The sequence below is a fragment of the Acidimicrobiales bacterium genome (assembly GCA_035316325.1).
In the GTDB taxonomy this organism is placed as follows: domain Bacteria; phylum Actinomycetota; class Acidimicrobiia; order Acidimicrobiales; family VFJN01; genus DASXTK01.
On the sequence record DATHJB010000219.1, the window covers coordinates 1 to 47,020 of the forward strand.

The 47,020-nt window shown below is 72.3% G+C and carries 49 protein-coding genes; 6 read left to right on the plus strand and 43 right to left on the minus strand.

What is annotated here, in order from left to right; genetic code table 11:
- Nucleotides 1–65: 65 nt before the first annotated feature.
- The 13 genes from VK611_28715 to VK611_28775 all read right to left on the minus strand — a co-directional run bounded on the left by VK611_28715 (nt 66) and on the right by VK611_28775 (nt 12,660).
- Nucleotides 66–914, minus strand: coding sequence for an OmpA family protein (locus VK611_28715; protein ID HMG45350.1), 849 nt, complete (start codon nt 912–914; stop codon nt 66–68).
- Nucleotides 915–962: 48 nt separating this feature from the next.
- Complete coding sequence (locus VK611_28720; protein HMG45351.1) at nt 963–1,553, minus strand: NUDIX domain-containing protein; 591 nt, start codon at nt 1,551–1,553, stop codon at nt 963–965.
- The gene (locus tag VK611_28725) at nt 1,550–2,383 is read right to left on the minus strand and encodes an enoyl-CoA hydratase-related protein (GenBank protein HMG45352.1); all 834 of its coding nucleotides are present in this window, start codon (nt 2,381–2,383) and stop codon (nt 1,550–1,552) included. Before VK611_28725 ends, VK611_28720 begins: the two co-directional genes overlap by 4 nt.
- A 21-nt stretch (nt 2,384–2,404) precedes the next feature.
- Entirely contained in the window at nt 2,405–2,983 is a 579-nt protein-coding gene (locus VK611_28730; GenBank protein ID HMG45353.1) for a DNA-3-methyladenine glycosylase, read from the minus strand.
- Complete coding sequence (gene argH / locus VK611_28735) at nt 2,983–5,082, minus strand: argininosuccinate lyase (protein HMG45354.1); 2,100 nt, start codon at nt 5,080–5,082, stop codon at nt 2,983–2,985. The genes VK611_28730 and argH overlap by 1 nt, the downstream gene beginning before the upstream one ends.
- Nucleotides 5,079–6,281: an argininosuccinate synthase gene (locus VK611_28740; GenBank protein ID HMG45355.1), complete on the minus strand. Its 1,203-nt coding sequence runs from the start codon at nt 6,279–6,281 to the stop codon at nt 5,079–5,081. The genes argH and VK611_28740 overlap by 4 nt, the downstream gene beginning before the upstream one ends.
- Nucleotides 6,282–6,295: 14 nt before the next feature.
- A complete protein-coding gene (gene argR / locus VK611_28745) occupies nt 6,296–6,778 on the minus strand; it encodes an arginine repressor (GenBank protein HMG45356.1) in 483 nt (160 codons plus the stop codon).
- A complete protein-coding gene (locus VK611_28750; GenBank protein HMG45357.1) occupies nt 6,778–7,698 on the minus strand; it encodes an ornithine carbamoyltransferase in 921 nt (306 codons plus the stop codon). Before VK611_28750 ends, argR begins: the two co-directional genes overlap by 1 nt.
- Nucleotides 7,695–8,876, minus strand: a complete 1,182-nt coding sequence (locus VK611_28755; GenBank protein HMG45358.1) for an acetylornithine/succinylornithine family transaminase — start codon at nt 8,874–8,876, stop codon at nt 7,695–7,697. Before VK611_28755 ends, VK611_28750 begins: the two co-directional genes overlap by 4 nt.
- On the minus strand, nt 8,873–9,766 hold the full coding sequence (gene argB / locus VK611_28760; protein ID HMG45359.1) for an acetylglutamate kinase: 894 nt from the start codon (nt 9,764–9,766) through the stop codon (nt 8,873–8,875). Before argB ends, VK611_28755 begins: the two co-directional genes overlap by 4 nt.
- Complete coding sequence (gene argJ, locus VK611_28765; protein ID HMG45360.1) at nt 9,763–10,935, minus strand: bifunctional glutamate N-acetyltransferase/amino-acid acetyltransferase ArgJ; 1,173 nt, start codon at nt 10,933–10,935, stop codon at nt 9,763–9,765. The genes argB and argJ overlap by 4 nt, the downstream gene beginning before the upstream one ends.
- Nucleotides 10,932–11,966, minus strand: a complete 1,035-nt coding sequence (gene argC / locus VK611_28770; protein HMG45361.1) for an N-acetyl-gamma-glutamyl-phosphate reductase — start codon at nt 11,964–11,966, stop codon at nt 10,932–10,934. The genes argJ and argC overlap by 4 nt, the downstream gene beginning before the upstream one ends.
- A 127-nt stretch (nt 11,967–12,093) precedes the next feature.
- Nucleotides 12,094–12,660, minus strand: a complete 567-nt coding sequence (locus VK611_28775; GenBank protein HMG45362.1) for a DUF4234 domain-containing protein — start codon at nt 12,658–12,660, stop codon at nt 12,094–12,096.
- A gap of 66 nt (nt 12,661–12,726) precedes the next feature.
- On the opposite strand from VK611_28775, the gene VK611_28780 reads away from it, so the two are divergent.
- Nucleotides 12,727–13,542 carry an LLM class flavin-dependent oxidoreductase gene (locus tag VK611_28780; protein HMG45363.1) on the plus strand — a complete coding sequence of 272 codons (816 nt, stop codon included), beginning with the start codon at nt 12,727–12,729 and terminating at the stop codon, nt 13,540–13,542.
- Nucleotides 13,543–13,607: 65 nt separating this feature from the next.
- Here VK611_28780 and pheT read toward each other — a convergent pair whose 3' ends face one another.
- The 6 genes from pheT to infC all read right to left on the minus strand — a co-directional run bounded on the left by pheT (nt 13,608) and on the right by infC (nt 19,141).
- The gene (gene pheT, locus VK611_28785) at nt 13,608–15,968 is read right to left on the minus strand and encodes a phenylalanine--tRNA ligase subunit beta (GenBank protein HMG45364.1); all 2,361 of its coding nucleotides are present in this window, start codon (nt 15,966–15,968) and stop codon (nt 13,608–13,610) included.
- A gap of 22 nt (nt 15,969–15,990) precedes the next feature.
- Nucleotides 15,991–16,998 carry a phenylalanine--tRNA ligase subunit alpha gene (gene pheS, locus VK611_28790; GenBank protein HMG45365.1) on the minus strand — a complete coding sequence of 336 codons (1,008 nt, stop codon included), beginning with the start codon at nt 16,996–16,998 and terminating at the stop codon, nt 15,991–15,993.
- Complete coding sequence (locus VK611_28795; protein ID HMG45366.1) at nt 16,991–17,701, minus strand: RNA methyltransferase; 711 nt, start codon at nt 17,699–17,701, stop codon at nt 16,991–16,993. The genes pheS and VK611_28795 overlap by 8 nt, the downstream gene beginning before the upstream one ends.
- An 82-nt stretch (nt 17,702–17,783) precedes the next feature.
- The gene (gene rplT / locus VK611_28800) at nt 17,784–18,170 is read right to left on the minus strand and encodes a 50S ribosomal protein L20 (GenBank protein HMG45367.1); all 387 of its coding nucleotides are present in this window, start codon (nt 18,168–18,170) and stop codon (nt 17,784–17,786) included.
- A 53-nt stretch (nt 18,171–18,223) separates the two neighbouring features.
- On the minus strand, nt 18,224–18,421 hold the full coding sequence (gene rpmI / locus VK611_28805) for a 50S ribosomal protein L35 (GenBank protein HMG45368.1): 198 nt from the start codon (nt 18,419–18,421) through the stop codon (nt 18,224–18,226).
- 6 nt (nt 18,422–18,427) lie between these two features.
- Nucleotides 18,428–19,141, minus strand: a complete 714-nt coding sequence (infC, locus tag VK611_28810) for a translation initiation factor IF-3 (protein ID HMG45369.1) — start codon at nt 19,139–19,141, stop codon at nt 18,428–18,430.
- A gap of 318 nt (nt 19,142–19,459) precedes the next feature.
- Here infC and VK611_28815 point away from each other — a divergent pair, with 318 nt between their 5' ends.
- Both VK611_28815 and VK611_28820 read left to right on the plus strand, forming a co-directional pair.
- Entirely contained in the window at nt 19,460–19,906 is a 447-nt protein-coding gene (locus VK611_28815; protein ID HMG45370.1) for a hypothetical protein, read from the plus strand.
- On the plus strand, nt 19,903–20,661 hold the full coding sequence (locus tag VK611_28820; protein HMG45371.1) for a GDSL-type esterase/lipase family protein: 759 nt from the start codon (nt 19,903–19,905) through the stop codon (nt 20,659–20,661). Before VK611_28815 ends, VK611_28820 begins: the two co-directional genes overlap by 4 nt.
- Before the next feature lie 61 nt (nt 20,662–20,722).
- Here VK611_28820 and VK611_28825 read toward each other — a convergent pair whose 3' ends face one another.
- From VK611_28825 to VK611_28860, 8 genes are all read right to left on the minus strand, one after another.
- Nucleotides 20,723–20,956, minus strand: coding sequence for a cold shock domain-containing protein (locus VK611_28825; GenBank protein ID HMG45372.1), 234 nt, complete (start codon nt 20,954–20,956; stop codon nt 20,723–20,725).
- Between the two features lie 5 nt (nt 20,957–20,961).
- Nucleotides 20,962–21,840 (minus strand): ATP phosphoribosyltransferase, encoded by an 879-nt coding sequence (gene hisG, locus VK611_28830; GenBank protein HMG45373.1) that lies wholly within the window; start codon nt 21,838–21,840, stop codon nt 20,962–20,964.
- A 62-nt stretch (nt 21,841–21,902) separates the two neighbouring features.
- Nucleotides 21,903–22,391, minus strand: coding sequence for a 6,7-dimethyl-8-ribityllumazine synthase (gene ribH, locus VK611_28835; protein ID HMG45374.1), 489 nt, complete (start codon nt 22,389–22,391; stop codon nt 21,903–21,905).
- A 75-nt stretch (nt 22,392–22,466) separates the two neighbouring features.
- Nucleotides 22,467–23,687 (minus strand): bifunctional 3,4-dihydroxy-2-butanone-4-phosphate synthase/GTP cyclohydrolase II, encoded by a 1,221-nt coding sequence (locus VK611_28840; GenBank protein HMG45375.1) that lies wholly within the window; start codon nt 23,685–23,687, stop codon nt 22,467–22,469.
- A gap of 34 nt (nt 23,688–23,721) precedes the next feature.
- Nucleotides 23,722–24,318: a riboflavin synthase gene (locus tag VK611_28845; protein ID HMG45376.1), complete on the minus strand. Its 597-nt coding sequence runs from the start codon at nt 24,316–24,318 to the stop codon at nt 23,722–23,724.
- Nucleotides 24,318–25,355 carry a bifunctional diaminohydroxyphosphoribosylaminopyrimidine deaminase/5-amino-6-(5-phosphoribosylamino)uracil reductase RibD gene (gene ribD / locus VK611_28850; protein ID HMG45377.1) on the minus strand — a complete coding sequence of 346 codons (1,038 nt, stop codon included), beginning with the start codon at nt 25,353–25,355 and terminating at the stop codon, nt 24,318–24,320. The genes VK611_28845 and ribD overlap by 1 nt, the downstream gene beginning before the upstream one ends.
- 60 nt (nt 25,356–25,415) lie before the next feature.
- Complete coding sequence (locus tag VK611_28855) at nt 25,416–25,883, minus strand: MogA/MoaB family molybdenum cofactor biosynthesis protein (protein HMG45378.1); 468 nt, start codon at nt 25,881–25,883, stop codon at nt 25,416–25,418.
- The gene (locus tag VK611_28860; protein HMG45379.1) at nt 25,880–26,311 is read right to left on the minus strand and encodes an MmcQ/YjbR family DNA-binding protein; all 432 of its coding nucleotides are present in this window, start codon (nt 26,309–26,311) and stop codon (nt 25,880–25,882) included. The genes VK611_28855 and VK611_28860 overlap by 4 nt, the downstream gene beginning before the upstream one ends.
- Between VK611_28860 and VK611_28865 the strand changes: the two genes are divergently transcribed.
- Nucleotides 26,304–26,498, plus strand: a complete 195-nt coding sequence (locus VK611_28865) for a hypothetical protein (GenBank protein HMG45380.1) — start codon at nt 26,304–26,306, stop codon at nt 26,496–26,498. The genes VK611_28860 and VK611_28865 overlap by 8 nt on opposite strands.
- Nucleotides 26,491–26,874 carry a type II toxin-antitoxin system death-on-curing family toxin gene (locus tag VK611_28870; protein HMG45381.1) on the plus strand — a complete coding sequence of 128 codons (384 nt, stop codon included), beginning with the start codon at nt 26,491–26,493 and terminating at the stop codon, nt 26,872–26,874. Before VK611_28865 ends, VK611_28870 begins: the two co-directional genes overlap by 8 nt.
- Before the next feature lies 1 nt (nt 26,875).
- On the opposite strand, the gene VK611_28875 is transcribed toward VK611_28870, so the two are convergent.
- The 6 genes from VK611_28875 to def all read right to left on the minus strand — a co-directional run bounded on the left by VK611_28875 (nt 26,876) and on the right by def (nt 33,591).
- Entirely contained in the window at nt 26,876–27,502 is a 627-nt protein-coding gene (locus tag VK611_28875; GenBank protein ID HMG45382.1) for a hypothetical protein, read from the minus strand.
- Nucleotides 27,503–27,512: 10 nt separating this feature from the next.
- Nucleotides 27,513–29,492: a peroxidase family protein gene (locus tag VK611_28880; GenBank protein ID HMG45383.1), complete on the minus strand. Its 1,980-nt coding sequence runs from the start codon at nt 29,490–29,492 to the stop codon at nt 27,513–27,515.
- A 362-nt stretch (nt 29,493–29,854) separates the two neighbouring features.
- Nucleotides 29,855–31,006 (minus strand): chromate efflux transporter, encoded by a 1,152-nt coding sequence (chrA, locus tag VK611_28885; GenBank protein ID HMG45384.1) that lies wholly within the window; start codon nt 31,004–31,006, stop codon nt 29,855–29,857.
- On the minus strand, nt 30,993–32,099 hold the full coding sequence (locus tag VK611_28890) for a transcription antitermination factor NusB (GenBank protein HMG45385.1): 1,107 nt from the start codon (nt 32,097–32,099) through the stop codon (nt 30,993–30,995). Before VK611_28890 ends, chrA begins: the two co-directional genes overlap by 14 nt.
- Before the next feature lie 28 nt (nt 32,100–32,127).
- Nucleotides 32,128–33,018: a methionyl-tRNA formyltransferase gene (locus VK611_28895; GenBank protein HMG45386.1), complete on the minus strand. Its 891-nt coding sequence runs from the start codon at nt 33,016–33,018 to the stop codon at nt 32,128–32,130.
- Between the two features lie 18 nt (nt 33,019–33,036).
- Nucleotides 33,037–33,591 carry a peptide deformylase gene (gene def / locus VK611_28900; GenBank protein HMG45387.1) on the minus strand — a complete coding sequence of 185 codons (555 nt, stop codon included), beginning with the start codon at nt 33,589–33,591 and terminating at the stop codon, nt 33,037–33,039.
- A 105-nt stretch (nt 33,592–33,696) separates the two neighbouring features.
- On the opposite strand from def, the gene VK611_28905 reads away from it, so the two are divergent.
- The gene (locus VK611_28905) at nt 33,697–34,941 is read left to right on the plus strand and encodes a GNAT family N-acetyltransferase (GenBank protein ID HMG45388.1); all 1,245 of its coding nucleotides are present in this window, start codon (nt 33,697–33,699) and stop codon (nt 34,939–34,941) included.
- 65 nt (nt 34,942–35,006) lie between these two features.
- On the opposite strand, the gene mtnA is transcribed toward VK611_28905, so the two are convergent.
- From mtnA to carB, 10 genes are all read right to left on the minus strand, one after another.
- A complete protein-coding gene (gene mtnA / locus VK611_28910) occupies nt 35,007–36,017 on the minus strand; it encodes an S-methyl-5-thioribose-1-phosphate isomerase (protein HMG45389.1) in 1,011 nt (336 codons plus the stop codon).
- A 22-nt stretch (nt 36,018–36,039) separates the two neighbouring features.
- Nucleotides 36,040–37,842, minus strand: coding sequence for a hypothetical protein (locus VK611_28915; GenBank protein ID HMG45390.1), 1,803 nt, complete (start codon nt 37,840–37,842; stop codon nt 36,040–36,042).
- Nucleotides 37,826–39,019, minus strand: a complete 1,194-nt coding sequence (gene metK, locus VK611_28920) for a methionine adenosyltransferase (GenBank protein ID HMG45391.1) — start codon at nt 39,017–39,019, stop codon at nt 37,826–37,828. Before metK ends, VK611_28915 begins: the two co-directional genes overlap by 17 nt.
- On the minus strand, nt 39,016–40,257 hold the full coding sequence (gene coaBC, locus VK611_28925) for a bifunctional phosphopantothenoylcysteine decarboxylase/phosphopantothenate--cysteine ligase CoaBC (protein ID HMG45392.1): 1,242 nt from the start codon (nt 40,255–40,257) through the stop codon (nt 39,016–39,018). The genes metK and coaBC overlap by 4 nt, the downstream gene beginning before the upstream one ends.
- Before the next feature lie 34 nt (nt 40,258–40,291).
- The gene (rpoZ, locus tag VK611_28930; GenBank protein ID HMG45393.1) at nt 40,292–40,609 is read right to left on the minus strand and encodes a DNA-directed RNA polymerase subunit omega; all 318 of its coding nucleotides are present in this window, start codon (nt 40,607–40,609) and stop codon (nt 40,292–40,294) included.
- Between the two features lie 105 nt (nt 40,610–40,714).
- A complete protein-coding gene (locus VK611_28935) occupies nt 40,715–41,254 on the minus strand; it encodes a cytidylate kinase family protein (GenBank protein ID HMG45394.1) in 540 nt (179 codons plus the stop codon).
- Between the two features lie 25 nt (nt 41,255–41,279).
- On the minus strand, nt 41,280–41,597 hold the full coding sequence (gene mihF, locus VK611_28940) for an integration host factor, actinobacterial type (protein HMG45395.1): 318 nt from the start codon (nt 41,595–41,597) through the stop codon (nt 41,280–41,282).
- A gap of 277 nt (nt 41,598–41,874) precedes the next feature.
- A complete protein-coding gene (pyrF, locus tag VK611_28945) occupies nt 41,875–42,588 on the minus strand; it encodes an orotidine-5'-phosphate decarboxylase (protein ID HMG45396.1) in 714 nt (237 codons plus the stop codon).
- Nucleotides 42,578–43,501 carry a dihydroorotate dehydrogenase gene (locus VK611_28950; protein HMG45397.1) on the minus strand — a complete coding sequence of 308 codons (924 nt, stop codon included), beginning with the start codon at nt 43,499–43,501 and terminating at the stop codon, nt 42,578–42,580. The genes pyrF and VK611_28950 overlap by 11 nt, the downstream gene beginning before the upstream one ends.
- Nucleotides 43,498–46,938 (minus strand): carbamoyl-phosphate synthase large subunit, encoded by a 3,441-nt coding sequence (gene carB, locus VK611_28955; protein HMG45398.1) that lies wholly within the window; start codon nt 46,936–46,938, stop codon nt 43,498–43,500. Before carB ends, VK611_28950 begins: the two co-directional genes overlap by 4 nt.
- Nucleotides 46,939–47,020 lie beyond the last annotated feature (82 nt).

Consider the following 47,020-nt stretch of genomic DNA (forward strand, 5'->3'; position numbering starts at 1 on the left):
CGGGGTGCGGGTCGGGGTCCGGGTCATCGGGGGTAGCTCGCCTTTCTTGGTGGACTTCACAGGGTTCACAGGTCGGCGCCGACCAGCAGGATCTCCACCCGCCGGTTGCGCTGGCGGCCCGCGGGATCGTCGGCGCCGTCGGGGGTCGTGTCGGGGGCGACCGGCCGGGTCTCGCCGTAGCCGGTGGCCGTCATGCGGTCGCCGGCCACGCCCAGGACCGCCAGGGCGTCGCGCACGGCGGTCGCCCGCTGCTCGGAGAGCTGCTGGTTGTAGGCGTCCTCGCCCACGGCGTCGGTGTGACCGCCGATCTCGAGCGTCGCGTCGGGGTAGGCGGCCGCGAGGCCGGCGACCAGGCCCAGCTCCTCGCCGGCCGCGGGGAGCAGCGCGGCGCTGTCGAAGTCGAACAGCACGCTGTCGGGCAGGGGGACCGAGATGCCCTCCTCGGTGTCCTCGCCGCCCAGCTCGGTCACGGCGTCGTCCACCGAGATGGCGACGTCGCCGTCGGGACCCGAGATGGTGATGCCGCCGTCGTCGGCGCCGACCTCGATGTCGCCGAAGCAGCTCTCGATCGTCACGCTGCCCTCGCCGACCGACACGCGGCCCTCGCCGCTCTCGACGTCGACGCCGTCCTCGCCGATCGTGATGCCACCGCCCTCGCCGTCGCCGCCGACCGAGATGCCGTCCTCGCCGATGGAGACGCCGCCGTCGCCGCTGTCACCGGTGTCGGTGTCGCAGCCGGCGGCGTCCTCCGTGGCCGGTGTGTCGTCGGGCGTCGGCGTGGTCTCGGGGGCCGGGCGGTCGGCCGACGCGGCGTCGCCCGAGCGTTCGTCGTCGTCCCCACCACCCCCGCAGGCGGAGACCGTCACCGCCACCAGCAGGGTCAGGCCCAGCAGCCGTCGCGTTCTTCTCGACATGGGCCGGGACACTAGGCACCCGCCGTGAAACGAGCGTGAAAGTCGTGCTCAGAGGGTCCGCAGGGCGGCGAGGGCGTGGCGGGCGAGGCGGTGGGTGCCGACGTCGAGGTCGAGGCCGTCGAGCTCGTCGAGGCCGGCCCAGCGCAGGCCTCGCGACTCGTGGTTCCCGCTGGCGACTGCGCCCGGTGGTGCCACCACCAGATAGCGGACGTCGAAGTGGAGGTGCGACACCTCCTTGGCGGCCTCGAAGAGGTGGACGTCGAGGTCGATCGCCGGAGCCGCCGCCCGGAGACCCGTGATGCCGGTCTCCTCGGTGGCCTCGCGCAGCGCCACACCCGGCAGGGCGGCGTCGCCGTCGGCGTGGCCGCCCGGCTGCAGCCAACGCCCGACCTTGGCGTGCAGCATGAACAGGAACCGCTCCGTGTCAGGGTCGACCACCATGGCCGAGCCGGTCAGGTGCCCCTCGACGCACGTCCGATGGAGGGCGTCGGGGTGGGCGTCGACGAAGGCCAGGATCTGCTTGCGGAGGTCGTCGTCCACGGTGGGCAGGGCCGCCTCCACGTGCCGCCGGGCGACGGCCAGGTCGGCGGTCGGCGCGACCAGGGGGTCGTCCGGGGCGAGGAGGCGCAGGTCGGTCACGACGGGCGGTCGAAGAGGTCGCGGCGGGGGTCGTCGGTGTACACGGGGTCGCGGCCGGCGTCGAAGGCCCGGATGGCCTCCTGCAGGTTCTCGGTGAAGCCGAGCATGAGCTGGTTGCGGTCCTCCAGGGCGATGGCCGACTCCAGGCTCGCCACCTCGAGGTTGGCCCACAGGGCGTCCTTGGTCATGGCGAGGCCGTAGGGGCTGAAGCGGGTCATCGCCTCGGCCATGTCGAGGGCCTCGTCGAGCACCTCGCCGTCGTCGACCACCCGCGACACCAGGCCCAGCTCCTGCGCCTCCGCGGCGCCGACCTTGCGCCCGGTGAGCAGCAGGTCGTTGGCCCGGGCCGCGCCGATCAGCCGGGGCAACAGCCAGCCCGCGGCCATCTCGGTGCTGGTGAGGCCGTTGACGATGCCGGTGGCGTTGAACTCGGCCGACGTGGCCGCGATGCGGAGGTCGGCCGCCAGCGTCAGGCACATCCCGCCACCGTAGGCGGGGCCGTTGACCGCCGCGATCACCGGTTGGGGCAGGCGGCGCAGGCTCAGCACCAGCTGGCTGTAGACCCGCATCGAGCGCTGGGCGATGCGCCCGACCGACAGGCCGTCGATGCCGGGCACGACGCCGTAGTCCTTCAGGTCGAGGCCCGAGCAGAACCCCCGCCCGGCGCCGGTGAGCACCACGACCCAGGTGTCGTTCTCGGCGGCGACCGTCGTGAGGGTGCGGTCGAGCTCGAGCGCCAGGTCGATCGACAGGGCGTTGAGCCGCTCCGGCCGGTTCAGGGTCACGACCGCGGTGTGGGGCCGCGGGTGCTCCAATAGAACAGGTTCCATTTCCGGACGTTAGAGGCCGGCTCAGCGGCGCGACACGTTGGGGTCGCCGGTTACGTACCAGCGCCACGGGTGCTCGGCGCCGGCGGACAGGCCGACCCGGGTGGTCTGCACGGGGTCGGCGGGCGGGGCCGTGCCGTCGTCGAGGATGGTGACACCCCGGTCGGCGGCGACCAGGTCGGCGCCGTCGAACGCTCGGTCGAGCCCGAACGCCTGGCACAGCTTGGCGGGGCCGCTGCACAGGTCGCGGTCCCGGCGGGCGGCGGGACGACGGGCCCGCATCTCGTCCAGGCCCTCCAGCGGCGCCAGGGCCCGCAGCAGCACGGCGATGCCCTCGCCCTCGTCGCCGCAGACGGCGTTGGCGCACCAGTGCATCCCGTAGGTGAAGTAGACGTACAGGCCGCCGGGCGGGCCGAACATGGTGCGGTTCCGGGGCGTCAGACCCCGGTAGGTGTGGGCGCCGGGGTCCTCGCCGCCGCAGTAGGCCTCGGCCTCGACGATGCGGCCGACGAGGTCACCGTGCACGAGCAGCTTGTTGAGCAGGTCGGGCGCGACCACCCGGGCGTCACGCCGGTAGAACTCCCGCTCCACCGTCCGGCGCACTACGGCTCGTCGTCGTCGGACTCGGCCTCCGGCTGGGTCTTGTCGAGGTCGAGGCCGGCGACGAACTGACCGAACTCCCCGAGGTCGAACTCCCCCGAGACCGGCTTGACCTCCTCCTTCTTCTCCAGCGCCGCGACGGCCGCGTCGACGAAGGCCGACGCCAACGGCGGCACCTCCGACACCGGTGCCGGCTCGGGCTCCTCGTCCTCCGACGCCTCCGGCTCGGCCGCCGGTTCGTCGTCGGCTTCGAGGCCCGACTCGTCGTCCGCTTCGGGGACGACCTCGGAGTCCGCATCCGGCTCCGGTTCCGGCACGGCCTCGGCGTCGTCGACTGTGTCGGGAACAGCCCCGTTGGAACCGACATCCGGGACAGCCTCGGTGGCGGCGTCGGGCTCCTCGGGCGCCCCGTCCTCCGGAACCTCGGGTTCCGACAGCTCCGGCTCGGCCTCGGCCGCCTCGGGCTCCGACACCTCCGGTTCGAACTCGGGCGCCGCGGCCTCGAGCACCTCGTCCTCCGTCACGTCCGGCTCGGCCTCGGCCGTGGTCTCCTCCGACACCTTCGGCTCGGGCTCGACAGGGACGGGAACGGGGGGCGGGGTCGGCTTCGTGAGGGCCTCGACGTGGGCGGCGAAGGCCTCCAGCTGGATCGCCACCGGGCCGGGGCCGGCGGCGCCGGGGCTGGTGCGACGTTGGATGACGCGGCCCTCGCCGATGAAGCGGGCCGGCTCGGGGCCGAGGTCGGGGTGGAGGGCGATCAGGTCCTCCAGAGGCGTCCCCTGGTCGATCGACCGCCGCACCAGCTCGCCGACGATGGCGTGCGCCTGGCGGAACGGCATCCCCTGCCCCACCAGCCACTCGGCCATGTCGGTGGCCGCCAGATCGGGCGAGTCGGCCGCCGCCTGCATCCGGCGGGGCTCGAACTCCAGCGTCCGGTACAGGCCCGCCATCGCGCCCAACGCCAGGCTCACCTGGTCGACCGCGTCGAACAGCGGCTCCTTGTCCTCCTGGAGGTCGCGGTTGTAGGCCAGCGGCAGGCCCTTCAGCGTCACCAGCAGCCCGGTGAGGTTGCCGATCACCCGTCCCGCCTTGCCCCGCGCCAGCTCGGCGATGTCGGCGTTCTTCTTCTGGGGCAGCATCGAGGAGCCGGTGGCGTAGGCGTCGTCGAGACGGGCGAACCCGAACTCCGCCGTCGTCCACAGCACCACCTCCTCCCCCATCCGCGACAGGTGCACCGCCAGCAGGCTCAGGTCGAACAGCGCTTCGGCCACGAAGTCGCGGTCGCTGACGGCGTCGAGGCTGTTGTCGAACGGCCGGGCGAAGCCGAGCTGCTCGGCCGTGAACGCCGGGTCGAGAGGCAGCGACGACCCCGCCAGTGCCCCCGCGCCCAGCGGCGACACGTCGAGCCGGCGCACGCAGTCGGCCAGGCGGTCGACGTCGCGGGCCAGCGCCCACCCGTGGGCCAGCAGGTGGTGGGCCAGCAGCACCGGCTGGGCCCGCTGCAGGTGGGTGTAGCCCGGCAGGTAGGTCGAGCCGGCCTCCCGGGCCCGGTCCAGCAGCACCCGCTGCAGGTCGACGACCCGCCCGGCGATCGCCTCCAGCTCCCGCTTGCACCACAGGCGCAGGGCGGTCGCCACCTGGTCGTTGCGGGAGCGACCGGTGTGGAGCTTGGCGCCGGCGTCGCCCGCCAGCTCGGTGACACGGCGCTCGATGGCGGTGTGGATGTCCTCGTCGGTGGGGGCGAACGGGAAGTCGCCCCGGGTCAGCTCCTGCTCGACCTGGTCGAGGGCGACGAACACCTCGGCCGCCTCGAAGTCGCTGATCAGCTCCGCCCGCGCCAACCCGGCGACGTGGGCGGCGCTACCCGCCAGGTCGTCCAGCGCCAGCCGCTGGTCGAACGACAGGCTGACCGTGAACGCCAACAGCTCGTCGGCCGGACCGCCGGCGAACCGGCCGTGCCACAGCGTCTGCGTCGGCTCCGCCGAGCCCTCCTTGGGGGCGGGCTCGTCGGCGGTAGGGGCGTCCGGAACGTCCGGGAGCCCGAAGAAGTCGACCTTCTCGGGGACGTCCGGCGCCTCGGGGATCTCCGGTTCCTCGGTCACGGTTTCCCGGCGCCGGTGCCCTGGACCGCCGCCCAGGTCTGGATGCCGAGGCCCCACAGCCGCACGAAGCCCTCGCTGTCCTCGTGACGGAAGTTGTCGGCGGCGTCGTAGGTGGCCAGGCCGTAGTCGTAGAGGCTCACCGGGCTCCGCCGGCCCTCCACCTGGCACGACCCGGGCGCCAGCCGCAGCCGCACCTCGCCGGTCACGTGCTGCTGGCTGCTGTCGACGAAGGCGTCGAGGGCCTGCTTCAGCGGGCTGAACCACAGGCCGTCGTACACCAGCTCGGCGTAGCGCGATTCCATGCGACTCTTCTCCCGGGACAGGTCGCGCTCCAGCGTGATGCCCTCGAGGTCGGCGTGGGCCAGCATGAGCGCCAGCGCCGCCGGGGACTCGTAGGTCTCCCGGCTCTTGATGCCGACCCGCCGGTTCTCCACCATGTCGATCCGACCCCAGCCGTAGCTGCCCACGAAGCCGTTGAGCTGCGAGATCAGCGTGGCCGGCGACAGCGCCTGGCCGTCGAGCGACACCGGCACGCCCCGGTCGAAGCCCACCACCACGTCGGCGGGCTCGGTCGCGGTCGGCTCGGTGAGCGACCAGACGCCCGCGGGCGGCGTGGCCCACGGGTCCTCCATCTCGCCGCACTCGATGGCCCGGCCCCACAGGTTGTCGTCGATGGAGTAGAGCTTCTCCTTCGTCGCCGTGATCGGGATGTCGTGGTCGTCGGCGTAGAGGATGCAGTCCTCCCGGGTCATGCCCCAGGAGCGGACGGGCGCCACCACGTCGAGGTCCGGCGCCAGAGCCCGGGTGGCCACCTCGAAGCGCACCTGGTCGTTGCCCTTGCCGGTGCAGCCATGGGCCACGGCGTCGGCGGCGTGCTCGCGGGCCGCGGCGACCAGGTGCTTGACGATCACCGGCCGCGACAGAGCCGACACCAGCGGGTAGCGGCCCTCGTAGAGGGCGTTCGCCTTGAGCACGGGGAGGCAGTAGTCGCGGGCGAACTCCTCCCGGGCGTCGACCACGAAGGCGTCGACGGCACCGGCGGCCAGCGCCCGTTGGCGCACGACGTCCCAGTCCTCGCTGGCCTGGCCGACGTCGACCGCCAGCGCGATCACCTCGACCTGCAGGTTGTCGATCATCCAACGGACGGCCACCGACGTATCGAGACCACCGCTGTACGCGAGAACTACGCGCTTTGCCAACGTTCCTCCTGGGGTTACAAGCCCGCGAGCTCGCGGAGCTGGGCTGCCATCTTCTTGCCCCCGATCTCCTCGGCGACGACCACCAACAGGGTGTCGTCGCCGGCCACCGTGCCGATCACGCCGGGCAGGCCCGTGCGGTCGAGCGCCGATGCCACCACATGGGCGGACCCGGGCGGGGTCCGCAGCACCACCAGGTTGGCCGACGCCGCCACCTCGACCACCCACTCCCCGAACACCCGGCGTAGGTGCGTCTCCGGCACGTGCTGCTCCATCGGCAGCTCGGGGATGGCGTACACCGTGTCGCCCCCCGGCACCCGGACCTTCACCGCGCCCAGCTCGTCGAGGTCGCGCGACACCGTCGCCTGGGTCGCCGCGATCCCCTCGTCGCCCAGCAGGTCGACCAGCTGGGTCTGGCTGACCACGGAGTTCTCCGTCAGCAGCCGGGCGATCCGGTGCTGCCGCTGCGGCTTGGCGAGGGTCCGTACCGAGTCGCTCATCATGCGGCGCCCCTTCCGTCGGCGTGGTCCAGGAGCCACGACAGCAGGCCCCGGAAGCTGTGCAGCCGGTTGTGGGCCTGCACGATCGCCCGGCTCTGCGGACCATCCATCACCGACGCCGACACCTCCTCGCCCCGGTGCACCGGCAGGCAGTGCATGAACACCGCACCGGGCGCGGCCCGGGCCATCAGCCCGTCGTCGACCGTGAAGCCCTCGAACGCCCGGCGCCGCTCGTCGGCCTCGCCCTCCTGGCCCATCGACGCCCACGTGTCGCTGTGCACCGCCAGCGCACCCTCGACGGCCTCCTCGGGCCGGGCGCTCACGGTCGGCTCCGCGCCGGCGGCCCGCAGCCGGTCGACGTCGGCGTCGTCGGGGCCGTAGCCCGGCGGGCAGCCCAGCCGCACCTTCATGCCCAGCATCGTCGCCCCCAGGCTCAGCGACCGGGCCACGTTGTTGTAGTCGCCCACCCAGGCGACCGTCGCGCCGGCCAGCGACCCCAGGGTCTGGCGCATGGTCAGGAGGTCGGCCAGCGCCTGGCAGGGGTGGCCCTCGTTGGACAGCAGGTTGACGATCGGGATCGACGCCGCACCCGAGAACTGGTCCAGCAGCTCCTGCTCGTAGACCCGGGCGCCGAGCACGGCGTGGTAGCCGGACAGCACCTTGGCCATGTCGGGGATCGGCTCGCGGTCGCCGGGGCCGACCTCGTCGCGCCGGAAGCTCACCGGGTGGCCGCCGAGCTGCACCACCGCCACCTCGCAGGAGTGCCGGGTGCGCAGCGACGGCTTCTCGAAGTACAGACCGACGGTGCGGCCGGTGAGGACGCGGGGCAGGTCGGGGCTCTCGGCCCGGTCGAGCACCTCGACCAGCTCGTCGGGGCTGAGGTCGTCGACCTCGAGGAAGTGGCGCAGGTGCAGGCTCACTGCACCGCCTTCAGGGCCGCGCCGACGCGCTCGACGGCGGTGTCGATCTCGTCGTCGGTGATCAGCAGCGAGGGGGCGAAGCGCAGGGCCGTCGGGGTGACGGCGTTGACGACGACGCCGGTGGCCAGCAGCGCGGCGGCCACGTCGGCCGAGGCCACGCCCGGCGCCAGCTCGGCCGCCAGCAGCAACCCGAGGCCCCGGACGTCGACGACGCCGTCGAGGTCGGCGAGCCCGGCCACCAGACGCCGGCTCGCGGCGGCGGCCCGCGTGGGCACGTCCTCGGCCTCCATCACGGCCAGCACCGCGCGGGCCGCGGCGGTCGCCAGGGGCTGGCCGCCGAAGGTGGTGGCGTGGTCGCCCGGCTGGAACACCCCGGCGACGTCGGCCTTCGCCCAGCAGGCGCCGATGGGCACGCCGTTGCCGAGGGCCTTGGCCATCGTGACCACGTCGGGAACGACGCCGAAGTGCTGGAAGCCGAACCAGCGGCCGGTGCGTCCCAGGCCGGTCTGCACCTCGTCGACGACCATCAGGATGCCCCGCTCGTCACACAGCTTCCGCACGCCCCGGAAGTACTCGGCGCTGGCCGGGTTCACCCCGCCCTCGCCCTGCACCGGCTCCAGGAGCACCGCAGCGACGCTGGGGTCGAGCGACGACTCCAGCGCGGCGAGGTCGTCCCAGGCCACGTGGCGGAACCCCTCGGGAAGCGGCTGGAACGCCTCGTGCTTGGCGGGCTGGCCGGTGGCGTGCAGGGTGGCGAGCGTCCGGCCGTGGAAGCTGCCGTAGGCCGACACCACCACGTAGCGGCCGTGGCCGCCGAAGCGCCGGGCCAGCTTGAAGGCGCACTCGTTGGCCTCGGCGCCCGAGTTGGCGAAGAAGACCTGACCGCCCGGCGGGGTGCCGGCGTCGTCACCGACCAGCCGGTCGAGCGTCGCCGCCACCTCCCAGGCGATCTCGTTGCCGAACAGGTTCGACACGTGCAGCAGCGTCTGCGACTGCTCGGCCAAGGCGGCCGCGACCGCCGGGTGGCTGTGGCCCAGCCCGGTGACGCCCAGGCCCGACAGCAGGTCGAGGTAGCGGGTGCCGTCGGCGTCCCACAGCCACGACCCCTCGCCCCGGACGAACCGCACCTTCGGCTCGGCGTACGTCGGCATCAACGCCGCGAAGCTCGTGGCCGTCATGCCCCCACTCTCTCCAATTCCAGCTCGCCGCTGGTGATCATCGTGCCGATGCCCTCGTCGCTGAACAGCTCCAGCAGCAGGACGTGCGGGATGCGCCCATCGAGCAGGTGGGCCGACCCGACCCCGTTCCGCACCGCGTCGGCGGCCGCCGCCACCTTCGGGATCATCCCGCCGCTCAGGCCGCCCGACTCGATCATGGCGTCGAGCTCGGCGGCGTCGATGCGGCTGACGAGGCTGGCGGGATCGTCGAGGTCGGTGAGCAGGCCGGCGATGTCGGTGAGGAAGATCGCCTTCTCGGCCCCCAGCGCCGCGGCCAACGCACCCGCCACGGTGTCGGCGTTGATGTTGTAGGCCTGCCCGACGGCGTCGGACCCGATGGTCGACACCACCGGGATCAGGTCCTCGGCCAGCAGCTTGTGCACGATCCCGGGGTTCACCGCCGCCACGTCGCCGACGAAGCCGAGGTCCGGGTGGCGGGCGCTCGCCAGGATGAGGCCGGCGTCCTCGCCGGCGATGCCGACGGCGAGCGGACCGTGGACGTTGATCGCCGACACGATGTCGCGGTTCACCTTCCCCACCAGCACCATGCGGGCGATGTCGACGGTCTCGGCGTCGGTCACCCGCAGGCCGTCGCGGAACTCGGGCACCTTGCCCAGCCGCTCCATCAGGTCGCTGATCTGGGGGCCGCCGCCGTGCACCACCACCGGCCGCAGGCCGACGGCCCGCAGCAGCACCACGTCGGCGGCCACGGCCTTCGCCAGCTCGGCGTCGACCATGGCGTTGCCGCCGTACTTCACCACCACCACGGCACCCCGGAACGCCTGGATGTACGGCAGCGCCTCGACGAGCACGCCGGCCCGCTCCTCCGCGACCGAGAGCGGGAGCCTCATGACGTCCCCATGTTCTCGTCGACGTAGGCGTGGGTGAGGTCGTTGGTGAGGATCCGGGCCTCGGCGGGGCCGACGCCGAGGTCGCAGTGGAGCTCGACGTACTCGCCGTCCATGTGGGCGACGACGGCGGCCCGGTCGTGGTCGACCTCGACGCAGCCCCGGCTCACGACGGTGCCGCCGTAGGCGATCGCCAGGGCGCCCACGTCGAGGGCGACGCCGGCGGTGCCCAGGTCGCTGGCCACCCGGCCCCAGTAGGGGTCCTTGCCGTACCACGAGCACTTCACCAGCTGGCTCTCGGCCACCTTGCGAGCGGCCCGCCGGGCCTCGTCGTCGGACGCCGCCCCGGTCACCCGCACCTTCACCACCTTGGTGTGGCCCTCGGCGTCGCCCACCATCTGCATGGCGAGGTCGAGGCAGGCGTCGGCCACCGCCGCCGCGAACCCCTCGGTGGAGGCGGGCGGACCGGCGAGGCCGCCGGCCAGCAGGATCACGGTGTCGTTGGTCGAGGTGCAGCCGTCGATGGTCATGGCGTTGAACGAGTCGGCCACGCCGGCCGCCAGCGCCGCCTGCAGCTCGGGGCCGTCGACCGCGGCGTCGGTGGTGAGGACCGCCAGCATCGTCGCCATGTTGGGGGCCAGCATCGCCGCCCCCTTGGCCATGCCGCCGACGACGAACCCGTCGCCCCGCACGACCGTCTGCTTGTGGCGGGTGTCGGTGGTCATGATCGCCCGGGCCGCGGCGATGGCGTCGGTGGGGGCCGGCCCCAGGCCGGCAGCGAGGTCGGGCACGGCCTTGGTGACCAGGTCGATCGGCAGCGGCGGCCCGATGAGCCCGGTGGAGCACACCAGCACCTCGTCGGCTCGGCAGCCGAGGGATGCGGCCGCGTCGGCGCACATCGTGGCGGCGGCGGCGTCGCCCTGGTCGCCGGTGCAGGCGTTGGCGTTCCCGCTGTTGAGGATCACGGCCGCCGCCCGGCCGCCCGTGGTCGCCAGATGGGCGCGGCTGGTGGTGACCGGCGCCGCGAGCACCAGGTTCTGCGTGAACACCGCCACGGCGGGCACGGCCACCCCGTCGGCGGTCGCGATCAGCGCCAGGTCGGCGTCGCCCGACGCCTTGATGCCGCTGGCGACCCCGTTGGCGACGAACCCCTGCGGCGCGGTGACGCTCACGGGTACACCCCCACGGTGGCGAGGCCGGCGGTCTCGGGTTGGCCGGTCATCAGGTTGGCGCACTGGATCGCCTGGCCCGAGGCGCCCTTCACGAGGTTGTCGAGGGCGGCGATGGCGACGATCCAGCCGGTGCGGGGGTCGGCCATGGCGGTGACGTGGGCGGCGTTGGAGCCGAACGTGGCCTTGGTGGACGGCGAGCCCTCGGTGACGACCATGAACGGCTCGCCCCGCCACGCCTGGCGCAGCACGTCGTGCAGCTGCGCGGTGGTGATGGGCTCGGTGGGCCGGGCGTAGCAGGTGGCGAGGATGCCCCGGCTCATCGGGGCCATGTGCGGTGTGAAGATCAGCTGGACCTCGGCGTCGGCGACGGAGCTGAGCGTCTGCTCCATCTCGGGCGTGTGGCGGTGGGTGAGCAGGCCGTAGGCGGTGAAGTCCTCGTCGACCGTGCAGAAGGTGGTGTTCGGCTTGGGGCCCCGGCCGGCGCCGGAGGCCCCGCTGGCGGCGTCGACCACGATGCCGGTCGACTCGACCAGCCCGTGCTGCAGCAGCGGCGCCAGCGCCAGGGTGGCCGCGGTGACGTAGCAGCCAGGGGCGGCGACGTTGCGGGCCGACTGGACCTGGGTGCGGAACAGCTCGGGCAGGCCGTAGGTGAACTCCGCGAGGAGGTCGGGCCGGGTGTGGGCCTCGCCGTACCAGGTGGGATAGAGGCTCGGGTCGGTGAGCCGGAAGTCGGCGGCCAGATCGACGATGGCGCCGACCCGTCCGATCAGGTCGGGCACCACCGCCTGCGAGGCGCCGTGCGGCAGGCCCAGGAACACCACGTCGAGGCCGTCGACCGCGGCCGGGTCGTACGAGCTGAACGTGGTGTCGCCGTAGGCCGCGGCGAGGCTCGGGTAGAGCCCCGCGATCCGGGAGCCGGCCTGGCTGTCGCCGGTGGCGAGCTTCACGTCGAAGCTGGGGTGCTGCGCGCAGAGGCGCAGCAGCTCCGCTCCCGTGTAGCCCGAGGCTCCGACGATCCCGACCGATGTCACCGCGTCAGCATACGTCGCATTGCATACTCATGCATACGACTTGCGCGTCCAATGTCCGCTCATCGCCGAACCAGGCGGCGGCGACCGGCGCCCACCGTGGGGCGCCGGCACGCCGCTGGTCGACAGGTCAGGCCGGGCGGCTGCCCATCGCCTGCCAGTAGGCGTTGAGGGCGCGCTGGATCTTCAGGTACCAGACGAACTGGCCGATGACCGGCAGAAGGAACCACAGGCCGAGCATGGTCGACTCGGGGCTCTGCCAACCGCGGCGCTGGTAGGCCTTCTCCATCTCCATCGGCACCGTGAACATGATCACGACCGGGAGGAAGAGGGCGATGATCAGGGCGATGCCGCCACCGAGGCCGTCGCCGTTGTGCTTCTGCAGGTCGTCGTGCGTGCGGTACGACCAGGCCACGCCCCAGATCCCGCAGGTGACGATGTACAGCAGGATGTTGGCCGTGGGGTTGTACCAGATCTCGCCGAGGCTCTGCGGCACCGGGCCGGGTCCCGTCATGTACTGCTGCGGGGCGCCGTAGGGCTGCTGCTGCGGCTGCTGCTGGTAGCCGGGGGGCTGCTGCGGGGGCGGCGGCTGGTAGGACGGTGGCTGCTCGCCGCCGGGCCCGCCGGGTGCTCCGGGGCCGCCAGGTCCGCCAGGGTCGCCAGGTCCGCCGGGGGGAGGAGGGTATGCATCGCTCATGGAGCGACCACCTTAGGTGGGGCGCCGTGGCCCATGGTGGCGGAACGCTCCGGTACGGTGCGGCGGATGCGCCACGCTGCCTTTCTCCCGGCCTTCGGCGAGTTCGCCGACCCGGTGGTGGTCGTCGAGCTGGCCGCCGCGCTGGAGGCCGGCGGCTGGGACGGCCTGTTCCTGTGGGACCACCTCGTGCGGCCCCACGAGCCGGAGCGCGCCCTGGTCGCCGACCCGTGGATCCTGCTCGCCGCCGTGGCCACCACGACGTCACGGCTGCGGCTCGGCCCGATGATCACCCCGCTCGCCCGACGCCGGCCGCAGAAGGTGGCCCGGGAGACGGTCACGCTCGACCACCTGTCCCGCGGGCGGCTGACGTTCGGCGTCGGCCTCGGCGTCAACAGCGGCGGCGAGCTGGGCCGGTTCGGCGAGCCGACCGACGACCGGGCCCGGGCCGCCGTCTACGACGAGGCGCTCCTCCTGCTCCAAGCCCTGTGGAGCGGCGAAGAGGTGAACCACCACGGCGACCACTTCACCGCCGAGGGCGTGACGTTCCTGCCCCGCCCGGTGCAGCAGCCCCGCATCCCGCTGTGGGGTGCGGCCTGGGGCGGCGGCGCCCGGCGGCCGGTGCGGCGAGCGGCCGGGCTCGACGGCCTGTTCCCCGTGAACACCGAGGTCGACCAGCTGCTGCCGATGCTCGACGTGGTCGCGGCCGAGCGCGGCAGCCTCGACGGCTACGACGTGGTGATGGAGGCTCCGCCCGACGCGGACCTCGACCGCTACGAGGCCGCCGGCGTCACGTGGATCATGCGAGGCATCGACGACACCCGCACCGCCGCCGACGTCATCGCCGCCGCGGCCCAGGGCCCCCACGGCCCACCGCTCAGCTAGAACCCCGAAATTGCGAGGGTGACGGCCCCATAGCAGCCACCAGCCTCGCAATTTCGGTTGGGTTCCTACCCCCGGAGGGTCGCCGCGTGGGTGGACTCGACCGCGGTGATGCAGCGGGTGCGGAGGTCGGCCAGCTCCTCGTCGGTGAGGGTGTGGTCGAGGGCCTCCAGGCGGAGGGTGTACGCCAGGCTGCGGCGACCGTCGGCGATGCCGGTGCCCCGGTAGACGTCGAACAGCTTCACCCAGGCCAGCCGGTCGCCGGCGGCCTGGCGCAGCGTCGCCTCGATGTCGGTGGCCGACACCGACTCGTCCACCTCGAACGCCAGGTCGATGTCGCTCGACGGGTAGCGGCTGACCGGCCGGTACTGGGGGTCGCCGTGGGCCAGGTCGAGCAGGGCATCGAGGTCGACCTCGAGCCAGCCGACCCGCTCGCCGATCCCGTGGGCCTCCAGCGACGCCGGGTCGACCTCGCCGACCACCCCGATCTCCGTGTCACCGGAGACGATCCGGGCTGACCGGCTGGGGTGCAGGCCGTCGACCGCGGCGTTCACCAGCTGCAGGCCGGTGACGCCCAGCGACTCCTCGATGGCCCGCCACACCTGCACGGCGGCGGCCGCGTCCTGGCCGCCCAGGGCGACACCGAGGGCCTCGCGCTCGTCGGGCAGCTCCGCCTCGACGCCGGCCGGCGGGCGGCGGAACACGTGGCCGATCTCCCACAGCCGCACGCCCGTGTTGCGCCGGGCCGCGTTGGTGGCCAGCGCCCCCACGAGCCCCGGCAGCAGCGACGTGCGCAGGATCGACTCCTCGGCCACCAGCGGGTTGAGCAGGGCGATGCCGTCGCCGGGCAGGCCGCAGCGCTCCAGCTCGCCGGGGGCGAGGAACGGCAGCGGCAGCGCCTCCGACAGGCCCAGGCCCGCCAGCCGCGCCCGCAGCCGCCGCCGCTGCTGCTGGTGGGGCGTGAGCCGGCCGGTGCGGGGCGACGTCGGCACCGTGCGGCCCAGCTTGGAGTAGCCGTGCATCCGGCCGATCTCCTCGACCACGTCGATCTCGGTGGACGAGTCGTAGCGCCACGAGGGGATCTCGACGTCGAGGTCGCCGTCGACCGGGGTGGACGCGAACCCGATGGGCGCCAGCAGCGACGCCATGTCGTCGACCGACAGGTCGCTGCCCAGGATGCGGTTCACGCGGGCGGTGCGCACCCGGATCGGCGACCGGTCGGGCAGCTCGCCCGTGGCCCGGACCGCACCGGCCTCCGGCTGGGCGCCCGACGGGGCCAGCAGCTCGGCGAACCGGGCGAAGGCCAGGTCGACGACGCCGGGGTCGGCGCCCTTGTCGAAGCGGGCCGAGGCCTCGGAGCGCAGCTTGAGCCGCCGCGACGTCTTGGCGATGGCCAGCGGCAGGAACCACGCCATCTCCAGCAGCACGTCGGTGGTGGCGTCGTCGATCTCGGTGTCGGCGCCGCCCATCACCCCGGCGATGCCGATGGCGGCGTCGGTGGCATCGCAGATGAGCAGGTCGTCGCCCAGGAAGCTGCGCTCGACGCCGTCGAGGGTGACCAGGGTCTCCCCCGCCTTGGCCCGCCGCACCCGGAACCCGGGACCCTGCACCCGCGCCAGGTCGTAGGGGTGGTTGGGCTGGCCCAGCTCCAGCATCACGTAGTTGGAGACGTCGACCACGTTGTTGATGGGCCGCATGCCCATCAGGGTCAGGCGGCGGGCGATCGCGGGGTCGGACGGACCCACCTGCAGGCCCCGCAGGACCCGGGCCACGAAGCTGCCGCACAGGTCGGGGTCGAGGATGTCGACGGTCATGCCCGGCAGCCGCTCGGCCGCCACCTCCTGCACCACGGGCTCCGGCACGGTGAACGGCAGCCCCAGCCGGGCCGCCAGGTCGCGCGCCACCCCCACCACCGACATGGCGTCGGGCCGGTTGGGGTTGATCTCCAGGTCGTAGAGGACGTCCGGGGCGATGCCGAGCGCCTCCGTGAGCGGGGCGCCCAGGGGCAGGTCCGGCGGCAGGATCCAGATGCCGGCGTGGTCGTCGCCCAGACCGATCTCGCGGGCCGAGCACAGCATCCCGTTCGACCACTCGCCCCGCATCTTGCGGCGGGCGATGTCCATGCCGTTCGGCATCGTGGTGCCCAGGGTCGCCAACGGCACCAGGTCGCCGGCGGTCATGTTGAAGGCGCCGCACACGATCTGCAGGGCCTCGCCGTCGCCCAGGTCGACGTCGACCAGGTGGACCTTGTCGGCGTTGGGATGGGGCCGGGTGGCGAGGACCCTGGCCACGACGATGCCGTCGAGCCCCTCGCCGATGCGGTCGATCTCCTCGACGGCCATGCCGAGGTCGCTCATCTCCTCGCCCAGCGCCACCGGGTCGCCCTCGAACGGGGCGAAGTCACGCAGCCACGACAACAGAACCTTCATCGGAGGACCTCGGGATCAGATCTCAGAACTGGGAGAGGAAACGGATGTCGTTGGTGAAGAGGTCGCGCAGGTCGTCGACGCCGTGGCGGGCTGCGGCGAGCCGGTCGATGCCGAACCCGAAGGCGAAGCCCTGCCACTCCTCCGGGTCGACCCCGCAGTTGCTCAGCACGTTGGGGTGGACCATGCCGCAGCCGCCCAGCTCCAGCCAGGTGCCGTCGGGGCGCTGGATGTCGAACTCGGCCGACGGCTCGGTGAAGGGGAAGTACGACGGCCGCAGGCGCGACGTGAAGTCGCCGCCGAAGTAGGCCTTGGTGAAGGCGTCGATGGTGCCGGCGAGGTCGGCGAACGTGATGTCGCGGTCGACCACCAGCCCCTCGATCTGGTGGAACACCGGCATGTGGGTGGCGTCGGCGGTGTCGGAGCGGAACACCCGCCCCGGCATCACCGAGTAGTACGGCGGCGGGCCGGCGGACATCACCCGCACCTGCACGGGCGACGTGTGCGTCCGCAGCAGCGTGGAGCCCGGCTTGCCGAAGTCGACGTAGAGGGTGTCGTACATGTCGCGCGCCGGATGGCCCTCGGGGAAGTTGAGGGCGCCGAAGTTGTGCCAGTCGGTCTCCACCTCGGGCCCCTCGGCCACCGTGAAGCCCATGCCGAGGAACACGTCCTCCAGCTCCTCGATCGCCTGGGTCACCAGGTGGATGTGGCCGCTGCCGGGGCCGGGGAGCACCTCGGTGAGGTCGAGCCGGTCGGCTTCCAGGGTGGCGCGCCGGGCGTCGATCTCGAGGGCGGCCCGCCGCTCCGACAATGCCTGGGTCAACGTGTCGCGGGCGGCGTTGACGGCCTGGCCGACGACCCGGCGCTCGTCGGGCTCGAGCTTGCCGACCGCCTGCCGCAGCCCCGCCAGCGGTGACCTCTTGCCCAGCAGCTCGCTCTCGAGGGTGCGCAGCTCGTCGAGCGAGCCCAGCTTGGCGATGCGCTCGAGCGCATCCTCCTGGATCTTCTCGACGTCGCGGGAGAGGTCACTCATCGTTGGCTGAATCCTTGTCGCGGTTGCGGCGCTGTCGCAGGGCCTCGAAGCACACGATGGTGCCAGCCATCCCGACGTTGAGCGACTCAATTGGGCCGCGCATCGGGATCGTGACCTTCTCGTCGACGAGCGACTCGACGGTGGGCGGGAGACCGTGCGCCTCGCTGCCCACGACAACGGCCGACGGTACCGCATAGTCGACGGTGTCGTAGGCAGTGCCCCGGCGGGCCACCAGGCCGACGGTCCGGACGCCCGAGGCCCGGAGGTCCCGCAGCGTCACGACGGCTCCGGCGGCCCGCACCGTGGGGACGCGGAAGAGCGAACCGGCCGACGCCCGCACGCACTTGGGGTTGTAGGGGTCGACCGAGTCGTCGCAGAAGACCACCAGGTCGACACCCGACGCGTCGGCGGAGCGCAGGAGGGTGCCGGCGTTCCCGGGGTCGTTCACCCCCACCGCGACCAGCGCCAGCTGCGGCGTCCCCAACGGTGGGTCGGCGGGCATGCGGGCGATGGCGGCGACGTCCCGGGGGTGGGTGGGGTCGGCGTTCTTCTCGAACATCGCCGGCTGCACCTGGTGGACGACGACACCCTGTGACGCCGCCCGGTCGAGCAGCTGGGGGTACGCCGTCAGCACCGCCACCACGTCGGTGATCTCCACGTCGGCCGCCAGCGCCTCGGCCAGCAGCGTCGGGCCGTCGATCACGAACGCACCCGCCTCGGTACGCGCACTGCGGCGCCTCGAGAGGCGCCGCAGCTGCTGCAGGATCTCGCGTGAGCCCAAGTGGCTAGGCCGAGGCGGGGGTCGCCTCGGCGTGCTCCTCCAGGGCCTCGTTGGCGATCGTGACGAGGGTGGTGAACGCCGCCGCGTCCGTGACGGCCAGATCCGCGAGCACCTTGCGGTCGACCTCGACATCCGCCAGTCGCAGGCCGGCGACGAACCGGCTGTAGGAGGTGTCGTTCAGGCGGCAGGCCGCGTTGATGCGCTGGATCCACAGGCGCCGGAAGTCGCCCTTGCGGGCCCGGCGATCGCGGAACGCGTAGCGCCCGCTGTGCATGACCTGCTCGTTGGCGGCGCGGAACGAGCGGCTCTTGTTGCCGTAGTAACCCTTGGCACGCTCAAGCGTTGTCCGACGCTTCTTCTTGGCGTGGACGGATCTCTTCACCCGGGCCATCGGGCTGTCCTTTCGTCGTGGGGGATGCGTTCGTGCTCAGGCAGCCGACGGGGTCAGCGGCGCCCGAGCAGGCGGTTGATGCGGAGCTCGTCGCCAGCGGCCAGGCCGGTCTCCCGGTTCAGCCGGCGCGTGCGCTTCGACGGCTTCTTCTCCAGCATGTGGCTCATGTTCGCCTGGCGGCGCCGCAGCTTCCCGGTGCCTGTGACCTTGAAGCGCTTGGCGGCGCCGCGATGCGTCTTCATCTTCGGCATGTCAGTTCACTCTTCGCTCGTCGTTGCGGTCGTGCTTGCGGTGGCGGCCGACCCGTTGGTCTCGGGCGCCACTGCCGGCTCGGGCGTCTCAGGCGTCTCGGGCGTCTCGGATGTTTCGGGCGCCGGGTTCTCGGCCGTCGAGCTCTCGGGTGTCGGGTTCTCGGCCTGGCGCCGGGCCCGCTCGGCCGCGGCTTGCGCCTTGCGATCGGGCGCCATCACCATCGTCATGTTGCGACCGTCGATGCGGGGCATGATCTCGACCCGACCCACCTCGGCCACGGCCTCGACCACTTCGTCGAGGATCCGCTTGCCGAGCTCCGGGTGGTGCATCTCGCGCCCCCGGAAGGTCAGCGTGACCTTCACCTTGTGGCCGTCGTGGAGAAACCGCTCGACCTTGCGGGTCTTGGTGTCGAAGTCTCCCCTGGAGATCTTGGGCCGGTACTTCATCTCCTTGATGGAGACGCTCGACGCCTTTCGCCGGGACTCCTTGGCCTTCTGTGCGGCCTCGTACTTGTACTTGCCGTAATCCATGATCCGGCAGACAGGTGGGTTGGCTTGAGCCGCCACCTCTACCAGGTCGAGGTCGAGCTCGCGGGCACGTGCCAAGGCTTCGGGCAACGGACGGATCCCGATCTGAGAACCATCCGCGCCGACTAGGCGTACTTCACGGGCCCGGATCCGATCGTTGATCCGCGGCTCGCTGTTGGACGGCGTAGCTATCGCCGGTCACTCCTCATGAATGCGCAGGCACCTCCGTACGCTGGTTGCTTTGTCTAGGTCTCCGAGCGCCGCGCAATCGCCTTAGAAAAGCAAAAGCGCGGACGCCGGGGAAGCCGACATCCGCGATGCAGACTGGCGCCTGCGGCGTTGACGCGACCCGAGCGCACCTCAGAGGTGGCCGGGTGGGGACCTGCTCGCTGTCGGGCGGGTCCCGCTTCCCGTGAAGTTGTGGGCGCGTAGGGTACCAGCGACCGTAGGTGGCACGACAACCCGTCACCGACCTGTCATGACAGCGCACCCAACCTCGGGAAGAAGACAATGACCCTGTGGACCCCCTCCGGCGAGCATCCCGTCGACCGCCAGCCCTCCGCGCCACCCAGCGAGCCGGCGTCGCCGTCGGGCCCTCCGGGCGCGGACGAGCCGTCGCTGGAGGACCTGCCGCCGGAGCAGCGCGCCCAGGTCGAGGAGATGAACCGGCAGATGGAGGCCGCCCAGCAGCAGATGCTGTCGCTGCCGGCGGGTGTCGTCGTCGGGCAGCAGGCCATGCAGTTCTACGAGCTGTCGGCGCTCTACCTGTCACAGCAGCCGCCACGGCTCGACGAGGCCCGCATCGCCATCGACGCTCTGGCGGGCGTGGTCGAGAAGCTGGGCGAACGGCTCGGTGAGGCCGAGCAGCCGGTGCGGCAGGCGCTGAACCAGCTCCAGCTGGCGTTCGTCCAGGTCGCCCGGCAGGCAGGTGTGCCGGAGGGTGAGAGCGAGGGGTGACGCGGGCCGGTTGGAAGGCGATCGCCGCCGTCGGTGCAGTAGCCGCGGCAGTTCTCGTCGGTGTCGTCCGCGGCGCCACCGACGGCACCGACGGCACCGACGGCACCGACGGCACCGAGGCCGAGGATGCCGGCAACCTGGACGTGCCGCTCGACCTGGTGGTGCTGGGCGACTCGTTCGTCGAGCACTCCCGGGACCAGATCGGGGCCTACGCCGAGGCGCAGGGGCTCGACGCCGAGGTGATGGGCCTGGGCGGCACGGCGATCTGCAACTGGGAGGAGCAGCTGCAGGACCACGCCGCCGACCCGCCCGCGGTGATGGTGATCTCGTTCGCCGGCAACGACCTCCCCCACACGTGCTTCAACCCGACCGACGAGTCGCGCGACGCCGCCACCGTCGCCGCGGGCTACCGGGAGGCGCTCGACGAGGTGGTGGCGCTGTTCGACGACGCCGGGAGCGAGCTGTACGCGGTGGTGCCGCCGCCGATCCGCGACGTGCAGTTCGAGGAGCGGGCCGCGGCGATGCGGGTGATGTACGCCGAAGCCGCCGCCGACCTCCCGTCGCTGCACCTGATCGACAGCGCCACCCAGCTCGACCCCGACGGCACCGGGTTCCACGAGTCGCTCCCCTGCGCGCCGTGGGACACCGACTGCCCCGCGACCGGCGAGGTGGTGGTCCGCCAGACCGACGGCATCCACGTCACCCCGGCCGGCGCCGAGCGCTACGCCCGGGCGATCGTCGACGGGCTCAGCTGAAATTGCGTCGATCTGCCCGCTCCATGCGGGTTTTCGAACGCAATTTCGGGGGGTCGTGCGGTCAGCCGGCCTCGATCCGGGCGGCTTCCCAGCGACCCATCGGGCCGGCCACCACCTGGAACCGCACCCGCTCCCCCACCGAGATCGTGCGGGTGCCGTCGGCGATGGCGGTGCAGTGGAACGGCAGGTCCGCCCCGTCGGCGGTCGTGATCGCCCCGAGGCCGCGGGGCTCGTCGAACGACGACACCACGCCCCGGCCCGCGTCGAAGGCTCGCAGCGCCATCGGCATCGGCATCGGCGTCAATGGACGATCTTGGACAGCGGGAGCTCGATCAGGTCGGAGGCGCCGGCGTCCTTGAGCGCCGGGATCAACGTGTTGATCTGCGACTTCGCCACCACGGCCTCGATCGCGTAGCCACCGTCGACACCGAACAGCTTCGACACCGTGGGCGACTTCATCGCCGGCATCAGCTTGGTGACCTCGTCCAGGTCGTCCTCGCCCACGTTCAGCTTCACCAGCACCTTCCCCCGGGCCTCGAGCACGCCGTCGAGCAGCACCTTGATCTGCTCCATGGCCTTGCGCTTCGCCGGGTCCTCGTAGGCCGCCGGGTTGGCGACCAGCTCGGTGTAGCTGTGCAGGATCTCGTCGATGATCTTCAGGCCCGCGGCCCGCAGCGCCCGGCCCGTCTCGGTGATGTCGACGATGCAGTCGACGATGTCGGGCACCTTCGCCTCGGTGGCCCCGTAGCTCAGGCGGATGTCGGCCTTGATGCCCTTGCTCTCGAAGTAGCGGCGGGTGATCTCCGGGTACTCGGTGGAGACGCGCACGCCGTCGGGCAGGTCGCCCACGTAGGTGATGGGGCTGTCACTGGGCACGGCCACCACGATGCGGATCGGCAGGGCCGTCGCCTTGGAGTACTGCATCTCGCCCAGCGAGACGACGCCGGCGCCGGTCTCCTCCACCCAGTCGCGGCCGGTGATGCCCAGGTCGAACAACCCCTCGGCCACGTAGCGGGGGATCTCCTGGGGGCGCAGGATGCGGACGTCGTCGATGCGGGGGTCGGCGATGTTGGCGCGGTAGTCGACCGATCCGGACCGGCTGACGTTGAGGTCGGCCGCCTCGAACAGCGCCAGCGTGGCCTTCTCGAGGGAACCCTTGGGGAGCACGAGCTTCAGCACGGTCTGCCACCGTACGCGCTGGGCAACCTGTTCAGGAGCCCTTTCTCAACGAGTTCTGAACGTCACGAAGCGTAGGTGGACGCCAGACGGGCCATCTCGACGGCCACCCAGGCCGCCTCCTCGCCCACGTTGTGGCCGCCCTCACCCTCGGATCGGGCGAGCGCCTGCTCCTCGTTCTCGACGGTCAGCACGCCGAAGCCGACCGGGACGCCGGTCGACAGCTGCACCTGCTGGATGCCGGCGGCGCACTCCCCCGCCACGATGTCGTAGTGGGTGGTCTCGCCCCGCACGACGGTGCCGATGCAGACGACCGCGTCGACCCGGCCGGAGGTCGCCAGCACCCGGGCGCCGAAGGGGATCTCGAAGGAGCCGGGGACCGACACCTCCACGATGTCGGGCTCCAGCACCCCGGTGCCGAGGAGGCCCCGGCGCACGCCGTCGGCCAGGCGGTCGACCACATGGGAGTTCCAGCGGGCCCGCACGATGCCGACGCGCAGGCCCTTGCCGTCGACGCCGTCAGGCGTCCCCGCCCGCCTGTCGCCGGTTGCCATCAGCCGATCCTCCCCGAAACCTCGACACAGGTGGCGCCATAGCGACCGTTCCTGTCGAAGTTTCGGGTGGGACGCTCAGAGGACATCGTCGAGGCCTTCCAGGAGGTGCCCCATCCGCTCCCGCTTGGTGCGCAGGTAGGCGATGTTCTCGGGGTTCGGCTGGGTGAGCAGCGGCATGCGGCCGGTGATCTCCAGGCCGAAGCCCTGCAGGCCGCCGTACTTCGACGGGTTGTTGGTCATCAGCCGCATGGTGGTGACGCCCAGGTCGACCAGGATCTGCGCCCCGATGCCGTACTCGCGGCTGTCGACCGGGAGGCCCAGCGCGAGGTTGGCGTCGACGGTGTCGTGGCCGTCGTCCTGCAGCTGGTAGGCCCGCAGCTTGTGGCCGATGCCGATGCCCCGGCCCTCGTGGCCCCGCAGGTAGACGACCGCGCCCAGGCCCTCCTCGCCGATCCGCTGCATCGACTCGGCCAGCTGGGGACCGCAGTCGCAGCGCATCGAGCCGAAGACGTCGCCGGTGAGGCACTCGGAGTGCACCCGCACCAGCACGTCCTCCTCGCCCTGGAGGGCGCCCTTCACGAACGCCAGGTGCTCGGTGCCGTCGAGCGTCGAGCGGTAGGCGTAGCAGGTGAACTCGCCCCACTCGGTGGGGACGCGGGCCTCGGTGATGCGCTGGACCAGCTTCTCGGTCTGCCGGCGGTAACGGGTGAGCTCGGCGATCGAGATGATCAGCAGCTCGTGCTTGGCGGCGAAGCGCTCCAGCTCGGGGAGCCGCGCCATGTCGTCCTTCTTCTCGTTCACCAGCTCGGAGAGGACGCCCGCCGGGTAGAGGCCGGCCATGCGGGCGAGGTCGATCGACGCCTCGGTGTGGCCGGCGCGCTTGAGGACGCCGCCGTCGCGGGCTTCGAGAGGGAAGATGTGGCCGGGGCGCAGCAGGTCGGCGGGACGGGTGCTCGGGTCGACCAGGGCGTTGATCGTAGCGGCCCGGTCGTAGGCGGAGATGCCCGTGGTCGTGCCGTGGCGGTAGTCGACCGTGACCGTGAACGCGGTGCGCATGCTCTCGGTGTTGTCGACCACCATCAGCGGCAGGTCGAGCTCCCGGGCCCGCTCCGACGTGACCGGGGCACAGATGACGCCGGAGGTGTGGTGCAGGAAGAAGGCGATCTTCTCCGGCGTCGCACACTCCGCCGCCATGATGAGGTCGCCCTCGTTCTCGCGGTCCTCGTCGTCGACGACGATGACGATCTCACCGCGGCCGACCGCGGCGACGGCGTCTTCGATCTTGGCGAACGGCATTGGCTCTCGGCCCTCCCGTCTGGCTCCGGCCCGATCAGCCCTGATCGGTGCCGGGCTCTGTGGCGTCATCCTGCCAGGTGAGCAGGCGTTCGACGTACTTCACGGTGACGTCGACCTCGAGGTTCACCTGGTCGCCCTCGGCGCGGCGGCCGAGGGTGGTGACCTCCATGGTGTGGGGGATGACGGCGACCGTGAAACCGTCGTCGAGGACGTCGACCACGGTGAGGCTCACGCCGTCGACGGTGATCGACCCCTTCTCCACGATGTAGCGGAGCAGCTCCCGGGGCATGCGGACGGCGAGGTCCGGGGCCGGGTGGGTGACCTCGCCGACGCCGTCGACGTGGCCCTGCACGATGTGGCCGCCGAGGCGGTCCTGCACCCGGACGGGGCGCTCGAGGTTCACGCTGTCCTTGGGCCGGCGGACGCCGAGGGTGGTGCGCTTCAGCGTCTCGTCGCTGAGGTCGGCCTCCCACCAGCCCTCGCCCTGGGCCACGACGGTGATGCACACGCCGTCGACCGCGATCGAGTCGCCGATGTGGGCGTCGTCCAGCACCTTGCGGGCGGCGATGCGGATGCGGCCGCCGTCTCGCGACGCAACCTGGCCCATCTCCTCGACAATGCCGGTGAACATCAGTTGGGCTCCTCGCCTCGGCCCTGGCCTGTGCCCGACGGGCCAGGCTCCACGTCGATACGGATGTCGTCTCCCAGCTTGGTCACGGCCGTGATGTGTCCGCGCCAGACGTCCGCCATCGTGGCGGCTCCGCGGCCATTGAACAACCCGACGGCGTCTCTTCCTCCGAAGAGGGCGGGCGCCAGGTAGAGGACGTAGCGGTCGACCAGGCCCCGGTGGTGGAAGGACGCCGCCACCGTGGCGCCGCCTTCGACGAGGAGCTGGAGGACGCCCCGATCGCCGAGGTCGTCGAGCACGGGGCCGAGGTCGCCTTGCAGTTCGAGGGCGGGGTGGACCTTGGCGTCCGCGGGTGCGTGGCCGAGGACGACCCTGATCGGGTCCTTGCCGGGGGCGTCGCGGACGGTGAGCTCCGGGTCGTCGGCGCGGACGGTGCCGGCGCCGACCAGGACGGCGTCGCTCTCGGCTCGCAGGTGGTGGACGTCCTTACGGGCCTCGGGACCGGTGATCCAGCGGCTGGTGCCGTCGGGGGCCGCCGTGCCGCCGTCGAGGGTGGCCGCCAGCTTGAGGACGACGTAGGGGCGGCCGGTGGTCCGGTGCGTGATGTAGGGCAGGAGCTGTCGGGTGACGGTGGCCGCCTCGACGCCGGTCGACACCTCGATGCCGGCCTTCCGGAGGCGGGCGATGCCCTGGCCCGCTACCTTCCAGTCGGGGTCCTGGATGGCGACGACGGCTCGCCCGATCTGCGCCTCCACGAGGGCGTCGGCGCAGGGTGCGGTGCGGCCCAGGTGACTGCAGGGCTCAAGGGTGGTGTAGGCGGTGGCACCGCGGAGGTCGGCCTGCTCGTTCCGGGCGTCGGCGATGGCGACCGCCTCGGCGTGGGGGCCGCCGGGAGGTTGGGTGGCGCCCTCGAAGGTGCGGCCGTCCGCGGTGACGATCACGCAGCCGACCCAGGGGTTGGGTGCCGTGGTGGTCCGCACTCCGGCGGCCAGCTCGACGGCCCGCTGCATGTGGCGCGTGTCGCGGTCTTCGTCGACCATCGTCCGCAGCCTAAGGGTCGCCTCCACGCCCAGAATTAGAACACGTTCTAATTCCGCCGTCTAGTGGGGGCGGCCACCGGTGAGGAGATCGAGGGCGTGGGGCACCACGTCGATCACGGAGTCGACGCACTCGACGGCGCCCTTGCTGGAGCCGGGGACGTTGAGGACCAGCGTGTGGCCCAGGGTGCCGGCGGCGCCCCGGGACAGGCGGCCGAGGGGGCTCACCAGGCGCATGGCCTCGGCTAAGCCGGGTGCTTCCCGCTCGAGGACCTCCTTGGTGCCCTCGGGCGTGAGGTCACGGGGGCCGAAGCCGGTGCCGCCGGTGGTGACCAGCAGGCCGGCGAACCCGTCGCTCATGTCCTGGATGGCCCCGGCCACGCTCTCGACGCCGTCGGCGACGACCTGCTGGTCGACCACGTCGAACCCGGCGGCGCGGAGGTGGGCGCCGAGCGCCGCGCCCGACTTGTCCTCCCGGGTGCCGGCGACGACGCCGTCGGACACCGTGAGCACCTTGGCCTGCCAGGTCATGCGTCGTCGGCCCTCTGTGCGTCGAGCTGCTTCACCAACGTCTTGGTGGCGACGGCCCGGTAGCTCTCGTCGATCCAGTCGCGGTAGAGGTCGACGGGGTCGTCGTCGCCCTGGAACCGCACGCTCACCCACCCGGCCCTGCCCAGCCCGTACCCGGTCGGCTCGGCGCCCAACGACAGCGCCTCCTCCGCCGACTCCGGCAACTTCACGGAGAACCCTTCCTCCCCGAGGAAGACGAAGATCTTCTTCCCCACCTTCACCACCGTGTCCCCCCACGGATGATCCTCCCAGGCCCCGGGAAACCCCAACGCCTCCCCCATCAACGTCTCCCTGACCTCACGCACCCGCCGGAGCCTAACTACACGGGTCGCCTGGTCATGGTTGGTATCATTGGTGATACCAACCCGTGAGGAGATCGTGATGGCCATGACGCTTCGGCTGACCGACGAGGAGATGCAGGCCCTGCGGGCGCAAGCCGAGAACGAGGGCCGCTCCATGCAGGACGTCGCCCGCACGGCGATCGTCAACCACCTCCACGCCACCCGCGTCGCCAAGAGCGCGGCCCGGGGCGCCGAGCGCTACGCGGAGCTGCTCGAGCGGCTCGGCGATGCCTGAGGTCGTCCATCTGACTGCCGGGGACCTCGTCCTCATCGCGGCACCGGCGACGGGAGCACCAGGTGTCGTCCGTGACTACGGGTTGCTCGACGCCGCTGCGAACCGGCCGCGGGCCAGCGCCTTCGGGCAGGACGCCTATCCATCGCTGCACCTCAAGGCCGCCGCCCTCCTGCAGTCGCTCCTGATGAACCACCCGCTGGTGGACGGGAACAAGCGACTGGCATGGCTGGCAACGGTCGTCTTCTACGACCTCAACGGCCACGAGCTGGACGCTCCGACCGGCGAGGCGTTCGACTTCGTCCTGTCGGTGGTCACCGAGCACCTCGATGTCGACGCCATCGGAGCGCAGCTGGAGAAGTGGGCCGGCGGGCGGTGAGTCAGCGGGGGTTGGTGCGGTCGACGTTCCAGTGGCGGGAGGTGGCGGCGAGGAGGGTGTCGGCGCGCCAGGTGAGGGCGACGCGGGAGATGGTGCGTTGGCCGCCCTCGAAGTCGCCGTAGAGGAGGTCGACCATCATCCGGGAGCGGGCGGCGATGGCCTGGCTGAGGGCCTGGCGGTCGGGGTCGTCGGGGTCGCGGATGGCTCCCTGCCAGAACCCGAAGTCGCCCGGGGCGATGTAGAGGTCCCGGGTCAGGCGGCGGAACTCGTCGACCGGGGTCGGTGGGGTGGCCATGTCGACGAACGGGAACACATGCCAGGCGTCGAGCACCGCCACACCGGCACCGACGTTGCGGAGCCCGGCGGCCAGGTAGATCACGCCGTCGATCTCCTCCAGCACACCCTGCCCGCCGAGCACCCTGGCGTAGTGCTCGTCCATCCACATGACCTTCTCCGGCGGGTCCTGCAGCCGGGACGCCAGCAGCAGCGGACGGAGGCCGGCCTGCATCGCCGTCTCCGCCACCCGCGCCGCCCGGTTGGCCGACCGGGTCGACGCGAACGTCGCCACGGCCAGCACCAACGTCCCGCCCGCGGTTGCCAGTGATGCCGTCGTCGACCAGTCAGCCACGCCCGGAAGGCTACGGGGCGGGCTCCTCCGGTTGGACGAGGAAGACGTTGGGGGCGAGCTCCTCGCGGGGAATGTCGGAGTTCAACGAGATGACGTCGCCGAGGGTGACCCGGTAGTCGATGGCGTAGAGGTCACGGATGCGGCGCAGGCTGGGATCGTTGCCGTAGAAGAACCGGTCGCCGTCGCGCAGCGCCTGGAACTGCCGGGCCCAGATCACCCGCTGCAGCTCGCCCAGGTCCGACCCCGGGGCATGCGGCTCGGCGACCATGCCGACGAAGGCGTCGACCCGGTCGACCGAGCCGTAGATCGACTTCAGCCGCGCGGCCAGCGGCGTCCGCCGCACACCGGTGACGCCGGAGCCCTCCATGGCGACCTCGTCGGCGGGGTCGATCGCGACGCCCTCGCCGTCGAGGACCTGCACGAAGTCGAGGCTGTCCGGGTCGTCGACCTCGGCGCCCGGGGTGAGCTCCGGATCGACGGGGAACGACTCGGTCGACTCGCCCGTGATCTCGGCGAACGTCCGCCTCGGCGCCAGCCCGTAGGCCTCCCGCAGCTCGTTGTAGCTGGGCATGCCGTGGTCCCGGCCCCGCTGGACGTCGAGCGCCCCCAGGTCGACCACGCCCTGGAAGCACTCGGGCAGGCCCTCGCCGTCGAGGCACCCCGGGTTGCCCGGCGTCGGGATCTGGAACAGCACGCTGCGCAGCTGGTTGTCGATCATCTCGTCGTTGCGGTACTCGGCCTCGAGCCCGATCCCCTGCAGCACCGGCCCCAGCTCCAACTGGCTCACGAGGTCCGGGTTGAAGAAGGCGACGTTGAGCGGGATGACGACCTCGACCTCGCTGCCGTCCTCGCTCGGCACCACCTCGATGCCGGAGGCCTCGAACGCCTCCACCTCCTCGGGCGTGTAGCGGGCGGCGTCGGCCTCCAGCTCCAGCTCGCCGTGGATCATGCTGTGCGCCCGGTAGCCGACGGTGGCGAACTCGTTGGTGAGCGCCGCGTTCACCCGCGGGTCGTAGCCCCGGTAGCGGGGCAGGCGGACGCCCATCGCCGGGAGGAACTCGTTGTAGGTGATGTACTGCTGCTCGGCGATCACCACCCGGCGGGCGATCTGGAACTTCATCTCCTCGGTCAGCTGGCGCGGCAGCAGCGCCACGATCCGGTTGTGCTCGCGGGCGAACAGCGTCTGGGTGGCCTGGAGCGCGATGTTCTCGTTGGCCCGGGCGTCGCCGGCGACGACGGCGTGCTCGGGTGTGCCCATGAGGCGGCCCTGCACGTCCATCTCGGGAGCGGTGGTGACATCCCCGCGGCTGTCGCGCCGAGGCAGCATCCCCTCGGGCAGCAGCAGGCGGGCGCTGTTGTTGCGCATGTTGCCGTCGACGTTGCCCTCGCGCAGCCACTCGAGCCGGGCGGTGTCCGTGCCGTACACGGAGCCGCCGTCGAGGTACGAGCTGATGGTGTTGACCTGCTCGCGGGGCCGGTCCGGCGAGGTGCCGGTGTCCAGTGCCGCCGCCGAGCGGGTGAACGCCATGCCGCCGAGGTTGTTGGTGAACGACTCCAGCGGGTCGCCGGCGTCGAACGGCAGGTCCTGCTCCTCGCCGTCGCCGTCGCGCAGGCCGACGATGTGGTCGACGAACTGGCCCCAGGTGAAGCCCCACTGGGTGACGCCCGACTCGGAGAACAGGTTCTGGCTGGCGTCGTTGAAGACCCGGTTGCTGAGGTAGCGGACGTCAGGGCCCTCGACCGGGGCGGCGATCCCGTCGGCGTACACGGCCGGCCCGACCCGGGTGTACGGCGTGCCCGCCTGGCCCCACCCGGGGTTACGCCGGTTGTTGCCGCCGCCGTCGAGGCTCTGCACCTCGAAGTCGCGCAGGCGGCCGTTGCTCCAGTGGATCGACGAGGGGTCGTCGTTGGGGCTGACGTGGAGGTCGGAGAGCTGGAACGTCACCGCTCCGGCGGCGACGAGGCCGACGGCGCCGATCGCGATGGACACCCGGCCCCGGCGGGGCGGCCTCCGGCGGGGTGCTCTCCGCCGGTCGCCCGGCCGGGACCGGTGGTCGCTCGGCCGGGTACCGATGTCCGGCCGCGCGTCGAGAAGATCGCCACGATTGCGCACTGTGCCCTCCCCCATTTCGCCTCAGGAGCGCGGGACGACAGAGCAATGCTCGACCGCTGTAAAAGGGGTGTTCAGCGCCGACTTCCCAACTCAGTCGGCAGACCCAGTCCCTCCAAAACCCCTGCGAACTGGGCGTCATTGTGACGGCAGGAGGGTGACTTGTCAACTGACCGTAATGAATACTTTGCCGTGAAGGTGATGAATAGGAATTGCACCAATCGTGCAAATGCGGAGGGTGGTCAGGCGTAGGCGTGGAGCAGCCCGACGATCGCTCCCCCGGCGATGAGGTACGTCGAGTTGAGCTTCGTGCGCCACAGGACGGCGAGGGCGGCCACGCCGACGACGACCGTGAGCGGGTCGACCAGGGCGTCGCCCGCCAGCTGGACGGTGACGCCGGCCATCAGCCCGAGGGCCGCGGCGTTGACGGCGTCGAGCACCGCCCCGGTCGGCGCCGAGGCCCGCATCCAGCGGACGATCGACGTAAGGAGGCCGGCGAAGACGAACGACGGCAGGAAGATCCCGACCGTCGCCACCACGGCTCCCGGGGCGCCCGCCACCAGGTAGCCCACGAAGGTGGCGGTGGTGAACACCGGCCCCGGCGTCACCTGGCCGATGCTGGCGGCGTCGAGGAGCTGCTGCCCGGTGATCCAGCCGAGGCGGTCGACCACCTCGCCGTCGAGGAACGCCAGCAGCACGTAGCCGCCGCCGTAGAGGACCGAGCCGATCTTCACGAACACCACGAACAGGTGGCCGAGGCCGACGTCGGCCGCGCCCGGGGCAGTGGCGAGGGCGAGCAGCGGCGACCAGGTGGAGAGGCGCTGCGCCTGCAGCCGCGTGACCGCGTAACCGACGAGGCCGCACAGGGCGCCGAGGGCGAGCAGCAACAGCTCGTTCACGCCGAGGAGGTAGGCACCGGCGGCCGCCACCCCGAGGACCCGGAGCGGCCACGACTTCCCCGCGGTCGGCGCCAGCTTCACGATCGCCGTGACCACGATGGCGATCACCACCGGCTTCACGCCGTAGAGGACGCCCTCGACGCTGGGCGTGTCGCCGTAGCGGACGTAGGCCCAGGCCAGCACGCCGACGATCAGGGCGGCCGGCAGGATGAAACACACCCCCGCCACCAGGAGGCCCCGGAGCCGGGCCCGCTCCCAGCCCAGGTGGATGGCCAGCTCGGTGCTGTTGGGGCCGGGGACCAGGTTGGTGGCGCCGACGGTGTCGAGGAACCGCTGCTCGTCGACCCACCCCCGCCGCCGCACCACCTCGTCGTGCATCATCGCGATGTGCGCCGCCGGTCCGCCGAAGGCGGTCACCCCGAGGCGGAAGAACAGCGCCGCCAGCTCCCCCAGCCGGCGGGGCTCAGGTTCAGGGTTGGGGCTAGGGCGCGGCACGGCGGTAGCGGAACAGGCACATGCCGTCGGTGCTGGCCGTTTGGGGCAGGAGGATCGCGCCCCGGCCCCAGGGCTCCCAGGGGGGTTCGGCGGGGTCGAGCGGCTCGAGGTCGGGCCGGCGCTCCTGCAGCCAGGCATCGACGTCGGTCGACTCGGCCGCCGTGAGGGTGCACACCGAGAAGACGAGCACGCCGCCCGGTCGCACCAGGTCGGCGGCCGCGGCCACCAGGTTCTTCTGCAGCTCGGCGAGCCGGGCGACCGACGCCTCGTCGACCCGCCACCGCAGGTCGGCCCGGCGCCGCAGCGTCCCCAGCCCCGAGCACGGCGCGTCGACCAGGACCCGGTCGAACACCCCGCCCCGCCACGGCGGCCGCGTCCCGTCACCCACCACCAGAGCCACCCGCTTCCCGTCGCCGAGCCGCTCGACGTTGGTGCGGATGAGGCCGACGCGGGTGGGGCGGACGTCGGCGGCGACAACCCAGGCGCCGGTCGACGCCATGGCGGTGGCCTTGCCCCCGGGGGCCGCGCACATGTCGAGCACCCGGTCGTCGGGTTGGGTGTCGACGAGGGCCGCCACCTGCTGCGACGCCGCGTCCTGCACGTAGCCGTCGGCGCGCTCGGTCGCCGCGGCCGGTTCGTTCATGGCGGCCAGGGCGGCGAGGGCCCGGTCCGCGCCGAGGTCGGTGGTCAGGCGGGCGACCACCCAGTCGGGGACGCTGAGGCGGCTCGCCTCGTCGGGCCACTCGGGCGGGATCTCGGCGACCCGGCGGAGCACGGCGTTCACCAGGCCCCGGGCCGACCGTGGCGTCACGGCGACGGTCTCGGCCACCGCCGCGTGGGGCGGCACACCGCCGAACGCCAGCTGGTAGGCGCCCAGGCGCAGGGCGCTGCGCACCCGGGGCACGGGCGGGCGGGACAGGAAGCGGTCGACAAGGAAGTCGCAGGCCCGGCGCATCCTCGTGGTGCCGTAGACCAGGTCGGTGACGAAGCGGCGGTCGCGCTCCGGCAACCCGGACCGGGACAGCAGCTTCGGGAGCACCAGGTTGGCGTAGGCGCCGTGCGACTCGATGCGCTCCAGGGCATCGAGCGCCACCTTCCGGGACGGCGCCGGGCGTCGGCGCTCAGTTGCCGAACGGCTCATCCGGGCTCCAGCGGGCACCATTGGCCCAAGCGGTTGCGGTCATGTGGGGCTTCCCTTCGGGTTGAACCTCCAGCAGTCGGATGGTCCCGTCGCCCGCCGGCACGTCGAGGCCCTCGACCTCCGGCGACTCCTCGACCGACAGCGACGTGCGCCACACCTTCAGCCGCTTGCCGCGGAACGTCGTCCACGCCCCGCCGACCCGCACCAGCCGGTGCACGGCCACGGCCGGCGCCGACCAGTCGATCCGCAGCTCGGCCGGGTCGATCTTGTGGGCGTAGGTCGGCTCCCCCACCTGCGGCGTCGGCTCCCCCAGCCCCTCGCGCAGGTTCGCGACCAGCAGCCTGGTCCCTTCGTCGGTCAACCGGGCCCGCAACTCGTCGACGGTCTCGTCGGGCCCGATCGTCACCTCGGCCCGGTCGTAGACGGCGCCCGTGTCGAGCCCCTCCTCCACCACCATCAGGTCGACGCCCGTCGTCTCGTCGCCCGCCAGCACCGCCCGCTCCACCGGCGCCGCGCCCCGCCACCGGGGCAGCAGCGAGAAGTGGATGTTCACCAGCGGCAGCTCGGCCAGCACGTCGGGCCGGATGATCCGCCCGAAGGCGACCACCACGCCGAGGTCGGCACCCGCCGACAGCACGTCGTCGACCCGGTCCGACACCGGCAACCCCAGCTCCAAGGCCGCGGCCTTCACCGGCGACGGCGTCACGCGGCCACCCCGCCCCCGCCGGGCGTCGGCCCGGGACACCACCAGGCCCACGTCGAACCCCGCCTCCACCAGCGCCCGCAACGGCGGGACGGCGAACGACGGTGTGCCGAGGTAGACGAGGCGCCGCGGGTGACGCGGCGCGGGAGGCAACACCAGATCGGGCACGAGGACGGCAGGGACGAGCTAGCGCAGCGAGAACCCGGCGCCACCCGACCCACGGCGGGCGGGGGCGACCTCGGGATCGAAGTTGGCACCGATGCCCAGCTCGCGGATGGTGCGCAGCGCCTGCTTCCGGGTGTCGGCGTCGAGGCGCTCCAGCAGGAGGACCCCGTCGAGGTGGTCCATCTCGTGCTGGAAGCAGCGGGCCAGGATCTCGTCGGCCTCGATCGACACCTCGTTGCCGTCGAGGTCGTAACCGGTGAGGTGCACCTCCTTGGGGCGCACGATCTCCCAGGCCAGACCCGGCACCGACAGGCAGCCCTCCTCGTAGGCCCACTCGCCGTCGGTCTCGCCGATCGTGGGGTTCACCAGCGTCTGGGCGCCCTCACCCACGTCGTACACGAAGATCCGCTTGCGCACCCCGATCTGCGGGGCGGCCAAGCCCATGCCCGGCGCCTCGTACATGGTGATGATCATGTCGTCGGCCAGCCGCGCCAGCTTGCCGTCGATGTCGGTGACTTCGGCGGCCCGCTGCCGGAGGACAGGGTCGCCGACGAGGCGGATGGGATGACCGGCCATCGGCCCAGGCTACCGCTGTGCACCGGGGCTGCTGGACCTCCGTGCCCCGACTCTGGCGGGTAATTCGACAGGGCTACCGCCGGGTGCCCGCGTATCGTCGAGGGGGTGACTGCTCCGACCGCACGACTGATCCGCGCCGACGAGCTGGCTGACTGGTTCGTGGTCCCCCGCACCGCCATGCTCGGTCCTCCCGTCACCCCCGAGCAGGTCGAGACGGTCCGCCCCTACATGCACCCGGAGCGCTGCGTCGCGGCGTACGACGGGTCGTCGGACGGGCGGCCGGTCGGCTCCGCCGGGTCGTTCCCCACCGAGGTGACAGTGCCGGGCGGCAAGGTCGCCTCGGGAGCGGTGACCGCGGTCGGCGTCCTGCCGACCCATCGTCGCCAGGGCCACCTCACCCGGCTCATGCAGACCCAGCTCGCCGACATCGTCGAGCGCGACGAGCCGCTCGCCATCCTCGTCGCCGCCGAGTACCCCATCTACGGGCGCTTCGGTTACGGGCCGGCCACCGAGGCCTGCGCCATCCGCATCGACACTTCGGTGCCGGGCATGTGGCGCGACCGGCCCACCGGCTCCACCGAGCTGGTCGACAACGACGTCTTCACCAAGACGCTGCTGGAGCTCTACGAGCGCGCCCGCCACGACGTGGTCGGGCACATGAGCTACGAGGACTCCCGTTGGAAGGTGCACACCGGCGAGCTCGAGTGGCCCGACGGGCGGGCCGAGGACCGGCGCAAGGCCACCAAGGTGGTGTGGCGCGACGACTCGGGCGTCGTCGGCGGAGTCGTGAGCTACACGGTGAAGGACCGCTGGGTCGACAACCGCCCGCAGAGCGAGCTCCGCGAGGAGCTGCTGGTCACGGCCTCGCCGGACGCCCAGCGCGAGGTGGTGCGCTACCTGTCGTCGGTCGACTGGATCGCCAGCGTGCACCTCGGCACCCGGGCGGTCGACGACCCCGTGCCGCTGTGGCTGCACGACGGTCGGGCCGCCGTGATGTACGACCGCTCCGACCACGTGTGGGCCCGGGTCCTCGACGTGCCCGCGGCGCTGTCCGCCCGGAACTACGCCGCCGACGGCCGGCTGGTGCTCGAGATCGACGACCCGATGGGGTTCGCCAACGGCCGGTTCGCCCTGGAGGGCGGGCCCTCGGGCTCGCTGTGCGCGCCTTCCCGCGACGAGCCGGACCTGGTGCTGTCGGCTTCGGCCCTCGGCGCCGCCTACCTCGGCGGACTGTCGTGGGCGCGGCTGGCGGCGGCCCACTGGGTCACCGAGGCCCGCCCGGGTGCGCTGGAGCGGGCGTCGACGATGTTCACCACGCCGCGGGCCCCATGGTGCGCGATGACGTTCTGACGCTGCTGCAACCCGAAACCTCGACAGAAACGGTCGCTATGGCGCCATCTCTGTCGAGATTTCGATCAGGGGCGCTGGCCGGCGGCGAGGCGGACGACGCGGTCCTCCGTGACGAGGGCCGTGACCAGATCGGCGGGGGTCACGTCGAACGCCGGGTTCACCGCCCGAGCGCCCGGGGGCGCCAATCGGACGTCGGCGATGGCCAGCACCTCGTCGCCGTCGCGGTCCTCGATCTCGATCGCGGCGCCGTCGGGGGTGCCGAGGTCGACCGTCGACTCCGGGGCCACCACCACGAACGGCACGCCCGCCCGCTGCGCCGCCAGGGCCAGCGGGTAGGTGCCGATCTTGTTGGCGACGTCGCCGTTGGCGACCACCCGGTCGGCCCCGACGACCACGGCGTCGACCTCGCCCCGGGCGATCAGCGACGGCCCGGCGCCATCGACCACCACCCGGTAGTCGACGCCCATCTCCTGCAGCTCCCAGGCGGTGAGCCGGGTGCCCTGCAGCAGCGGGCGCGTCTCGTCGGCGTAGACCAGTGCGACCCCGCCCCGCTCGTGGAGGCAGCGGACCACCCCGAGGGCGGTCCCCCACTCGACGCACGCCAGGCTGCCGGTGTTGCAGTGGGTGTGGAGGCGGAGGCCGGCGGCTTCGGTGTGCGGGCACAGCTCCCGGAGCAGGTCGGCGCCCCGGCCGCCCATCGCCCGGTTGGCGGCGACGTCCTCGTCGAGGAGGGCGAGCGCGGTGGCCAGCACGGCGTCGCGACCCTCGGGGATGGCAGCGACGCTGCGGGCGACGCCCCGGGCCAGGTTCACGGCGGTCGGGCGGGCGGCGCGCAGGCCGGCGATGGCCGCGTCGAGCTCACGGTCGTCCCACGAGGCGCGCCGGGCCTCGTCGAGGGCGAGCACCACGCCCAGCGCCCCGGCGGCACCGAGCGCCGGCGCGCCCCGCACGGCCAGGCGCTGGATGGCGTTGACGAGACCGTCGACGTCGGTGAGGTGGACGTGGCGCACCTCGTGCGGGAGCGCGGTCTGGTCGACGATCACCACCGCCCCGTCGTTCCAGTCGATCGTCCGCACCGGGAGATTCTTGCCGAAGTCGTCACACGCGCAACGGGTCGACCGAAACCCGGAGGCGGCCCGGGGGGCGTGGCGTGGCGGCGAGGGCGTCGCAGAGCACCTGGTGGTCGGGGGCCCGGAGCAGCCAGCGGCCGTCGGCCGGGCCCATCACGTCGACCTCGGCCGGGCGGCCGAACGCTGCCACGAACGCCGCCGCCGACGGGCCCGACACCTCGGCCAGCGCCGCGGCCGGGGGGAAGCGCAGCAGGTCGCGGCGCTCGGCCTCGGCGTCGGTCACCCGGGTCGGGTCGGCGTGGAGGGCGGCCAGGACCACCTCGTGGCGCGGCGCCCGGGTCTGGAGGACGAGGCGGCCCCCGTCGGATCGCCGGCCGACGATCCGCGCCGCCCGGGCCAGCAGCCCGAACGCCTGCTCGGCGGCCCGGTAGCGGGGGGCGAGGAGCTCCTGGTCGAGGTCGAGGAAGGCGACGACCTCGGCCCGGTCGACCTGGTGCAGCACGGCCTCCGTGCCGACGACCACTCGTCTTTGAAGGGAAACGGCCCTATCCGGGTCGTTTCCCTTCAAAGACGTGGAGGCGACCTCGCCCACCGGCTCGCCCACCAGCGCCTCCAGCTCCTCCCGCACCCGGCTCACGCCCTGGCGCAGCAGCTTGAGACGGGTGGCGCCGCAGGCCGCGCACACCGTGGGCCGCTCCCGGCTGCAGCGGGGGCAGGCCAGCGTCCCTTCGACCAGCTGGGTGAGGGCGGCGTCGCAGGCCTCGCAGCGGGCCAGCTCACCGCATGCGCTGCAGGCCAGCAGCCTCGCCCGGCCGACCCGGTTGAGGACGCACAGCACCCGCCGGCCGCTGCGCAGCACGTCGACCAACCGGGGCGAGATGAGGCCGGTGCGGGGGTCGTCGCTGCGGCGGTCGACCACCTCGACCAGCGGCCAACCGGCCCGCTCGTCGTTGCGGGAGGGCTCGGTGAGCTCGCCCCACGCCAGCGCCTCCAGCGTCGGGCACGGCGACACCAGGACGCAGGGCACGCCGGCCCGGGCGGCCCGCTCGGCCACGACGTCGCGGGCGTGCCAGGTGGGCGTCTGCTCCTGGGCGTGGCCCTCGTCGTGCTCGTCGACCACGACCACAGCGGCCAGGTCGCCCACCGGCGCCCACGCCGCCGCCCGGGTGCCGACCACCGTCGCCCCCGCCGCGCCCAGCGCCCAGTCGCGGGGATGCGACGCCACCGGCACGCCCTCCCGCCGCAGCCGCGCCTCGATCGCCCGGGCCAGCCCCACGTTCGGGCACACCACCAGGGCGTTCCCGAGTCGGGCGGCGCCGAGGACGACCTCGACCGGGTCTGCGGCAGGCGGCAGCCGGACGACCGACCGCAGCAGCGGCGCCGGCTCCCCGGAGGCCACCGGATGCCGAGGGGACCGGGGCAACCCCGACACGATGCGGTCCGGGTCGGCGGTCCGGAGGAACGACGCCGGGCGGCCCCACCAGCGCCACGCGGCCCAGCCGGCCAGGGCGATGAGCTCCTCGGGTGGGCCCCAACCGGAGAGCTTCGCCAGGGGCCGAGGCGTGACGCCCGGGGGCGGTGTGACGTCGACGGCCACGATCCAGCCCCCCACCCTCCGCCCGCCCAGGGCGATCCGCACCCGGGTCCCGACGCGCACCTGGTCCCCGAATCGCTCGGGGACCAGGTAGTCGAACGTCTTGCCGATGGCCGGCTCGTCGGGCAGCACCCGGACGACCCGCCCCTCGACGGCGACGGCGACATCCGCAGCAGGAGCCGCGACCGGCTCCTGCCACAGCGTCGTCTGGGCGTCGCCTCTAGAGGCTGAGGGCACTCTTGAGGTCGTCCACCCGCGTGGTCTGCTCCCAGCTCAGCTCCTTGTCGCTGCGGCCGAAGTGGCCGTAGGCGGCGGTCCGCTTGTAGATCGGACGGCGGAGGTCGAGGTCGCGCAGGATGGCGGCGGGCCGGAGGTCGAACACCTCGCGCACCGCCTCGCCGATCTTCGTCGGGTCGACGGACTCGGTGCCGAAGGTCTCCACCAGCAGCGACACCGGGTGGGCGACGCCGATGGCGTAGGCGACCTGCACCTCGCAGCGCTTGGCGGCCCCGGAGGCGACCACGTTCTTGGCGACCCAGCGGGCGGCGTAGGCAGCCGAGCGGTCGACCTTCGACGGGTCCTTGCCGGAGAACGCACCGCCACCGTGGCGGGCGGCGCCGCCGTAGGTGTCGACGATGATCTTGCGGCCGGTGAGACCGCAGTCGGCGTGGGGCCCGCCCAGCTCGAAGGAGCCGGTGGGGTTGACCAGCACGCGGAAGTCGTCGTCCTGGAACTGCGGCGGGACCAGCGGCCGGATCACGTGCTCGATCAGGTCGGGCTTGATCAGCGTCTCGGCGTCGAGGCCCGGCTGGTGCTGCGTGGAGATCAGGACGGTCTTGAGCTCGACCGGCACACCGTCCTCGTAGTCGACCGTGACCTGGGTCTTCCCGTCGGGGCGCAGGTACGGCAGGATGCCGGCCTTGCGGACCTCGGCCAGGCGGTGGGCCAGCCGGTGGGCGAACCAGATCGGCAGCGGCATGAGGTCTTCGGTCTCGTCGACCGCGTAGCCGAACATCATCCCCTGGTCGCCGGCGCCCTGGCTGTCGAGGTCTTCCTCGCCACCCTCGAGCCGGTTCTCGTAGGCCGTGTCGACGCCCTGGGCGATGTCGGGCGACTGCGGGTCGATCGACGTCAGGACGCCGCAGGTGTTGCCGTCGAAGCCGACGGACTCGCGGTCGTAGCCGATGCCCTTGATCGTCTCCCGGACGATGCTCGGGATCTCGACGTACGCCGTCGTGGTGATCTCGCCCGCCACGATGGCGAGGCCCGTGGTGACCATGGTCTCGCACGCCACTCGGGCCACCGGATCCTGGGCCAGGATGGCGTCGAGGACGGCATCGCTGATCTGGTCGGCCATCTTGTCGGGATGGCCTTCGGTGACCGACTCGGACGTGAAGGTCCAGCGGAGGCTCACGTGTTGCTCCTTCTGCTTTCGAGAACTGCGTTGAAGACGTCTCGGGCCACGGCTCGCTTGTCCACCAACGGCACCTCACGGGAGGAGCCGTCAGGGAACAGGAGCGTGACCTGGTTCGTGTCGTGCTCGAAGCCAACCCCAGGGGCTGACACGTCGTTGGCCACGATGATGTCCGCGCCTTTGGCTGCGAGCTTGCTCGCCGCATTCTTACGCAGATCGTCGGTCTCGGCCGCGAAACCGACGAGCGTCTGACCGGGGCGCTTGCGCATGCCCAGCTCAGCGAGGATGTCGACGGTCGGTTCCAGCACGATCTCGGGGACACCGTCGCGCTTCTTGAGCTTGCGAGCGGCGACGGCGACGGGACGGAAGTCGGCCACGGCGGCGGCCATCACCACCACGTCGGCGACCTCCGCGGCGGCCTCCACGGCGGCGGCCATCTCGGCGGCGGTCTCCACGGCGACCACGTCGACCGTGTCGGCCACGGGCAGGTGGGCGGTGGTGACCAGGGTGACCTTGGCGCCCCGGTCGACAGCCTCCTGGGCGAGCGCGTGGCCCTGCTTGCCCGACGAGCGGTTGCCGACGTAGCGCACGGGGTCGATGGGCTCGCGGGTGCCGCCGGCGGTGACCACGACATGGAGGCCCGAGAGGTCCGGAAATTGCGTTCGTCCGCCCGCCATATGCGGGTTTTCGAGCGCAATTTCGATGGATCGGACGATCGCCTCCGGGCTGGCGAGACGGCCCTTGCCGATGTCGCCGCCGGCCAGCCGCCCCTCCTCGGGGGCGACGACGTGGACGCCCCGGCGGGCCAGCACCGCCAGGTTCTCCTGCACGGCCGGGTGCTCCCACATCTCGGTGTGCATCGCGGGAGCGATGACGACCGGGGCCCGGGTGGCCAGCAGGGTGGCGGTGAGCAGGTCGTCGGAGATGCCGGCGGCGTAGGTGCCGATCACCCGGGCCGTCGCCGGCGCCACGACCACGAGGTCGGCGCTCTGGCCCAGCCGGGTGTGCGGGATGGGGTCGGGGTCGTCGAACAGCGAGGTGTGCGCCCGCTCCGACGCCAGGGCGGAGAAGGTGGTCTCGCCGACGAAGCGCAGCGCGCCCTTGGTCAGCACGGGCACGACGTGGGCGCCGGCGTCGACCAGCCGACGGCACACCTCGACGGCCTTGTACGCGGCGATGCCGCCCGACACCCCCAGCACGATCCGCCTGCCGGCGAGCACGTCCGGCACGTCGGGCACGTTCTCGACCTTCAGCCCCACTCCCCCGGCGGGATCAGGACTTCTTCTCGGCGTCGGCCGCGGCCGCCGCTGCCGCCGCGGTCTTGGCGTCGATCTCGGCCTGCTCCTCGAGGGTGACCGGGACGATCTTGCCGCCGCCGATCTCCTCGAAGGCGATGGAGAGGGGCTTGCGGGCAACGGAGGTGACCTGCGGGGGCACGATCGCACCGAGGCCCTCACCCAGCTGGTTGAAGTAGGAGTTGATCTCGCGCGCCCGCTTGGAGGACAGCGTGACCAGGGAGAACTTGGAGCCGGCCAGCTCGAGGAGCTCCTCGATCGGCGGCGTCATCATGGTGTCTTGGCGGGTTGCCATGTGGTGGGAGCACCTTCTGGGGAGGGGTGGGAAGGTCGGCCGACCAGCATAGCTCCTGGTCAGACGCCAGGGTGAATCCCCACCTACCAGGTCAGGATTTGCCGGTCAGGCGGCGGGGAACTTGGCACGCGCCGCGCCGACGATCCGGTCGGCGATCTCGTGAGCCAGAAGTCGGCCCGAATCGAGCACGAGGTCGTAGATCGACAGGTCGGTGTTGTCGATGCCGTAGAGGGCGAGGTACCGGTCGCGCTCGATCTTCTCGCGCTCGGCGTTCTCGGTGAGCGCCTGCTCGACGGACTTGTGCTCGCGGGCGGCGACCCGGCGAGCCCGCACGTCGTCGTCGCAGCCGATCCAGACCAGCAGCCCGTCGAGGTGCTCGTTGCGGGCGATCCAACCGGCGAGCCGTGACTCGATCACGACCCCGCCCGCTCGCGCCCGGTCAGCCAGCCGGCGATCGAGCTCGATGTCGACCGCCGGCTGTGCTGCGGCGTAGGCCCCGAACTCGCCAAGGCTCATGCCGTGCTCGACGGCCATGTGCCGGAACACCTGCCCGCCGGGTACCAACTCGAGCCCCAACGCTGCGGCGACTTGCGTCGCCGCCGTGGTGGTGCCCGAACCCGGCGGACCGGAGACCGTGACTAGCAAGGACGGGGATGGAAGACGGGAAGGTTCAGGTGCCGAAGGACTCGAGCAGCGACTTGCGCTGCTGCTCGCCCAGACCGCGGACCCGGCGGGTATCGGCGATGCCGATCTCCTCCATGGCTCGGCGCGCACGCACCTTGCCAACTCCGGGCAGCGACTCGAGGACGGCCAACACCTTCATCTTGCCGACGGTGTCACTGTTGTCGGCTTGGTCGAGAAGCTCCTTGAGCGACATCGACCCCATCTTCAGCTTCTCTTTGAGTTCAGCCCGAGCACGCCGCGCCTCGGCGGCCTTCGCCAATGCGGCTTCGCGCTGCTCAGGTGTTAGTTGGGGAGGGCTCGGCATGGGGTCGAACCCTAGTCCACCGCGAAAGCCCTGCTGCGACATCATGCGGTTCACCGTTGTTTCATCGGCATGATCCGCGAACGGCCCCGAACGGCGGACTACTCTTCGCCGCCCCTCGCCCGCCCGGACGCCGACTCCACGCAGAGTGGCGGGTGGTTGGCGAGTCCTTTGTGGTCGTTCGGTTGTTCTCGAGTTGCTTGTGGTCGGTCTCCGACCACGAACGACTCGACTGTGAGTTGGCGGCTACGGATGACTCGGACCGGGACGACTGGATGGGTTAGGACAACCCGGCGACCAGGGAGCGGGTGGCCTCGATCGGGCTGTCGGAGGCGACCACCGCACGGCCGATGACCAGGAGGTCGGCGCCGCCGTCGAGCGCCGCCTGAGGGGTGGCGACGCGGGCCTGGTCGTCGGCGGAGGCGCCCGCCGGGCGGATGCCCGGGGTGACGATCGTGGCCGCCGGGGCCAGCTCCCGCAGGATCGGCAGGTCGGGCACGGAGCAGACGAAGCCGCCGCAGCCCGCCTCCAGCCCGGCGACCGCCCGCTGGCGCACCAGGTGCTCCGACCAGTCGGGGTCGCTGGTGAGCACGGTCACCGCCAGCGCCGTCGGCTCCGGCAACCCGGCGCCCAGGGCACCCTCCCGCAGCCCCTGCACGCCGGCCCGCAGCATCGCCACGCCGCCGCTCGTGTGGAGCGTCACGTAGCGGGCCCCGAGCGCGCCCAGCACCCGGGCGGTGCGGCCCACCGTGTTGGGGATGTCGTGCAGCTTGCCGTCGTAGAACACGTCGACCCCGAGCTGCGAGAGGCTCACGATGGCGTCGGGTCCCGCGGCGGCGAACAGCTCCATGCCCACCTTCATCGTGCCGAACCACGGCTGCAGGTCGCGCGCCAGGCGCACCGCGGCCACCAGGTCGTCGACGTCGAGGGCGAGGGCCAGCCGGGCGCGCAGCGCCTCGGGGACGGCGGCGTCGGTGGTGGTGTCAACGGTCATGTGCTGCTCCGATCACGTCGTGAAGGTCTCGTATGCCCTGCCGGTGTGCCCAGGCGTGCAGCTCGTCGAGCACCCGCACGGGCGCCCGAGGCTCGACGAAGGTGGCTGTACCCACCTGGACGGCCGTTGCACCCGCCAGGATCAGCTCGGCCGCGTCGCCGCCCGACGCGACGCCGCCCACGCCCACTATCGGCAGGTCCGGCAGGGCGCGGTGGACGTCGAACACGGCCCGCACGGCGACCGGGTGGATCGCCGGGCCGGACAGCCCCCCGCCCCGGGCGCCCGCGCCCAGCCGGAACTGGCGGGTCTCGGGGTCGATCGCCATGCCCATCACGGTGTTGACCAGCGTGACGGCCTCGGCCCCGCCCTCCTGGGCGGCGGCGGCGATCGGCGGGATCGAGGTCACGTTGGGACTCAGCTTGGCCCAGCGGGGTCGGCCGCACGCCGCGCTGGCGGCCATCACCTGGCGGGTGGCGTCGGCGTCGTGGGCGAACAGGTCGCGGCCGTGCTCGGTGTTCGGGCACGACAGGTTCACCTCCACGGCGACCACCTCGGGCGGCGCCGCGGCCAGCATCTCGGCCGCCTTCTCGTACTCGGCCACCGAGCGTCCCCAGATCGAGGCGACCACCCGGGCGCCGGTGGCGACGAGCGGCGGCAGGTCGTCGGCCAGCCACGCCTCGACGCCCGGCCCCTGGAGGCCCACCGAGTTGAGCATCCCGGCCGTCGTCTCGGTGACCCGCAGCGGCGGGTTCCCGTCCCACGGGCCGGCGTGCAGCGACTTCACCACCACCGCGCCCAGCCGGCTCAGGTCGACGTAGGCCGCCAGCTCGGCGCCGTGGCCCGCGGTGCCCGACGCCGTCAGCACCGGTTCGGGGAGAGCCACCGACCCGATGCGGGTGGGAAGCGACGTCACTGCGTGAGGTACTCCTGGAGCGTGCCCACCTGGAGATCGTGGTCCGCGCGGTCGCGCATCCCCTCGGCGGCGGCCACCGCGGCCGACGCCGTCGTCAGGCACGGTACGCGATGGGCGGAGGCCGCACGGCGGATGTAGTCGCCATCCGCGCGGGCGCCACGTCCCCGGGGGCTGTTGACCACCAGCTGCACCTTCCCCTGGGCCAGCAGCTCGACCGCGGTCGGCCAGGACGGGTCCTCGGTGCTGCGCTCCCCCGCCGTGCTCACCTTGGCGACCCGCTGGGCGATGGTGATGCCGGCGTCTTCGAGGTACTCGGCGGTGCCGTCGGTGGCGGCGATCTCGAAGCCGAGGTCGACGAAGCCGGCGGCGGCCCGCAGGCCCGCGGGCTTGTCGCGGTCGGCCAGCGACAGGAACACCGTGCCGCTGTCGGGCAGCATGTCGCCCGCCGCCACCTGGGCCTTGGCGAACGCCAGCCCGAAGGTGCGGTCGATGCCCATGACCTCGCCGGTGGAGCGCATCTCGGGGCCGAGCACGGTGTCGACGTCGGGGAAGCGGCTGAACGGCAGCACCGCCTCCTTCACGGCCACCCGGTCGCCCCGGCCGCTGCCCGCACCCGTGGGCGGCCGCAGGAGGCCCTCGTCGCGCAGCTCGGCCAGCGTCGCCCCGACCATCACCCGGGCGGCGATCTTCACCAGCGGCACGCCGGTCGCCTTGGCAACGAACGGCACAGTCCGGCTGGCCCGCGGGTTGGCCTCGATCACGAACACCTGGCCCTGGCGCCTCGGGCCCAGCGGCCCGGCGCCGGAGGCGCCAAGAGCGGCAGACACAGCGTCGTTTGACCTCTCGCCGGTCTCGCCGGCGAGATCTCGCAGACGTGAGTCGTCGCCCCCACGTGTCACCGCGTACTGGACGTTGAGGAGTCCCTCGACGTCGAGGGCGTCGGCCAGGCGGCGGGTGTAGTCCTCGATCACCGCCACGGTCTCGGCCGACAGCGAGTACGGCGGGATCGAGCAGGCCGAGTCGCCCGAGTGGACCCCCGCCTCCTCGACGTGCTCCATCACCGCGCCGATGACCACCTCGCCGGTGCGGTCGCGGATGGCGTCGACGTCGACCTCGGTGGCGTCCTCCAGGAACCGGTCGACGAGCACCGGGCGCTCGGCCGACAGCCCGCCCTCCTTGCCCAGCGACCCGAACCTCGACAGCGCCTCGATCGCCCGGCGCAGGCCGTCCTCGTCGTAGACGATCTCCATGGCCCGCCCGCCCAGCACGTACGACGGCCGCAGCAGCGCCGGGTAGCCGATGCGCCCGACCACGGCGTTGGCTTCCTCGAACGACGTGGCCGTGCCGCCCGCCGGCTGCGGGATCTCGAGGCGGGCGCACAGGGCGTTCCAGTGCTCCCGGTCCTCCGCCTGGTCGATCGACTCGGGTGACGTGCCGAGCACCAGGCCCTTGGGCAGCAGGCCCGCCAGCTTCAGCGGCGTCTGGCCGCCCAGCGACACGATCACGCCCAGCAGGTCGCCCGCCGCCTGCTCGGCCTCGATCACGTTGAGGGCGTCCTCCAGCGTGAGCGGCTCGAAGTAGAGGCGGTCGGAGGTGTCGTAGTCGGTCGACACCGTCTCCGGGTTGCAGTTGAGCATCACGGTCTCGAACCCGGCCTCGGCCAGGGCGAAGCTGGCGTGGACGCAGCAGTAGTCGAACTCGATGCCCTGCCCGATGCGGTTCGGGCCGGAGCCCAGGATCAGCACCTTGCGGCGCCCCGAGGCGGTGATCTCGTCCTCGTCCTCGTAGGTCGAGTAGTGGTACGGCGTGGCCGCGGCGAACTCGGCGCCGCAGGTGTCGACGGTCTTGAACGTCGGCCGCACCCCCGCGGCGAGGCGGGCGTCGCGCACCGCCAGCTGGTCGACACCAGGGCCCCACAGCCAGGCGAGCTGGGCGTCGCCGAAGCCGAGCTGCTTGGCCCGCTTCCAGGCGCGCCGGGTCATCCCCGCGAGGCCCACCTCGGCCAGGTGGGTGCGCTCCTCCACGATCTGCAGGATCTGGTCGAGGAACCAGGGGTCGACCTTCGTGCGCTCGGCCAGCACGTCGAGCGGGATGCCCCGCCGCAGCGCGGCCTCCAGGTGGAACGGGCGGTCGGGGGTCGCGACCGCGGCCCGGGCCAGCAGCTCGTCGTCCGACATGTCGTCGAGGGCGCTCTCGGCCGGGTCGCACGCCAGGCCCAGGCGACCGTGCTCCAGCGACCGCAGCGCCTTCTGCAGCGACTCGGGGAACGTCCGCCCGATCGCCATCGCCTCGCCCACCGACTGCATCGACGTGCCCAGCACCCCGTCGGTGCCGGGGAACTTCTCGAACGCCCAGCGCGGCACCTTGGTGACCACGTAGTCGATGGTGGGCTCGAAGCTGGCGGGGGTCTTGCGGGTGATGTCGTTGGGGATCTCGTCGAGCGTGTAGCCGACGGCGAGGCGGGCGGCGATCTTGGCGATCGGGAACCCGGTGGCCTTCGAGGCCAGGGCCGACGACCGGCTCACCCGGGGGTTCATCTCGATCACGACCATGTCGCCGTTGGCGGGGTTCAACGCGAACTGCACGTTCGACCCGCCGGTCTCGACGCCCACCCGCCGGATGCAGGCGAACGCGGCGTCGCGCATGGCCTGGTACTCGACGTCGGACAGCGTCTGGGCGGGGGCGACCGTGATCGAGTCGCCGGTGTGGACGCCCATCGGGTCGAGGTTCTCGATGGAGCACACGACCACGCAGTTGTCGGCGCGGTCGCGCATCACCTCCAGCTCGTACTCCTTCCACCCGGCGATCGACCGCTCGACGAGGATCTCGCCGATGGGGCTGGCCTCGAGGCCGGCGGCGGCGAGCCGCTGGAACTCGTCGGGCGTCGACGCGATCCCGGTGCCCTTGCCGCCGAGGATGTACGCCGGCCGGATGACCACGGGCAGGCCCACCTGCTCGACCACCTCCGTGGCCTCCTCCAACGAGTGGGCCGTGGCCGACGCCGGCACCCGGAGGCCGATCTCCTGCATGGCGGCCTTGAACTTCTCGCGGTCCTCGGCGGTGGCGATGGCCTCGGCGGTGGCCCCGATCAGCTCGGGCGTGCCCGGGTGGCCGACCACGCCCGCCTCCACCAGCTCCATCGCCAGGTTCAGCGCCGTCTGCCCGCCGAGGGTGGGGAGCACCGCGTCGGGCTGCTCCCGCTCGACGATCTTCGCCAGGTGCTGCAGGTCGAGCGGCTCGATGTAGGTGGCGTCGGCGAACTCGGGGTCGGTCATGATCGTGGCCGGGTTCGAGTTGGCCAGGATCACCCGGTAACCCTCGGCCCGGAGCACCTTGCAGGCCTGGGTGCCGGAGTAGTCGAACTCGCAGGCCTGGCCGATCACGATCGGGCCGGCGCCGATCAGCAGGATCGACTCGATGTCGTCACGCCGCGGCATGCGCGCTCCCGGCGATCAGGTCGGCGAACTCGGCGAACAGGTAGCGGCTGTCGTGGGGACCCGGCCCGGCCTCGGGGTGGTA

Bases quoted from the DNA above. Each gene is read 5' to 3' on its own strand.
- VK611_28715 (HMG45350.1), bottom strand. From the start codon at position 914: ATGTCGAGAAGAACGCGACGGCTGCTGGGCCTGACCCTGCTGGTGGCG.
- VK611_28725 (HMG45352.1), bottom strand. From the start codon at position 2,383: ATGGAACCTGTTCTATTGGAGCACCCGCGGCCCCACACCGCGGTCGTG.
- argR (HMG45356.1), bottom strand. From the start codon at position 6,778: ATGAGCGACTCGGTACGGACCCTCGCCAAGCCGCAGCGGCAGCACCGG.
- VK611_28755 (HMG45358.1), bottom strand. From the start codon at position 8,876: ATGACGGCCACGAGCTTCGCGGCGTTGATGCCGACGTACGCCGAGCCG.
- argB (HMG45359.1), bottom strand. From the start codon at position 9,766: ATGAGGCTCCCGCTCTCGGTCGCGGAGGAGCGGGCCGGCGTGCTCGTC.
- VK611_28775 (HMG45362.1), bottom strand. From the start codon at position 12,660: ATGAGCGATGCATACCCTCCTCCCCCCGGCGGACCTGGCGACCCTGGC.
- VK611_28780 (HMG45363.1), top strand. From the start codon at position 12,727: ATGCGCCACGCTGCCTTTCTCCCGGCCTTCGGCGAGTTCGCCGACCCG.
- pheT (HMG45364.1), bottom strand. From the start codon at position 15,968: ATGAAGGTTCTGTTGTCGTGGCTGCGTGACTTCGCCCCGTTCGAGGGC.
- pheS (HMG45365.1), bottom strand. From the start codon at position 16,998: ATGAGTGACCTCTCCCGCGACGTCGAGAAGATCCAGGAGGATGCGCTC.
- rplT (HMG45367.1), bottom strand. From the start codon at position 18,170: ATGGCCCGGGTGAAGAGATCCGTCCACGCCAAGAAGAAGCGTCGGACA.
- rpmI (HMG45368.1), bottom strand. From the start codon at position 18,421: ATGCCGAAGATGAAGACGCATCGCGGCGCCGCCAAGCGCTTCAAGGTC.
- VK611_28815 (HMG45370.1), top strand. From the start codon at position 19,460: ATGACCCTGTGGACCCCCTCCGGCGAGCATCCCGTCGACCGCCAGCCC.
- VK611_28825 (HMG45372.1), bottom strand. From the start codon at position 20,956: ATGCCGATGCCGATGGCGCTGCGAGCCTTCGACGCGGGCCGGGGCGTG.
- ribH (HMG45374.1), bottom strand. From the start codon at position 22,391: ATGGCAACCGGCGACAGGCGGGCGGGGACGCCTGACGGCGTCGACGGC.
- VK611_28840 (HMG45375.1), bottom strand. From the start codon at position 23,687: ATGCCGTTCGCCAAGATCGAAGACGCCGTCGCCGCGGTCGGCCGCGGT.
- VK611_28845 (HMG45376.1), bottom strand. From the start codon at position 24,318: ATGTTCACCGGCATTGTCGAGGAGATGGGCCAGGTTGCGTCGCGAGAC.
- ribD (HMG45377.1), bottom strand. From the start codon at position 25,355: ATGGTCGACGAAGACCGCGACACGCGCCACATGCAGCGGGCCGTCGAG.
- VK611_28855 (HMG45378.1), bottom strand. From the start codon at position 25,883: ATGACCTGGCAGGCCAAGGTGCTCACGGTGTCCGACGGCGTCGTCGCC.
- VK611_28865 (HMG45380.1), top strand. From the start codon at position 26,304: ATGGCCATGACGCTTCGGCTGACCGACGAGGAGATGCAGGCCCTGCGG.
- VK611_28860 (HMG45379.1), bottom strand. From the start codon at position 26,311: ATGGCCATCACGATCTCCTCACGGGTTGGTATCACCAATGATACCAAC.
- VK611_28870 (HMG45381.1), top strand. From the start codon at position 26,491: ATGCCTGAGGTCGTCCATCTGACTGCCGGGGACCTCGTCCTCATCGCG.
- def (HMG45387.1), bottom strand. From the start codon at position 33,591: ATGGCCGGTCATCCCATCCGCCTCGTCGGCGACCCTGTCCTCCGGCAG.
- rpoZ (HMG45393.1), bottom strand. From the start codon at position 40,609: ATGGCAACCCGCCAAGACACCATGATGACGCCGCCGATCGAGGAGCTC.
- mihF (HMG45395.1), bottom strand. From the start codon at position 41,597: ATGCCGAGCCCTCCCCAACTAACACCTGAGCAGCGCGAAGCCGCATTG.
- pyrF (HMG45396.1), bottom strand. From the start codon at position 42,588: ATGACCGTTGACACCACCACCGACGCCGCCGTCCCCGAGGCGCTGCGC.
- carB (HMG45398.1), bottom strand. From the start codon at position 46,938: ATGCCGCGGCGTGACGACATCGAGTCGATCCTGCTGATCGGCGCCGGC.